Annotated in this window: 50 protein-coding genes, 1 tRNA gene and 1 riboswitch (1 of these 52 running past the window's edge); of the genes, 16 read left to right on the forward strand and 35 right to left on the reverse strand. The window is 55.5% G+C overall.

The annotated features are described in order from the left end of the window. Positions 1-185: 185 nt before the first annotated feature. A riboswitch (TPP riboswitch) is annotated at positions 186-304 on the forward strand. Positions 305-348: 44 nt separating this feature from the next. The 4 genes from thiB (at position 349) to LB462_RS27570 (ending at position 5,373) form a co-directional block, all read left to right on the forward strand. Beyond that, positions 349-1,365: a thiamine ABC transporter substrate binding subunit gene (gene thiB / locus LB462_RS27555; protein WP_224514693.1), complete on the forward strand. Its 1,017-nt coding sequence runs from the start codon at positions 349-351 to the stop codon at positions 1,363-1,365. Between the two features lie 4 nt (positions 1,366-1,369). After that, on the forward strand, positions 1,370-2,995 hold the full coding sequence (gene thiP / locus LB462_RS27560) for a thiamine/thiamine pyrophosphate ABC transporter permease (protein ID WP_224514695.1): 1,626 nt from the start codon (positions 1,370-1,372) through the stop codon (positions 2,993-2,995). Positions 2,996-3,071: 76 nt separating this feature from the next. Next, entirely contained in the window at positions 3,072-3,746 is a 675-nt protein-coding gene (locus LB462_RS27565) for a thiamine ABC transporter ATP-binding protein (RefSeq protein WP_370637323.1), read from the forward strand. A 118-nt stretch (positions 3,747-3,864) separates the two neighbouring features. Beyond that, a complete protein-coding gene (locus tag LB462_RS27570; RefSeq protein ID WP_370637322.1) occupies positions 3,865-5,373 on the forward strand; it encodes a M48 family metalloprotease in 1,509 nt (502 codons plus the stop codon). Between the two features lie 52 nt (positions 5,374-5,425). Here the strand turns inward: LB462_RS27570 and LB462_RS27575 are convergent, their stop codons facing one another. From LB462_RS27575 to LB462_RS27600, 6 genes are all read right to left on the reverse strand, one after another. Beyond that, positions 5,426-6,025, reverse strand: coding sequence for a CarD family transcriptional regulator (locus LB462_RS27575; RefSeq protein WP_224514698.1), 600 nt, complete (start codon positions 6,023-6,025; stop codon positions 5,426-5,428). A gap of 354 nt (positions 6,026-6,379) precedes the next feature. Then, a complete protein-coding gene (gene fdxA / locus LB462_RS27580) occupies positions 6,380-6,718 on the reverse strand; it encodes a ferredoxin FdxA (protein WP_112531007.1) in 339 nt (112 codons plus the stop codon). Between the two features lie 274 nt (positions 6,719-6,992). Continuing rightward, a complete protein-coding gene (locus LB462_RS27585; protein WP_224514700.1) occupies positions 6,993-7,415 on the reverse strand; it encodes an RNA-binding S4 domain-containing protein in 423 nt (140 codons plus the stop codon). A 2-nt stretch (positions 7,416-7,417) separates the two neighbouring features. Continuing rightward, positions 7,418-10,480, reverse strand: a complete 3,063-nt coding sequence (locus LB462_RS27590) for a helicase-related protein (protein WP_224514702.1) — start codon at positions 10,478-10,480, stop codon at positions 7,418-7,420. Between the two features lie 571 nt (positions 10,481-11,051). Next, entirely contained in the window at positions 11,052-11,777 is a 726-nt protein-coding gene (locus LB462_RS27595) for a beta-ketoacyl-ACP reductase (RefSeq protein WP_112531010.1), read from the reverse strand. A 133-nt stretch (positions 11,778-11,910) separates the two neighbouring features. Next, positions 11,911-13,095, reverse strand: a complete 1,185-nt coding sequence (locus tag LB462_RS27600) for an acetyl-CoA C-acetyltransferase (RefSeq protein WP_224514704.1) — start codon at positions 13,093-13,095, stop codon at positions 11,911-11,913. Between the two features lie 261 nt (positions 13,096-13,356). On the opposite strand from LB462_RS27600, the gene phaR reads away from it, so the two are divergent. Further along, positions 13,357-13,971 (forward strand): polyhydroxyalkanoate synthesis repressor PhaR, encoded by a 615-nt coding sequence (gene phaR, locus LB462_RS27605; RefSeq protein WP_224514706.1) that lies wholly within the window; start codon positions 13,357-13,359, stop codon positions 13,969-13,971. A 42-nt stretch (positions 13,972-14,013) separates the two neighbouring features. Continuing rightward, positions 14,014-14,292, forward strand: a complete 279-nt coding sequence (locus tag LB462_RS27610; RefSeq protein ID WP_224514708.1) for a cupin domain-containing protein — start codon at positions 14,014-14,016, stop codon at positions 14,290-14,292. Between the two features lie 69 nt (positions 14,293-14,361). Here the strand turns inward: LB462_RS27610 and rpmF are convergent, their stop codons facing one another. Together rpmF and mtgA are read right to left on the reverse strand one after the other, a co-directional pair. After that, entirely contained in the window at positions 14,362-14,544 is a 183-nt protein-coding gene (rpmF, locus tag LB462_RS27615; RefSeq protein ID WP_008121851.1) for a 50S ribosomal protein L32, read from the reverse strand. A 164-nt stretch (positions 14,545-14,708) separates the two neighbouring features. After that, positions 14,709-15,368 carry a monofunctional biosynthetic peptidoglycan transglycosylase gene (gene mtgA / locus LB462_RS27620; protein ID WP_370637324.1) on the reverse strand — a complete coding sequence of 220 codons (660 nt, stop codon included), beginning with the start codon at positions 15,366-15,368 and terminating at the stop codon, positions 14,709-14,711. Positions 15,369-15,616: 248 nt separating this feature from the next. Between mtgA and LB462_RS27625 the strand changes: the two genes are divergently transcribed. Beyond that, positions 15,617-16,534, forward strand: coding sequence for a polyprenyl synthetase family protein (locus tag LB462_RS27625; protein WP_224514778.1), 918 nt, complete (start codon positions 15,617-15,619; stop codon positions 16,532-16,534). 3 nt (positions 16,535-16,537) lie between these two features. Here the strand turns inward: LB462_RS27625 and ispG are convergent, their stop codons facing one another. Continuing rightward, positions 16,538-17,794, reverse strand: a complete 1,257-nt coding sequence (gene ispG / locus LB462_RS27630; protein ID WP_255627985.1) for a flavodoxin-dependent (E)-4-hydroxy-3-methylbut-2-enyl-diphosphate synthase — start codon at positions 17,792-17,794, stop codon at positions 16,538-16,540. A gap of 198 nt (positions 17,795-17,992) precedes the next feature. On the opposite strand from ispG, the gene LB462_RS27635 reads away from it, so the two are divergent. Both LB462_RS27635 and LB462_RS27640 read left to right on the forward strand, forming a co-directional pair. Beyond that, the gene (locus LB462_RS27635) at positions 17,993-18,772 is read left to right on the forward strand and encodes a 3-hydroxybutyrate dehydrogenase (protein WP_224514713.1); all 780 of its coding nucleotides are present in this window, start codon (positions 17,993-17,995) and stop codon (positions 18,770-18,772) included. 2 nt (positions 18,773-18,774) lie between these two features. After that, positions 18,775-19,890, forward strand: a complete 1,116-nt coding sequence (locus LB462_RS27640; protein ID WP_224514783.1) for a patatin-like phospholipase family protein — start codon at positions 18,775-18,777, stop codon at positions 19,888-19,890. Between the two features lie 107 nt (positions 19,891-19,997). Here LB462_RS27640 and LB462_RS27645 read toward each other — a convergent pair whose 3' ends face one another. The 13 genes from LB462_RS27645 to LB462_RS27705 all read right to left on the reverse strand — a co-directional run bounded on the left by LB462_RS27645 (position 19,998) and on the right by LB462_RS27705 (position 36,644). Further along, positions 19,998-21,164 carry an MFS transporter gene (locus LB462_RS27645; protein ID WP_224514715.1) on the reverse strand — a complete coding sequence of 389 codons (1,167 nt, stop codon included), beginning with the start codon at positions 21,162-21,164 and terminating at the stop codon, positions 19,998-20,000. A gap of 44 nt (positions 21,165-21,208) precedes the next feature. Continuing rightward, complete coding sequence (locus LB462_RS27650; protein WP_224514716.1) at positions 21,209-21,991, reverse strand: DeoR/GlpR family DNA-binding transcription regulator; 783 nt, start codon at positions 21,989-21,991, stop codon at positions 21,209-21,211. Between the two features lie 151 nt (positions 21,992-22,142). Further along, entirely contained in the window at positions 22,143-25,601 is a 3,459-nt protein-coding gene (pyc, locus tag LB462_RS27655; RefSeq protein WP_224514718.1) for a pyruvate carboxylase, read from the reverse strand. A gap of 171 nt (positions 25,602-25,772) precedes the next feature. After that, on the reverse strand, positions 25,773-26,888 hold the full coding sequence (locus tag LB462_RS27660) for a branched-chain amino acid ABC transporter substrate-binding protein (protein WP_224514720.1): 1,116 nt from the start codon (positions 26,886-26,888) through the stop codon (positions 25,773-25,775). A gap of 238 nt (positions 26,889-27,126) precedes the next feature. Continuing rightward, a complete protein-coding gene (locus LB462_RS27665; protein ID WP_224514730.1) occupies positions 27,127-28,242 on the reverse strand; it encodes a branched-chain amino acid ABC transporter substrate-binding protein in 1,116 nt (371 codons plus the stop codon). Positions 28,243-28,368: 126 nt separating this feature from the next. Continuing rightward, positions 28,369-28,722, reverse strand: a complete 354-nt coding sequence (locus tag LB462_RS27670; protein ID WP_112531023.1) for a DUF6867 family protein — start codon at positions 28,720-28,722, stop codon at positions 28,369-28,371. A 43-nt stretch (positions 28,723-28,765) separates the two neighbouring features. Further along, entirely contained in the window at positions 28,766-29,497 is a 732-nt protein-coding gene (locus LB462_RS27675) for an ABC transporter ATP-binding protein (protein ID WP_112531024.1), read from the reverse strand. Beyond that, a complete protein-coding gene (locus tag LB462_RS27680) occupies positions 29,497-30,894 on the reverse strand; it encodes an ATP-binding cassette domain-containing protein (RefSeq protein ID WP_224514732.1) in 1,398 nt (465 codons plus the stop codon). Before LB462_RS27680 ends, LB462_RS27675 begins: the two co-directional genes overlap by 1 nt. Then, positions 30,894-32,291, reverse strand: coding sequence for a high-affinity branched-chain amino acid ABC transporter permease LivM (gene livM, locus LB462_RS27685; RefSeq protein WP_224514733.1), 1,398 nt, complete (start codon positions 32,289-32,291; stop codon positions 30,894-30,896). Before livM ends, LB462_RS27680 begins: the two co-directional genes overlap by 1 nt. Before the next feature lie 4 nt (positions 32,292-32,295). Further along, entirely contained in the window at positions 32,296-33,204 is a 909-nt protein-coding gene (locus LB462_RS27690; RefSeq protein WP_112531051.1) for a branched-chain amino acid ABC transporter permease, read from the reverse strand. Positions 33,205-33,470: 266 nt separating this feature from the next. After that, positions 33,471-34,472, reverse strand: coding sequence for a 4-hydroxyproline epimerase (locus tag LB462_RS27695; RefSeq protein ID WP_224514735.1), 1,002 nt, complete (start codon positions 34,470-34,472; stop codon positions 33,471-33,473). Between the two features lie 8 nt (positions 34,473-34,480). Continuing rightward, positions 34,481-35,734: an NAD(P)/FAD-dependent oxidoreductase gene (locus LB462_RS27700; protein ID WP_224514736.1), complete on the reverse strand. Its 1,254-nt coding sequence runs from the start codon at positions 35,732-35,734 to the stop codon at positions 34,481-34,483. Positions 35,735-35,750: 16 nt separating this feature from the next. Continuing rightward, the gene (locus LB462_RS27705; RefSeq protein ID WP_224514738.1) at positions 35,751-36,644 is read right to left on the reverse strand and encodes a dihydrodipicolinate synthase family protein; all 894 of its coding nucleotides are present in this window, start codon (positions 36,642-36,644) and stop codon (positions 35,751-35,753) included. A 73-nt stretch (positions 36,645-36,717) separates the two neighbouring features. On the opposite strand from LB462_RS27705, the gene LB462_RS27710 reads away from it, so the two are divergent. Then, on the forward strand, positions 36,718-37,374 hold the full coding sequence (locus tag LB462_RS27710; protein WP_224514740.1) for a GntR family transcriptional regulator: 657 nt from the start codon (positions 36,718-36,720) through the stop codon (positions 37,372-37,374). 32 nt (positions 37,375-37,406) lie between these two features. Here the strand turns inward: LB462_RS27710 and LB462_RS27715 are convergent, their stop codons facing one another. Further along, positions 37,407-38,903: a CoA-acylating methylmalonate-semialdehyde dehydrogenase gene (locus LB462_RS27715; RefSeq protein WP_209999127.1), complete on the reverse strand. Its 1,497-nt coding sequence runs from the start codon at positions 38,901-38,903 to the stop codon at positions 37,407-37,409. 129 nt (positions 38,904-39,032) lie between these two features. On the opposite strand from LB462_RS27715, the gene LB462_RS27720 reads away from it, so the two are divergent. After that, a complete protein-coding gene (locus tag LB462_RS27720) occupies positions 39,033-39,914 on the forward strand; it encodes a LysR family transcriptional regulator (RefSeq protein ID WP_224514742.1) in 882 nt (293 codons plus the stop codon). 116 nt (positions 39,915-40,030) lie between these two features. Then, on the forward strand, positions 40,031-40,384 hold the full coding sequence (locus LB462_RS31670; RefSeq protein ID WP_224514744.1) for a DUF3011 domain-containing protein: 354 nt from the start codon (positions 40,031-40,033) through the stop codon (positions 40,382-40,384). A gap of 4 nt (positions 40,385-40,388) precedes the next feature. Here LB462_RS31670 and LB462_RS27730 read toward each other — a convergent pair whose 3' ends face one another. The 11 genes from LB462_RS27730 to rplU all read right to left on the reverse strand — a co-directional run bounded on the left by LB462_RS27730 (position 40,389) and on the right by rplU (position 50,744). Further along, complete coding sequence (locus tag LB462_RS27730; RefSeq protein ID WP_224514754.1) at positions 40,389-42,332, reverse strand: MacB family efflux pump subunit; 1,944 nt, start codon at positions 42,330-42,332, stop codon at positions 40,389-40,391. Between the two features lie 2 nt (positions 42,333-42,334). Then, positions 42,335-43,627 carry a macrolide transporter subunit MacA gene (macA, locus tag LB462_RS27735; RefSeq protein WP_224514756.1) on the reverse strand — a complete coding sequence of 431 codons (1,293 nt, stop codon included), beginning with the start codon at positions 43,625-43,627 and terminating at the stop codon, positions 42,335-42,337. A 165-nt stretch (positions 43,628-43,792) separates the two neighbouring features. After that, the gene (gene rlmH / locus LB462_RS27740; protein ID WP_224514759.1) at positions 43,793-44,275 is read right to left on the reverse strand and encodes a 23S rRNA (pseudouridine(1915)-N(3))-methyltransferase RlmH; all 483 of its coding nucleotides are present in this window, start codon (positions 44,273-44,275) and stop codon (positions 43,793-43,795) included. 114 nt (positions 44,276-44,389) lie between these two features. Then, positions 44,390-44,752 (reverse strand): ribosome silencing factor, encoded by a 363-nt coding sequence (gene rsfS, locus LB462_RS27745; RefSeq protein ID WP_112531036.1) that lies wholly within the window; start codon positions 44,750-44,752, stop codon positions 44,390-44,392. A 211-nt stretch (positions 44,753-44,963) separates the two neighbouring features. Beyond that, positions 44,964-45,560, reverse strand: coding sequence for a nicotinate-nucleotide adenylyltransferase (locus LB462_RS27750; RefSeq protein WP_224514786.1), 597 nt, complete (start codon positions 45,558-45,560; stop codon positions 44,964-44,966). Between the two features lie 56 nt (positions 45,561-45,616). Next, the gene (locus LB462_RS27755; RefSeq protein WP_224514760.1) at positions 45,617-46,900 is read right to left on the reverse strand and encodes a glutamate-5-semialdehyde dehydrogenase; all 1,284 of its coding nucleotides are present in this window, start codon (positions 46,898-46,900) and stop codon (positions 45,617-45,619) included. Positions 46,901-46,903: 3 nt separating this feature from the next. Next, on the reverse strand, positions 46,904-48,094 hold the full coding sequence (gene proB / locus LB462_RS27760; protein ID WP_224514763.1) for a glutamate 5-kinase: 1,191 nt from the start codon (positions 48,092-48,094) through the stop codon (positions 46,904-46,906). An 8-nt stretch (positions 48,095-48,102) separates the two neighbouring features. Continuing rightward, positions 48,103-49,137, reverse strand: a complete 1,035-nt coding sequence (obgE, locus tag LB462_RS27765; protein ID WP_224514765.1) for a GTPase ObgE — start codon at positions 49,135-49,137, stop codon at positions 48,103-48,105. A 92-nt stretch (positions 49,138-49,229) separates the two neighbouring features. Beyond that, the gene (locus LB462_RS27770; protein WP_224514768.1) at positions 49,230-49,850 is read right to left on the reverse strand and encodes a GNAT family N-acetyltransferase; all 621 of its coding nucleotides are present in this window, start codon (positions 49,848-49,850) and stop codon (positions 49,230-49,232) included. Positions 49,851-49,967: 117 nt separating this feature from the next. Beyond that, positions 49,968-50,240: a 50S ribosomal protein L27 gene (gene rpmA / locus LB462_RS27775; protein ID WP_112531041.1), complete on the reverse strand. Its 273-nt coding sequence runs from the start codon at positions 50,238-50,240 to the stop codon at positions 49,968-49,970. Positions 50,241-50,264: 24 nt separating this feature from the next. After that, complete coding sequence (rplU, locus tag LB462_RS27780) at positions 50,265-50,744, reverse strand: 50S ribosomal protein L21 (protein WP_224514770.1); 480 nt, start codon at positions 50,742-50,744, stop codon at positions 50,265-50,267. Between the two features lie 342 nt (positions 50,745-51,086). Here rplU and LB462_RS27785 point away from each other — a divergent pair. The 3 genes from LB462_RS27785 to LB462_RS27795 all read left to right on the forward strand — a co-directional run bounded on the left by LB462_RS27785 (position 51,087) and on the right by LB462_RS27795 (position 53,494). Then, a tRNA-Ser gene (locus LB462_RS27785) sits at positions 51,087-51,176 on the forward strand. Positions 51,177-51,229: 53 nt separating this feature from the next. Then, positions 51,230-52,639 (forward strand): adenylate/guanylate cyclase domain-containing protein, encoded by a 1,410-nt coding sequence (locus LB462_RS27790; RefSeq protein ID WP_224514772.1) that lies wholly within the window; start codon positions 51,230-51,232, stop codon positions 52,637-52,639. Positions 52,640-52,825: 186 nt separating this feature from the next. Further along, entirely contained in the window at positions 52,826-53,494 is a 669-nt protein-coding gene (locus tag LB462_RS27795; protein ID WP_209999108.1) for a response regulator, read from the forward strand. A gap of 6 nt (positions 53,495-53,500) precedes the next feature. Here the strand turns inward: LB462_RS27795 and LB462_RS27800 are convergent, their stop codons facing one another. Further along, positions 53,501-54,943, reverse strand: coding sequence for a sensor histidine kinase (locus LB462_RS27800; RefSeq protein WP_224514774.1), 1,443 nt, complete (start codon positions 54,941-54,943; stop codon positions 53,501-53,503). 274 nt (positions 54,944-55,217) lie between these two features. On the opposite strand from LB462_RS27800, the gene LB462_RS27805 reads away from it, so the two are divergent. Further along, positions 55,218-57,671 carry part of the coding region annotated (locus LB462_RS27805; protein ID WP_224514775.1) for a peroxidase family protein on the forward strand (this coding region is incomplete at its 3' end). 4,401 nt of the annotated region lie beyond the right edge of the window, so 2,454 of the 6,855 annotated nt are shown.

Here is a 57,671-nt window from a genome sequence, read left to right on the forward strand (position 1 = left end):
CAACGTTAGCGGGCGGTCTTCGGATCGCATACCTTATCTACAAAGACGCGCTTCGACGACCGCCCGTCTTCCCAACATGCAAGCAATGGCCAGACTCAAGAGGAGGGCGTGGCAAGGGGGAAACTTATCGCTCAGTCGACAAGGTAAGTTGCTTGCACGGCAAAAGCTTTATCTCTAATCTTTGCAATGCTCTAACGGGGTGCCAATCCGAAAAGGATCGGCTGAGAGGCTCAAGGAGACATCCTGCCAACCCGCGGAACCTGATCCGGTTTGTACCGGCGGAGGGATTAGACGCGGCAATAAAGCCGGCGCACCAATCCTTTTGAATTTCAACTCTAGGAGGCGCCGATGCGGCTATTCGAGATTATTCTGAAATCTGCAACTGTCGCGGGCATTTTCGCACTTGCCCTTGCCGGACCGGCAAAAGCCGATGGCAAACTGACGGTCTATACCTATGAAAGCTTCACTGCCGAATGGGGTCCGGGGCCGAAAGTCAAAGAAGCCTTCCAAAAGCAATGCAATTGCACTGTGGACTTCGTCGCGGTCACGGACGGCGTCGCTCTGCTCAACCGTCTGAGACTTGAAGGCGCTTCAACCAAAGCCGATGTCGTGCTTGGCCTCGACACAAATCTGACCTATGAGGCGAAGGAGACAGGACTGTTCGCTCCGCACGCAATCGACACAAGTTCGATCAACATTCCGGGCGGCTATAAGGACGATACTTTCGTTCCCTACGACTACGGCTATTTTGCCGTGATCTACGATACGGAAAAGCTCAAGAATCCACCCACCAGTCTCAAGCTACTGGTCGAGGGTGATCCAAGCCAGAAAATCGTCATCGAGGACCCCCGCACGTCCACACCCGGCCTTGGCCTCTTGCTCTGGGTGAAGTCCGTCTATGGCGACAAGGCCAGCGAAGCCTGGGGTAAACTGAAGGATCGCGTGTTGACCGTGACGCCGGGCTGGTCGGAAGCCTACGGCCTGTTCACAAAGGGAGAAGCACCGCTCGTGCTTTCCTATACGACCTCGCCTGCCTATCACGTCATTGCCGAAAAGACCGACCGTTACAAGGCCGCTGCATTCGAAGAGGGTCATTATCTGCAGGTCGAAGTGGCCGCGCAAACTGTGAATGGCGCAAAAAACCCGCTTTCGGCGCAGTTCCTGACTTTCATGACCGGCACGGCATTTCAGGACACCATTCCGGAAAGCAACTGGATGTTTCCCGCGGCAAAGACAAGTGGGCCGCTCAACCCCGCCTTTGATGACCTGGTAAAGCCGGCGAAAACATTAATCTTTTCACCGGAGGAAGTGGCCAGGAATCGCAAAGCCTGGATTGATGAATGGCTGTCAGCCATGAGCCTGTAACAAATTGATATCCTTGAAGCCATTGGCGGGGGCTCTCGCCCTCGCCTTCCTTGCGCTGCTCGCGGGCGGTGCGTGCTTGAGCCTCGCAGTTGAAGCGCTGCGTGGCAGCACGGAAGGCTTTGCGGCCTTCGACGGCTATCTGTGGCGAATTGCCCGCTTCACTCTGCTGCAGGCGCTGCTCTCCATGCTGCTCTCGGTCGGGCTTGCCATCCCGCTTGCCCGCGCCCTCCACGCGCATCCTGACTTCCCGGGACGTACAATGATCTTGCGGCTCTTCGCCCTGCCGCTCGCGCTGCCAGCCCTTGTCGCCGTGCTCGGTGTCACCAGTATCTATGGACGCAATGGCCTGCTTGCTGCGCTGTTCAGCTGGCTGGGGCTGGACGTCATTCCCAATATTTACGGTCTAACCGGCATCCTCATCGCACACGTGTTTTTCAACCTTCCTCTGGCGACACGACTGCTGCTCTCGGGCATGGACTCTATTCCGGAAGACTATTGGAAACTCTCTTCCCAACTCGGCATGGGGAAATGGGCGCGGTTTCGGTTGATCGAATGGCCGGTGATCCTGCGCAACATTTCCGGAATCGCGGGGCTGATTTTCATGCTCTGTATTACATCGTTCACTATCGTCCTGACGCTCGGCGGCGGACCGCGTGCGACGACGCTTGAGGTTGCGATCTACCAATCGCTGCATTTCGATTTCGATATCGCCCGTGCGGTTTCGCTGACGCTTGTGCAATTGTGCCTGACGATTGCGGTTCTTTCGGTTCTGAGCCTAAGCGGGCGCCCGACTGAGGAGGGGTTCAGCCTGCACACGACGACGCGCCGCTTTGACCAGCCAACGTTAAGGACACGTCTTCTGGACGGAGCCACGATAATCCTCGGTCTTCTTTTCGTCGCGCTCCCCATAGGCGGAACAGTCGTTTCGGGGCTGGCGGCCGATCTTCTCCGACTACTGGGTGATAGCCTTGTTTGGCGCGCAATCCTGACCAGCATCGTGCTAGGAGCAAGTGCGGCTGCGCTGTCGCTGATCATTTCACTGGCGCTGGTGGTGGCCCGCGAATATCTTGCAAGCCGGCGTGGCTACGCCTCGCCAAAACTGTTTGAGCGCTCGCTTGATCGCGGTGCAAGTCTCATCATGGTCATTCCGCCGATCGTCATCGGCTCCGGCTGGTTTATCCTCTCACGCCATTTTGTCGATCCATTCAGTCTTGCACCCTTTATGGTCGTGAGCGTCAACGCGGCGATGGCTATCCCTTTTGCATTTCGCATACTGCGCCCGACTTGGGATACGGCGGCCAGCCGCCACAACAGGCTGTGTGCGCAATTGGGCATTACCGGATGGAACCGGCTTCGTCTTATCGACTGGCCGGTTCTGAAGCGGCCGTCGAGCGTCGCTTTCGCCTTTGCGATGGCCTTGTCGCTCGGCGACCTTGGAACGATCGCTCTCTTCGGCAACAATTCCATCCAGACTCTGCCCTATTTGCTGCTGCAACGCATGGGGAGCTATCGTACACAGGATGCGGCAGGCCTGGCATTGATCCTCGGTGTGCTGTGTTTGCTCCTGATGATCGCAGCTGACAAAGGTGCAGGCACTCTGGCAAAGAGAGAGGTCGCAAACATTGGCTAAGCGTTCCCGAACCGAGGCCCGGACCAAGGATAGTGCGGCCATCCGCCTCGATGCGGTCGACTTCGACTATGGTGACATGGCGATGCATTTCGACCTGACCATCGAACCGTCGACCATCACTGCGATCATAGGTCCAAGCGGTGCGGGAAAATCCACCCTGCTCAATCTCATCGCTGGATTTGAAACGGCTAAATCCGGCCGGATTGTGATTGCGGGTGCGGACGTAACCCATGCCGCGCCATCCGAAAGGCCCGTTTCGATGGTCTTCCAGGACAATAATCTCTTCGCGCATCTTGATGTTGCCGCCAACGTCGGGCTGGGCCGAAAGCCCAACCTCAGATTGGACGAAACTGACAAGGCAGCTGTTGCGGAGGCAATCGACAAGGTTGGCCTCTCCGGCAAGGAGCATCGAAAGCCGGAAGCTCTATCTGGCGGCGAGCGCCAGCGGGTGGCGATAGCGCGAGCGCTCGTACGGAACCGGCCGGTACTCTTGCTTGATGAGGCTTTCGCCTCTCTTGGTCCCGCTTTGCGGCATGAGATGCTCGACCTTGTCGGTGATCTGCAGGAAGAAACCGGTATGACCGTGGTCATGGTGACGCATCATCCCGGCGATGCTTTGCGCCTGCAATCCTTGCTGGTTTTCCTCGACAATGGGAAAGTCGTTGCTTCGGGACCGGCGGCAGACCTGCTCTCAACCAAGGCGCCAACGCTGTTGCGGAAATATCTCGGTGCAGAAGACTCTGCGCTTTGACATATTTTCGACGCGTTGCCACATTCAAGAACACAATGAAATTCTTGCTCACAGCTGCTTGTCGGGCTAGCAAGGGCACTAAAACACGCATCTGCTCGCGCGCGACGACAATGAGGACATGATTCTGGCTTCGCACCAATCCCCCAACTACAACGGATGGCTTCCAGCCGCTCGACGCAGGAATCTTGCGTCGGCAACGCTGCTGCTTGCCTTCCTGTCGGGGTGCCAGGTTCTCAATCTCACCAAGGACGACGCGTTAGGACCTTCGTCAAATCCGGTGACAGTCGACAATGTCACCAAGAACGACAGGCTGGCAAAGCTCAGTGCCGAGCAGCATCCTCGCATTCTTGCCACCTATGGCGGCGAATACAAGGATGCCAAGCTCGAACGCATGGTCGCCAAAGTCGTCGGTAACCTGACTACGGTTTCCGACAATCCAACGCATACCTATCGTATTACCATCCTCAACTCGCCCAATATCAATGCGTTCGCCCTCCCCGGCGGCTATCTTTATGTGACGCGTGGCCTTCTTGCCCTTGCCAATGACAGTGCGGAACTCGCAGCCGTCATCGCACATGAGATGGGTCATGTGATCGCCAATCACGGTATTGAACGCCAGCAGCGCGAGCAGGAAGCACAGATTGCCGGTCGCGTCGTTTCGGAAGTCTTGCAGGACGATAGTGCCGGACGCGAAGCACTGATTCGCGGAAAGCTGCGCATGGCGCAATTTTCGCGCAACCAGGAACTTCAGGCGGATGCCATTGGTATCAAGATGATCGGTGAAGCTGGCTATGATCCGTTCGCTGCCGCCCGCTTCCTCCAGTCCATGGCATCCTATGCGGATTTCCGCAGTGTATCGGGCGCGACCGATGCGAGCCTCGACTTTCTTGCCAGCCACCCTTCAGCACCACAGCGCATCGAACTCGCGCGCGGGCATGCCCGTCGTATCGGCGCACCGGGTGTAGGCACGACCGACCGTGACTCGTTCCTGCAGGGCATCGACGGTATCCTCTATGGCGACACCCCCGAGGAAGGTTACGTTCGTGGACGCAACTTCGTTCATCCGCTGCTTGGTGTAAGCTTCACCGTTCCCGAGGGTTTTACTATCGACAACAGCGCAGACGCGGTCATGGCGACGGGACCGGGCGAGGTGGCAATACGCTTCGACGGGACGCAGGTCTCCGGTAATCCGTCGATGACGGATTACATGCGCAGCGGCTGGGTTACGGGTCTTGACAATGCCAGCGTTCAGGCGGCGACTTTCAACGGAATGCCCGCCGCAAGCGCAAAAGCCCGAGCGGATCGTTGGGAATTCGACATATTCGTCGTCAATGCCGGAAACCGGATTTACCGCTTCCTGACAGCCGCTCCAACAGGAAGCACCGCGCTGATGCCGGCTTCGCAGACGGTTATCCGGAGCTTCCACCTGCTGACACCGGAGGAGAAAGCAAATACCAAGCCCCTGCGCATCCGGGTCGTCACAGTTAAGCCCGGTGACACGCTGGTCAGCCTCTCCAACCAGATCATGGGCACCGATCGAAAGCTCGACCTCTTCCGCCTGATCAATGCACTGCCGCCGGGTGGAACGGTATCCGCCGGCGACAAGGTCAAAATCATCAGCGAATAAAAAAGCCCGGCAATGCCGGGCTTTTCTCTTATGCGTCGGATGAAACCCGTTGTTATGCGGCTTCTTCCTGCTCGTCTTCAACAACGACGTCTGCTTCAACCTCGGCCTCTTCAGCCTTGGCGCCACGCTTCGGTCCTTTGGCGAGATTAACCTCGATAAGGCGGACAGCTTCTGTTTCCGACATCTTGTTGACGGCGGAAATCTCGCGAGCCATACGATCCAGTGCTGCTTCATAAAGCTGACGTTCTGAATATGACTGTTCTGGCTGGTTGTCAGCTCGGAAAAGGTCCCGCACGACTTCCGAAATCGAAATCAGGTCGCCGGAATTGATCTTCGCATCATATTCCTGGGCACGGCGGGACCACATGGTCCGCTTGATACGAGCGCGTCCCTGGACAACCTTCAACGCACGATCAACATAGTCTGTCTCTGAAAGTTTCCGCATACCGATAGCTGTTGCCTTGGCGACCGGTACCTTCAAGCGCATTTTGTCTTTCTGAAAATCAATAACGAACAGCTCAAGCTTGTGGCCCGCAACTTCCTGTTCCTCGATATTGACAATTTGTCCTACGCCGTGGGCCGGATATACAATAAACTCGCCCGTCTTAAATCCGATACGCTGGGCGGTCTTTTTCTGCTGAACTGCTGTCATGCGCTTAACTACTCCTTGCTGCGCCCGGCAAAACGCACCGGTCAAACCAATCACTGGAAACCGGAACCCGGTTTGTCGGCCGCCAATTGTCACGCAAAAGCAATCCGGACAAAACAGATTGATGGGCAAACAAACAACACGCCCTGAACTGCAGAGTCCGAAATAAATCTAGCCGATTGGTGATTTATGCTTTAGCGCCACGAAATTTGACGTCCAATGATCAACATATGCCGTTACACTATCACGAAAAGTGATTAGAATCAACTTTTTGCTGCGCCTGCGCAAAAGGCGCAATATTTCAAGATGCGCCCTGCGATAAAAATCGGTTATTTATTTCTAAACTCGAATAAAATATCAGTCGCCCTCGCCAGGCTCTGGCGAAAAGAATTTTTCAAACTTGCCTTCGATACCATCCATATCCTTGGCGTCCGCAGGAGCATCGCGCTTCTGCGAAATATTAGGCCATTTCTCGGCGTACTCAGCATTTATCTGCAGCCAGTTGTCCAAGCCCGGTTCGGTATCGGGTTTGATAGCTTCCGCAGGGCATTCAGGTTCGCAAACGCCGCAATCAATGCACTCGTCCGGATGTATGACGAGCATGTTATCGCCCTCGTAGAAACAATCGACAGGACAGACCTCAACGCAATCCATATATTTGCAGCGGATGCAATTGTCGGTCACAACATAAGTCATTTATTGGCTCCTGAAGACACCACGTGTCAGCCGTTGAGGTAACGATTCGATGCCGGGCTGACAAGAGGGGAAAAACGGCTGCGGCACCAGAACGCGGTCGGGATTCCCTTAAAGCTAGGGACATCGGCGTTCACGGCGCCATTCATGGCATTGCGACACGCAATCGACAAGCAACGCCTATCCCATACTGACGCGCTTCGTGGAATAATATTTTAGCTTCCGAGCCACTGGTAGAGAGGATTTCGACACGATAGCCAATATTCGAAATTTAACATCATTCACCCGAATTGTCGTCGTCGCTCTGCATCAACCGGTCAACCTGCCGACGTTCACGTTTTGTCGGGCGACCGCTGCCCGCATCGCGCTTGGGTAATCCGTCAAGAGCAGTGATGCTGTTTTTGGGCGGAGGCGGCGGCGAGATGTCTTCGTACAATGTTCGCGCCTCCTCAGCCGGGCCTCGGCGCGTTCCACCAGAGACCACCCTGTAGATGAGAATACGCCGATCAAGAGTGATCGTCAGCACATCCCCGGGTTTCACGCCATGCGATGGCTGATCGATCTTGTCTCTGTTGGACCGAACACTGCCGCCAGAGACGAGCTTGGCCGCGAGGGCACGGGATTTGACCACTCGGGCGAAGAACAGCCATTTGTCAATGCGCTGCCTTGCACTGTCGTGATTCGAGGACGCGCCCACCATCCCTATTTCTTCATTTGTTCCTTCAGTGCCAGCAGCTTGGCAAAGGGAGAATCCATGTCGATCTTGACCGGACGCTCGTCACGTTCCGGGCGCTTCTGAAGCGGTGGCTTGCCAGCGGACTTTCCATTATCGCCTTGCTTAAAACGATCCTTGCCGTTTGACTTGCCTTTGCCGCGGAATTGTTCCTTGCGCGCACCCTGTTCGTTCTGCTGATTTGCATCGCGTTCATTCCGAGCAGGGCGCTGTTCGCCTTGGACACTGCGCGCCTGTCCGCCGCGATGATGCTCGCGTTTCTCCTGGTGCCCGCGATTGTTGCGGCCGTCAAAACGCGCCTGGCGCCAGAGCAGAATTGGCTTCGGCGCTTCTTCAGCCACAGTTTGCACAACAGTCGGGGCAGGCTCGTCAGCGGATGCACTGGTTTCTGCGATCGGTTCCGGCTGGAGCTCTCCGTCGGCAGACGGTTCAGTGGAATTAACGGCTGCTTCCGTAGGTGTAACGTTCTCTTCTTCAGCGACCGCTGGGCCCGACGTGGCGGCAACCACAGCCACTGGGTCGGCAGGCACTGGCACTGTATCGAGTTCTGTCAGTTTGGCAGCAACAATTGCTGCTTCGACCGATTCAGGACGATAGCCGAGGCTTTTGAGAATTTCTTCCATATCGTCGGCGGTAGCACCGAGGATCGACATCATCGACGGAGTCACCACAAAACGAGTTCCATCATACGCGCCGTCCGGCCGTGTACCGGTTCCAGGCTTCCAGCCAAGTGCAGGCCGGATAAGATCGGCGAGGCGCTCAAGAATGTCGATTCGCACTGCGCGCCGGCCGAGGAGGCGGTAGCCTCCAAGCCGATAGAAGGCTGGATCAAAGCTCGGGTCAGTAACCACGGACGTGCGTCCAGCGGATAAAACCTGAACCACATCTCCATAGCCGGGGCGATCCTTGGCGTCGTCCTTAAGCGCCCACAAAAGAGTCAGCAGACCGGCCGGCGCAGGCTTGAGCAGTGCCGGCAGGAATACATGGTAAGCTCCAAAGCGGACCCCAAGACGGCGCAGAGCTGCACGTGAATCCTGATCGAGGCCACGGACGTCTTCCGCAACATCACGGCGCTGAAGGACGCCGAAATTCTCCACGAGCTGGAAAGCAAGGCCCTTGGTGATACCAACGAGCGCATCGGCATTGGCAAGGTCAACAAGTGGCTTCAGGATCGTATCTATGTGATGGGCGAGAAAACGATCGACGCGCGCCGCGACCTTGTCCCGCGCCGGACCTGTCAATTGCTCATCGGCAAGCAGAACAGCACGAGGCTTCAGCGCTTGCTCACCCGAGACGACCGAGGCAACCGGCGCGCCGATCCATCGCAAGGTCCCGTCGGAGCCGAGGGCGAAATCGCCATTGGCCGAAGCGGAGAACCGCTCGACGCGATTTTCGAATTCCGTCGCAAGCGCTTTCTGCGCTGCAGCCTTGACGGCCTTCGCGTCCGTTCCATCGACTTGGGCGTCCGTAGTGAAACGGAACCCATCCAAACGTCCAACATGATGCCCCTCGACAACAACGTCCCCGGCAGGGCTAATTTCGGCTTCTAGCATTGTATTCTCTCTCAGGCGCCTCATAAGCACGCTTGTCCTGCGGTCTACGAAGCGTTTCGTCAACCTTTCATGCAGTGCATCTGATAGTCTGTCCTCAATTTCACGCGTCTTTTCTTGCCAATGTGCCTGATCTGCAAGCCATCCAGGCCTGTGAGACACAAAAGTCCAGGTTCTGATCTGGGCGATCCGCCGTGAAAGCGCGTCGATATCGCCATCCGTGGAATCGGCGCGGCGAACCTCTTCGGCCATATAATTCTCGTTCACATGGCCTTTATCCGCAAGGTCGGTATAGATCGATGCGATAATGTCGGCGTGCTGGGCTGGCGCGATCTTGCGATAGTCGGGCAGCGCGCAGGCATCCCACAAAAGAGCTACACGTTCAGGCGTGGTGGCCAGTGGTGCGACATCCGGGTCGTTGGACAAATATTCCAGCGCCTGTTGGTCGACCGCAGGCAGAGCACGCGTCAATCCTTCGATAGGAGCGGGCGTATCAATGGATCTCTTTAGCGCGTCCAGGCTGGAATAGTCAAAGCGAGCCGTGCGCCACTGCAGGATCTTGACTGCGTCGAAGGAATGGGATTCCACTCTTTGTACCAGTTCCTCCGAGAACCCTGACACTTGGCCGGTCACTCCGAACGTACCGTCGCGCAAATGCCTGCCGGCGCGTCCAGCTATCTGCCCGATCTCTCCAGGGGAGAGGTTCCGAAATTGGTAGCCATCGAATTTGCGGTCTTGAGCGAAGGCCACATGATCGACATCGAGATTGAGGCCCATGCCAATGGCGTCTGTGGCGACCAGATAGTCGACATCACCAGATTGATAGAGATCGACCTGCGCGTTACGCGTGCGCGGACTGAGAGCACCCATGACCACCGCCGCGCCACCACTTTGACGCCGTATCAGCTCTGCGATGGAGTAAACCTCCTCGGCAGCAAAGGCCACTATCGCGGAGCGGGGGGGAAGGCGGGTTATCTTCTTGGAACCTGCATAGGCGAGGTTTGAAAGTCGTGGCCGTGTGACGACTGAGACACCGCGCAGGAGCTTTTCGAGTATCCCGCGCATCGTCGCAGCACCAAGCAACAACGTCTCCTGACGACCGCGTAGATGCAGTATGCGATCGGTGAAAATATGGCCCCGTTCAAGATCATTGGCGAGTTGCACTTCATCGATGGCGACAAAATCCACATCGGTCTGGCGGGGCATCGCTTCAACCGTGCAGACCGAATAGCGAGCTCCAGGGGGATTGATCTTTTCCTCACCGGTAATCAGCGCGACATTTGCCAGCCCCACCCTGTCCGCCACACGGTGATAAACCTCCCGGGCGAGCAAACGGAGTGGCAGGCCGATCATTCCGGTCTGATGGGCAAGCATCCGCTCGATCGCTAGATGGGTTTTCCCTGTATTTGTAGGCCCCAGGACGGCTGTAACATCGCGGCCAGTTAAGACCAGGGGAAGTTCGGGGTTGGGCATAAGGTTCATCAATTACAATCCAATACCGGCCACCAAGGCGGTGAAAGCCGGGCATGCATTTTCGATTAGCATTTTAAGCGTCCGACAGAAAGTAGGCGGGGCAATCCAGATAAACAATCGCGAACCGATTCACGGAGTGTACCGTAACGAAATAGAACGCGAGGCGAACGAATCAGCTACGAAACGGCTCTAGGACGTGATTCCTGATTTGTTCACGGCCATATCTAGCTTGTTGGGCGCGAATTTGCACTACATGCTGAATCATTGAAAATGGGCCTGGCCAGGTTGCATTTCTCCGAGGCGCGTCTGTCAACCCATGATCGTGACCATGTTCTTCAATACTAAAGACAAATGATTTCTTATGGTTAGCTGATCCATGCGAGCTTGCCCTAACAACTGTTGTTGCCATTCCGGTCGAGCCAAGTGGAATCGGCGCCTCGCGAGATTTCCGTTTTGTTCACCACACATATTTGGTGCTGCTGCAACAGAAACCGCACAACGCGCAACGATTCATATGCATTTATAGGACAAGATTCAGGCGTTCGTCCAAGTTGTTGGCGCCACGCATGTTCCGTTATGTTCAGGTCGAATATTGTCCACCATTGGCCGTGAGTGTAGACCCGGTAATGAAACCCGCATCGTCAGATGCGAGAAACACCACACAGCGCGCTACTTCTTCCGGTTCGCCAAGGCGTCCGACCGGAATTTGCGGTATTATCCGCTCATTGAGCACTTTCTCATCGATTGCCCGTACCATCTCAGTGCCTATGTAGCCAGGGCAGATGGCATTGACCGTAATGCCGGCACGCGCGCCCTCTTGAGCCAAAGCCTTCGTGAAGCCGATATCACCCGCCTTTGAAGCCGAATAGTTGGCTTGGCCCGCCTGGCCCTTTTGTCCGTTGATCGAAGAAATGTTGATCACCCGGCCAAATTTGCGGTCGCGCATACCGCTCCACACTGGATGGGTCATATTAAACAGGCCGGTAAGATTGGTATTGATTACGTCACTCCATTGGCCCGGTGTCATCTTGTGGAACATGGCATCACGCGTGATGCCGGCGTTGTTCACCAGCACAGCGACGGGACCGAGTTCTGCTTCGATCCTTGCAATACCTGCTGCGCATTCCTCATAATTGGAGACATCCCACTTATAGGTCGCGATTCCGGTCTTTTTTCCGAATTCTTTGGCGGCCTCATCATTGCCAGCGTAATTAGCCGCAACCTTGTATCCAGCAGCTTTCAAGGCGACGCATATTGCTGCACCTATGCCGCGCGTTCCACCTGTTACGATTGCTGTTTTTGTCATTTGCCCATCCCTCCCTCAAACTGATCTCGTATAACGCTGTGCGACTATGAAAAACATGAAACGGCTTATTGGTTGGACCAGCAACCGTCGACATAAAAACCGGCCCAATAATATTGAGCCGGTTGAAGCACTGTTAGTCCTTGATGCGCTCTACACAAAGCGCGACACCCATGCCGCCGCCGATGCAGAGCGTAGCGAGGCCCTTTGTGCCGTTGCGACGCTTCAACTCGAACAGCAATGTGTTGAGAACACGAGCACCGGAGGCGCCAATTGGATGGCCGATGGCAATTGCGCCACCATTCACGTTGACTATGTCCGGGTTGAATCCGAGATCCTTGTTGACAGCGCAGGCCTGTGCCGCAAAAGCTTCGTTTGCCTCAACAAGATCAAGATCTTCGGCTGTCCAACCGGCCTTTTCAAGGGCTTTGCGCGAGGCCGGGATCGGTCCCGTTCCCATGATGGATGGATCAACACCAGCTGTTGCCCAAGATGCGATCCTTGCCAGTGGCTTGATGCCGCGACGCTTGGCTTCTTCCTCGCTCATCAGCACCACCGCGGCGGCCCCGTCATTGAGACCCGATGCATTGCCTGCAGTCACAGTCCCGTCCTTGTCGAAAGCCGGCCGCAACTTCGCCAGTGAGTCCAGTGTTGCTCCATGGCGGATATATTCATCGTCAGCGACGACAACGTCGCCTTTGCGCGTTCTAACCGTAAACGGCACGATTTCATCCTTGAACTTGCCAGCCTTTTGAGCTGCCTCGGCTTTGTTCTGTGAGCCAAGCGCGAACTTGTCCTGTTCCTCGCGGGTCAACTGCCACTTGGTGGCGATGTTTTCGGCTGTAATACCCATGTGATAACCGTGGAAGGCATCGGTCAAACCATCCTTGATCATCGTATCGATTAGCTTCATGTCGCCCATTTTGGTACCACTGCGAAGATGCGCGCAATGGGGTGACAACGACATCGATTCCTGACCTCCGGCAACAACGATAGTGGCATCACCCATGGCAATCTGTTGCATGCCGAGAGCAACCGCGCGCAATCCGGAACCGCAAACCTGGTTCAGGCCCCAAGCGGTCGCTTCCTGCGGGATACCAGCGGCCATCGCTGCCTGTCTCGCCGGATTCTGGCCTTCGCCAGCGCCAAGCACCTGCCCCATGATCACCTCATCGACGTCCGCCCCGTCAACCCCAGCGCGGCTCAGAACTTCCTTGATGACGGCTGCGCCCAGTTCATGTGCCGGAACATTGGCAAACGCACCGTTGAACGATCCAACGGGGGTACGGGCGGCACTTGCGATGACGATGGATTGGGTCATAACGTTTCCTCATATTTGTCATTCTGAATTCATAAAGCATATATCGGTCAGAATTAGCTGCCTTCAACAGTTTGACAAGGCCCATTTAAGTATCAGACGCAAATATCGCTCATCGCACTGCAGCATTGGACACAACGCACTGCGTTGAATGCAATGCACAAATCGCTTTGAATTGGCGCGCTTTGCCCCTATCCTCTCAAGTCTATCCGTAAGCCGGCACGCAAATTCGGCGGAGGAAACGAAGTTTTGGGGAGTTGAGTAATGGCAGCGAAAACCGGGGACATCGTCATAAAAAAATACGCCAACCGGCGTCTCTACAACACCGGAACAAGTACTTACGTGACGTTGGAAGACCTGGCAGAGATGGTGAAGCGCAATGAGGACTTTACCGTTCAGGATGCAAAGACTGGCGAGGACATTACTCACTCAGTTCTGACCCAGATTATTTTCGAGCTTGAGAACAAGGACGGGCAGAACATGCTGCCTATCCCGTTCTTGCGCCAATTGATTGCCTATTATGGCGACCAAATGCAGGTTGTGCTTCCAACGTTCCTTGAACAGTCCATGTCAGCCTTTGCAAAGGAGCAGGAGCGCATGCGCGAGCAGCTAACGGCGGCGTTCGGCAAGACGCCAATGGACATGATGAATGTTAGCGCCCCGCTTAAACTGGTCGAAGAGCAGGTACGTCGCAACACGGAAATGTTGCAGCATGCCATGCGCATGTTCACGCCTTTTCCCTTGAACAAGACCACCACTCCTTCTGAGCCCGATGATGCGCACGCGCCCGAGAAGCCCGCAAAGGATACGGGGCTCGATGAGTTGAAGGAGCAGATTGCCGCTATGCAGCGCAAACTCGACTCCCTTGATAAACAATGATCGCTGGGGATACAGCTAACCATTAACGGCGGAGTACTCGGTATGGCAGCGGCCAAAGCAACGGTATTCATCGACAATGAGCGCGTCGTCGTTACAGAATATCGTTTTGCTGTCGGAGAGAACACGGGTTGGCACAGGCACGCGCGTGACTATGTCGTCGTCCCGCTGATGGACGGACGGGTCAAGCTGATGACGAAGGACGGTGAATCATTTGCAGAAATGAAAAAGGGCGTTCCCTATTTCCGGACTGAGGGCGTCGAGCATGACGTCGTTAACGCCAATGATGATGAATATGCTTTTATCGAGATCGAGCTGAAATAGCTCAAGTGCTGCGCACAAACAAAAAGACCGGCACAACGGCCGGTCTTTTAATACGAATTCGGAAGAGAATTAGCCTTCCTTCGGCGTCAGAACCTGACGGCCACGGTACATGCCGGTCTTCAGATCGACGTGATGCGGACGGCGCAGTTCGCCTGAATTCTTGTCTTCGACGTAAGTCGGTGCCTTCAGCGCGTCAGCGGAACGGCGCATGCCGCGCTTCGACGGAGAAGTTTTTCGTTTAGGTACAGCCATTGTTCCAGCTCCAGTAATCAGTCAAAATCCGGCACTGGCCCGATTGAGCCTGTCGCAATGGACAAAATTCCGGAAAGTTCGGTGGGGCTATACACGTCCTGAGGGCTTTTGACCAGCAGGACTCGCATATTTTTTGTCGCCGAAGCTTTTATTGGCAGATTCGTCTAGTTGACGCACCCGACATAGGCCCCGGCGCCGCGCGCTCTGCGTTCGTTGACCCGCGCCAATGTCTGCATGCCACGGCCGGGCCGCGCAGGGTTGCGCACAATTGGATTAGGCAACGTCACCGCAAGATAAGCGGCCTGACGCGGCGAAAGCTTTGCTGCGCTTGTCTTGAAATGATATTGGGCCGCGGCTTCAATACCATAAATGCCGGGCCCCCATTCAGCGATGTTCAGGTAGATTTCCAGCAACCGCTGCTTGGGCAGAATAAGATCTGTCAGCACGGCCAGAGGTACTTCCAGTCCTTTGCGGATGAATGAGCGACTTGTCCACAGGAACAGGTTTTTGGCTGTCTGCATCGGAATCGTCGATGCGCCCCGCGTCTGTTCGCCGTCAATCGTATCCGAAACGACGGAATTCAATGCATCCCAGTCCACGCCATTGTGAAAACAAAACCTCGCATCCTCAGACATCATCACCGAATTGACGAGAGATGGAGATATCTGGTCGAGTGGCACCCAGCGGCGATCATAGCCGGAAAATGTCACAAGATCTTTCACCATCAGGGTAGAAATCGGATGGATGAAGGGCAACCGGTAAAGACTGAGCAGGATGATCGGCAACATTATTAGCACGATAACCAGCATAACGAGATAGCGCACGGCGCGCCCGACGGGCGAACGTCCAGGATTGACCAGATAACCTCTGCCCCGCTTGTTTCTGACGAGAAGCCTTGCCACACATATCTTCCATTTGAATATTCCTGTCGGACATAAAGCAAAGAACGGCAGAAGGGAATTCTTTCTACGATTTTCTGAGCCGTGCACACAGGGACCACTGCAGAAATGCAATCGCGTTTGCCCAGAGGCCATTGACCGGAAGTCAATTTATCGGCAATTGGCTGAGTATGATGACTGATCGGGATTTCTCGTTGTTCCAGATTACCTTACAGCAGCGCGCGGCTTCGGTTGAAGCGCTGCTAGGCAATTTGCTGTCGGATAGCCCGCAAACCGGCGAGATCAGCCGGCCGCCCCGATTGATGGCTGCGATACGCCACAGCGTGTTGAATGGCGGCAAGCGCCTTCGGCCGTTTCTGGTTATGGAAAGCGCCGCCCTTTTTAAAGCAGATAATCTTGCCGCTTTGCGCGTTGCTGCGGCGCTCGAATGCATTCACAGCTACTCTCTCGTCCACGACGATCTGCCGGCCATGGACAATGATGACCTGCGGCGCGGTCAGCCGACGGTACATCGGAAATTCGATGAAGCCACTGCCATCCTTGCTGGAGATAGCCTCCTGACTTATGCATTCGAATTGATTGCCAGCGAGGAAACCGAGCTTAATGCCCAAGCAAGAGTAGCGCTCATCGCGACGCTCGCCAGCGCAGCAGGAGTTGGCGGCATGGTAGGTGGTCAGGCGCTCGATCTTGAGGCGGAAAAGGTAAAACCAGACGAGCAAGGCATCATCCGCTTGCAGGCAATGAAGACCGGGGCACTGATCCGTTTTGCCTGCGAGGCCGGCGCTATCGTTGGCCACTCCAACTCCGAGGACCGCGAGCGGCTGGCGGAGTATGGCGCTGCCATTGGCCTCGCCTTCCAACTTGCTGATGATCTGCTCGATGTTACCGCCGATGCAAGCCACATGGGCAAAGCAACGGGCAAAGATGCAGCGGCAGGCAAGGCCACACTTGTCTCCATGCATGGCATAGAGTGGACCCAGCGTCAGTTGGTCGGTCTGGTCGCGCAGGCGGAAGAGCTTCTTGCTCCCTTTGGTGAGAAAGCAGCACTGCTTAAGGATGCGGCGCGCTTTATTGCCGAAAGGCAGAGCTAGGAACTATTCTGCAGCGTGCGAACCCGCACCATGGCCGAAGCGGTTCTCGATGTAATCTGCCACCATTTTCTGGAATTCCTGAGCGATACCTGCGCCGCGCAAGGTTGCAACCTTCTTGCCGTCAACAAATACGGGTGCGGACGGTGTTTCGCCTGTTCCCGGCAGCGAAATGCCGATATCCGCCATTTTGGACTCTCCGGGACCATTGACGATACACCCCATAACGGCGACGTTTAGCGCTTCAACGCCTGGATATTTTTCGCGCCAGATCGGCATATTGGTTCGGATATCGCTCTGAATGGATTGTGCCAATTCCTGGAATACCGTTGAGGTCGTCCGGCCGCATCCAGGACACGCGGCAACTATCGGGATAAACTGCCGAAAGCCCATGGTTTGCAAAAGTTCTTGCGCCACCTGGACTTCGCGAGTGCGATCGCCGCCTGGTTCAGGCGTAAGAGAAATGCGGATCGTGTCACCGATACCCTGTTGCAACAGTATCCCCATCGCGGCCGAAGAAGCCACGATGCCCTTTGTACCCATGCCGGCTTCGGTCAGCCCGAGATGCAGGGCGTGATCGCAACGTCGCGCAAGTTCGGTATAAACGGCAATCAGATCCTGAACCTGACTTACTTTTGCGGAGAGAATGATCTTCGAACGCGGCAGGCCAATCTCTTCAGCAAGTTGCGATGAAATGAGCGCAGACTGCACAATCGCTTCCCGCGTTACGGCCTCCGCCGTCAGGGGCGCGCCAGCAGCATGATTCTGGTCCATCAGGGCAGTCAGCAGTTCCTGATCGAGCGACCCCCAGTTTACACCGATGCGAACCGGCTTGTCATAGCGGATTGCCATTTCGATGATGGCGCCGAACTGTGCGTCCTTCTTGTCCTTGAATCCAACATTGCCAGGATTGATGCGGTACTTGGCCAACGCTTCGGCGCAAGCCGGATGGTCAGCCAGAAGCTTGTGGCCGATATAGTGGAAATCGCCCACCAGCGGGACCGAGAGACCCAGCCGGTCGAGGCGTTCACGAATCTTCGGGACGGCTGCAGCCGATTCATCACGGTCAACTGTAATGCGGACAATCTGCGAGCCCGCCCTGGACAGAGCGGCCACCTGCGCCACAGTACCATCCACATCGGCGGTATCCGTATTGGTCATCGATTGAACGACAACCGGCGCTCCGCCACCCACCATGACGCCGCCTACATCGACACCGACTGACGGCCGCCGGCCAAAAGGTTGCGAGTAATAGTCTGACATCGTCAAGCTCCAGATATGCTGTTCAGGTGGCGCAGCTATCGCCGTTTGTCAACTCCGTACTTACCAAGGAGGGGCTACGCCTGCACTGCAGAGCTTGTATGACAAAGTGTTCATACTGCACATCTAGCAATTTTGCTGCGATGCAATATATTCTGTCGGCCTTCTGCACGCACGGTTGATCAATCAAAGGAAATAACCATGGCCAAAAAGACCGCAGTCGTTACAGGCTCGAATTCCGGCATCGGGCTCGGTTCCGCGCATGCTCTTGCTGCAGCAGGATACAATGTTGTGATCAACTCATTCACTGACCGGCCCGAAGATCATGCACTTGCCAGGGAAATTGCCGAGAAGTACGGCGTAGAGGTAGCCTATATCAAGGCAGACATGTCGAACGGTACCGAGTGCCGGACCCTGATTGAAAAGGCCGCCCAAACCTTTGGCAGTGTCGATGTCCTGGTCAACAATGCCGGAATTCAGTTCGTTGCGCCTGTCGATGAGTTCCCAACGGAAAAGTGGGACGCAATCATCGCCATCAATCTGACATCGGCATTTCATACGACTGCTGCTGCCCTTCCATACATGAAGAAAGCCGGGTGGGGGCGCATCATAAATATTGCGTCAGCTCATGGGCTGAGGGCCTCGCCATTCAAATCAGCCTATGTCGCGGCTAAGCATGGCGTGCTTGGCTTTACCAAGACTGTTGCGCTGGAAGTTGCAGAAAAACACATCACGAGCAATGCAATCTGTCCCGGTTATGTGCTTACCCCGCTCGTCGAGGCTCAGATACCCGATCAGATGAAAGCGCATGATATGGATCGTGAGACCGTTATCCGCGAGGTCATGCTTGATAAGCAGGCGACCAAGGAGTTTGCTACTGTAGACCAGATTGGCGCAACCGTCGTGTTCCTCGCCAGCGACGCCGCCGCGCAGATCACCGGAACCTCCATATCCGTCGATGGTGGCTGGACAGCGCAGTGACAATGGTAAAATCGAAGACGATCAACATCGCCCTGCAAGGCGGTGGCTCACACGGTGCCTTCACTTGGGGTGTTCTCGACCGCATCCTCGAGGATGGCCGACTGACGATAGAAGGCATATCCGGCACCAGCGCTGGAGCGATGAACGCCGTAGCCCTCGCTGACGGGTGGGCACATAATGGCGCTGAAGGCGCTCGGGCAAAGTTGCACGATTTCTGGCGCGCCGTGGGAAGAACAGGGCAGTTCAGCCCCGTCCAGCGCACGCCATGGGATCGATTCTTCGGCAACTGGTCAGTTGAACATGGCCTCGGCTACAACCTGTTTGAACAGTTTTCGCGACTATTTTCTCCCTACGAGTTCAATCCGTTCAATCTCAACCCTCTACGGGACGTGGTCGAAAAGGAAATCGATTTCAAACGGGTACGGGCCTGTTCTCAGTTTAAGCTCTTCGTTTCCGCGACCAATGTAGAAAGCGGGCGCCTGCGTGTCTTCTCGCAATCGGAACTCAATGCAGATGTGGTCATGGCCTCAGCCTGCCTTCCCTATATTTTTCAGGCAGTGGAAATCGATGGCGAACCCTATTGGGATGGCGGCTATGGCGGCAATCCGGCGCTATACCCATTCTTCTATTCGAGCGAGAGCGAAGACGTCCTCTTGATCCAGATCAATCCAATCGAAAGACGCGGCACTCCCAAGACGGCACGCGAAATAACCGATCGTATTGATGAGATTACCTTCAACGCTGCTCTTCTACGCGAGTTCCGTTCGATTGCATTCGTCAATTCGCTGATTAAAGCCGGAAGGCTCGAGCATGGCGAATACCGCAATATCCGAATGCACCGCATCGACGCCGACGAAGCGCTCGAGGGCCTGTCTTCGTCATCCAAGATCAACGCAGAATGGGCGTTCCTCGAATATCTGCGCGATCTTGGCCGAGCAGCCGCAGGCGATTGGCTGGAGGAAAATTTCGATGCTGTCGGCGAACACGCCACGCTCGATCTGACCGGCGAGTTGACGCCGGAAATGAGCGTCGGTCTGAAGTCTCACAAGCCGGGCAAACGCGTGAGCGATTTTCTCATGCAGCGGAAAAAGCCCGCCACTGTCGCCCGGCGCGCTTAGTCGTCTCTCGAACAATTCCGTTTTTCTTCGAATCACGGAATTGCTCTAACTCTTTGTTTTACGCAATTCCGGACGGAAAACCGGTTCCCATTTTTCCTGGAGTTGCTCTAGGATCGGTCTACATCGGCGCTCTTTGCCAGATTGGACATCAGAAACACAACGATGAGCAATCCTGCGAGCACCATATAGACTGGTCCGAATCCAGTTCTGCCGCCGACAAAACCTATGGCCGATGGAGCAACAAGAATACCCGAATAGCCCATGAGCGTCACCATGCTGAGCGCCACCCCGGACGACGTCCCTTTTTGATTTCCTGCTGCCGAGAAGGCGATTGGGACCATATTTGCGATACCAAGCCCAGCGAATGCAAATGCAAGTATCGCAATCCAGGAATTCGGGGCGACACTGGCTATCAACATGCCCGTTGCGCCAATGAGTGCGGAGTATCTCAACGTCCTCACTGCGCCGAAGCGGTTGCGAACGCCATCGCCGAGAAAGCGCATGATCGACATGGTTCCGGAAAAGGCGGCAAAGGCGAACCCGGCTGTTGCGATGTCCGCGCCTCGTTCCTGCTGGAGATATAGCGCTGCCCAATCGAGCACCGACCCCTCGGGCACCATAGAAAACAGCGCCATTATCCCGATTAGATAGATCAACGGATTTGTCGGAAACTCAAGCCTGTGCTTTTCCTGAGCCGCAGGCGCGTCTTCTGTAATCATGTAGCCGAAAGCCACGATCCCGAGCAGGATAGCGATCAGAGTAACCACCAGCGCATGAGCCAAGTGGCCATGTGCTTCGATCAACAATCCGCCCAGCGCACCGCCGGCAAACCCGCCGAGGCTCCAAAATCCGTGTGATGACGACATTACCGCCCGCGAAAGTTTTTTCTCCACCTCTACTGCATTGGCATTCATCGCGACGTCCATGCCGCCAATCACAGCACCGAAAAGAAACAGGGCTGGTGCAGCTGTCAGGACGTTTGGGGCGAGAGCGACGAGCAACAACGAAAAGGAGCAGAAAACCGCAAAGCCTTTCACGACCGCCCGCGATCCAAAACGGCTGATCAGATAACCGCACCACGGCATGGCCGAAAGAGCGCCCACGCCAAAAATCAGGATGAGCAAACCAAGCGTAAACTCGCTGATCCCGAGGCGTACCATAAATACGGGAATTTGCGGCGCCCAGCTGCCGACGAGGAAGCCGTTGAAGAAAAACGCGCAGGCGACGGCCCACCGACCATAAACAGCTTTCCTGAGGTAGACAGAGGCATCCATTGGATCATCACCTGTTGTGCACTGATATTGCGAAGACATTTAGGTCACCGGGGCTCATCGTCTGCGACGATTACTTCGACGCCTGCCCCGCTTATCCGCTCCAGAATCGACCGATCTGCCGTCCGGTCGGTTATAAGGGTGGATACGAGCGATATCGGGCCAATGGCAAAGGGAGCCTGCTTGACAAGCTTTTCGCTTGTTGCCAGGAGAATGATCTCATTGCATGCCTGACCAAGGGCAAGTTTCATGCGTGCATCATCATAGTTCTCTGCACGCAGCATCAGTTCTTCATCGACGGCGCAAGCACCAAGAATACAATAGTCAACACGCATCGATTGGACTTCAGCCAGCGTGGATTGCCCGATGGCACTGCGCGTCAGCCGGTTTAGGCTTCCCCCCAGAAGAATGACCTCGCAGCAGGGATGGTCGAGCGCCGCCGAAGCGATATCCGGGGAACCGGTAATGATGCATGCCTGAAGATCTCTAGGGAGTGCACGAACGAATTCCAACACCGTTGTGCTGGAATCGAGAAGCATCGTGGTGTTAGCCGGGATGCGGGCCGCGCCGGCACCGGCGATTGCCTTCTTGCCAGCGGTCTCATCGCGAGCACGCTGCTGAAAGCTTCGGGGACCCGATCTGCTTCTTGCAGCGCCTCCATGGAATCGCTGGACGAGGCCCTGTTCGGACAGTTCCCTAAGATCGCGGCGTATGGAGTCTTCTGAGACACCAAATTCCGACGCGACCGCATTCGCCAGCACGCGGCCGGACTCATTGATCCTTTGAAGGATCATACTTTTTCTTTCGTCCGGCGATAAATCCTTCAGCATAGAACACCCCTGCACATGCGGTCACCATAACCACACTTGCCTATATCGGCAATAGATGATGCGCATATTTGCATGAATGGAGATTTTGCACGCAAGCCAAAACAAAAAAGGCCCATGTGGGCCTTTTTCATGCTTGCGAATTGCCACAAGCCTATTCGTAAACGAGGAGAAGATCCTTTGCGTCTATCTGATCGCCGGCACGCACGTGCACTTCCACAATTATGCCATCTCGTTCGGCACGCAGGGCAGTCTCCATCTTCATAGCCTCGATAGACAACAATACATCTCCCGCGTTGACTTTCTGTCCACTCGCAATGCCTACAGTTGAGATAATGCCCGGCATGGGTGCACCCACCTGTTTGTCATTTCCAAGCTCCGCTTTACGTCTTACGCCAGCGCCACTGCCGGCACGTGTGCGATCGGGGACTTTTACGCGCCGCGGCTGACCGTTCATCTCGAAAAAGACTGTACACATTCCTTTGTCATCGGGTTCGCCCACTGCCTGGTTGCGCACAACGAGGGTCTTGCCGCGTTCGATATCGAGAAACACTTCCTCCTCCTGCGCCAGTCCGTAAAAGTAGACATGGGTCGGTAGGACACTCGTCGGTCCATATGTATTGTGCGTTATGGCAAAATCGGTGAACACTTTGGGGTACATGAGATACGAGGCAAATTCCTGATCGCTGATCTTCCGTTCCAGTTTGGTCTCGATTTCTTTCCGCTCGGCATCAAGATTAGCTGGCCCCAAAAGTGCACCCGGCCGCTCTGTGAATGGCTTTTCACCTTTCAGAATCTTCTTCTGAATGTCCTTCGGCCAACCATTCGGCGGTTGTCCGAGATCACCTCGCATCATCGACACCACTGAATCGGGAAATGCTATATCCTTATCGGGGTTCTCCACGTCGGCGACAGACAGATCCTGGCTTACCATCATCAGAGCCATATCTCCGACAACCTTGGAGGATGGAGTGACCTTGACGATATCGCCGAACATCTGGTTGACGTCCGCATAAGTTTGCGCAACTTCGTGCCAACGCGTCTCAAGTCCAAGCGAGCGAGCCTGTTCCTTGAGATTGGTAAACTGCCCCCCGGGCATTTCGTGAAGGTAGACCTCGGAGGCCGGCCCCTTTAAGTCACTTTCAAAAGCCGCGTATTGCGTACGCACCGCCTCCCAATAAAACGAAATTCGGCGTATCCACTCGGGATCGAGGCCGGGATCGCGCTCGGTACCTTTTAATGCCTCAACGATCGAACCCAAGCATGGCTGCGAGGTATTGCCGGAGAGTGCATCCATCGCAGCGTCAACCACGTCAACACCTGCATCCACCGCTGCAAGAACAGTTGCTGCGGCAACACCCGACGTATCGTGCGTGTGGAAATGCAGCGGCAGGTCGGTTGCTTCGCGCAACGCCTTGAACAAAACCTTCGCAGCATTTGGCTTCAAAAGACCCGCCATGTCCTTGAGGGCGATGACATGGGCCCCGGCCTTCTCCACCTGCTGCGCCAGGTCGACGTAATATTTCAGGTCATATTTTGGCCGCGCCGAGTTGAGGATGTCGCCCGTATAGCAGATGGCTGCTTCGCAGAGCTTGTTCTCCTCAACGACCGCGTCCATGGTGACACGCATGTTTTCAACCCAGTTCAAACTATCGAACACGCGGAAAACATCCACACCGCCTTTTGCCGCTTGGCTTACAAAATATTTGACAACATTATCCGGATAGCTTTTGTAGCCGACGCCGTTGGCGCCGCGCAGCAGCATTTGCAGAAGGATATTCGGCGCGCCCTCACGGATTTCAGCGAGGCGCTCCCACGGGTCTTCCGTCAGGAACCGCATTGCCACATCAAAAGTAGCACCGCCCCAGCATTCCAGCGAGAAGAGCTGTGGCAGGGCGCGTGCATAAGTACCGGCAACGCGAGCAATATCATAGGTCCGCATTCGCGTAGCCAAGAGGGATTGGTGCCCGTCACGCATCGTGGTGTCCGTAAACAGCACACGCTTCTCATTGCGCATCCACTCGGCAAACTTTTGCGGCCCCAGTTGATCAAGCAGCTGCTTGGTCCCATCAGGGATAGGCGTTTCGACAAAGGGAACGCGTGGCAGCGCCGCATCTTTGGAGGGCGTGGCCCTGCCCTTGGTTTCCGGATGACCGTTTACGGTTACGTCCGCAAGATAGGTCAGAAGTTTGGTTGCACGGTCTTGCCGCTTCACCTGTTCAAAGAGTTCGGGCGTCGTATCGATGAATTTGGTCGTATAGGAATTATCGAGAAATTTCGGGTGTGTGATGATCGCTTCAAGGAAGGTAAGGTTAGTGGCGACACCGCGAATACGGAACTCGCGCAGCGCACGATGCATGCGGTGGATGGTTTCCTCCGCCGTTGGCGACCAGGCGGTGATCTTCTCCAAAAGCGGATCGTAGAAACGGGTAATCACCGCGCCGGAATAGGCCGTGCCGCCATCCAGACGGATACCGAAACCGGTTGCGCCCCGATAGGCGGTGATGCGACCATAGTCTGGAATGAAATTCTGTTCCGGATCCTCAGTGGTTATGCGGCACTGCAAGGCGTGGCCGTTGAGCTTGATATCTTTTTGCGCGGGTACGCCCGATTCCGGCGTGCCGATGGCCGCACCTTCAAGAATGCGTATCTGCGCTTTGACGATGTCGATTCCAGTCACCTCTTCGGTGACAGTGTGCTCGACCTGGATACGTGGGTTCACTTCAATAAAGTAGAACTCATTGGTATCGGCATCCATCAGGAACTCGATGGTGCCTGCCCCGATGTAACTTGTCTCCTTGGCGATCCTCAGACCGTAATCACAAATTTCCTTACGTTGGCTGTCAGTGAGATACGGCGCCGGGGCGCGTTCGACCACCTTTTGGTTCCGCCGCTGGATCGAACAATCGCGCTCGAAAAGGTGTACCGCATTGCCGCGCGTATCGCCGAGAATTTGCACTTCAACGTGGCGGGCCCGCTGCACAAGCTTTTCAAGATAGACTTCGTCCTTACCAAAGGCAGCTTTGGCTTCCCGCTTGCCCTCGGTGACCTCGCGGGCGAGGTCATCCACCGAAAAAATAGCGCGCATGCCACGCCCACCGCCGCCCCATGATGCCTTCAACATCACCGGGTAGCCAATCTGTTCGGCCATTGCCTTGACAGCTTCCATGTCGTCGGGCAGCGGCTCGGTTGCGGGAACCACCGGAACGCCTATTTCAATTGCCAGATTGCGCGCGGCAACCTTGTTACCAAGCCGGCGCATGGTCTCCGGCTTGGGTCCGATGAAGATAATGCCGGCCTCCGCGCAGGCATCGGCAAATTCCGGGCTTTCCGACAGAAGACCGTAGCCTGGATGGATAGCGTCGGCGCCCGAAAGCTTCGCAACCCGGATGATCTCCTCGATTGAGAGGTAGCTTTCGATGGGGCCCATGTCCTTGACCAGATGCGGACCACGACCAACCTGATAGGACTCATCCGCCTTGAAGCGGTGCAGCGCAAGCTTGTCCTCTTCCGCCCAGATCGCCACGGTTTTCATGCCAAGCTCGTTGGCCGCTCGGAATACGCGGATGGCAATCTCTGATCGATTGGCGACGAGTATTTTCTTGATAGGCAAGGCGAAAACTCCAGACAGCGAAAAAGCGCTTTAAAATGGATTGCTGCATCAACATTTCTCAGGATTGCTGCAGTGCAAACAAATACATATTGAACATAAGAACCTCAAATGTCCAATAGCAAAATGCCCAGCGTTGGGCCGGGCATTTCACGCATATATCAGTTAGTCAGCTTATTTCTGGAAATAGCCGATCTTGCCGTCGGGGCCCTTTTTCCATTCATACATGACGTAGCCCGGGAATTTCGGATCGCCCTTCTCATCAAACGCCAGTTCACCCAGCACCGTCCTGAATGGCCCCTTTCCCCTCAATGATTTGGCTATCAGTTCCGGATCGTTTGTTTCTGCGGCGTTTGCGGCAGCAGCAATGGCCTGAAGGGAGCCGTAGGCGTACAGCGTGAATGCTTCCGGCTCAAAACCGTCCGCCCTGAACTTCTCGATCAGTTCCTTGTTCGCCGGGTTGTTGCGCGGATCCGGACCAAATGTATTGAGCGTACCAATGACTGCATCGCCTGCTATCGATGCCAGCTCATTTGAGACGATCGCCGCACCCGAAATAAATTGTACTTTAAGGCCTTGGTCCGCCAATTGACGCATGATCAGGCCCGCTTCCGTGTGCACCCCACCCCAATAGAATACGGTAATACCCGCTTCTTTCACTTTGCTGATCAGCGCCGAGAAATCCTTGTCACCGGTATGGACGCCCTCGTTGAGCACTTCGGTGATGCCCTGGGCGTTCAGTGCTTTCTTGGTTTCATCGGCGAGACCCTGGCCATAGGGCGTCTTGTCATTGACGATGGCGATCTTGGCGTCCTTGAAATGATTGGCGATATATGCTCCGGCGACCTTCCCTTGCTGGTCATCGCGGCCACAGGTTCGGAATGTGTTCCAGAGACCGCGCTCGGTATACTTCGGATTGGTCGACGCCGGGGTTACCTGCAGGATACCATTCTCCGCATAAACCTCCGATGCTGGTATTGATACGCCCGAATTGTAATGACCAATAACGATCTTCACGCCGTCGGCCACGAATTTGTTTGCAACGGAAATACCTTGCTTCGGATCGGAAACATCATCGCCAAAGGCTAGATCGATCTTCTCACCATTGATACCGCCGGCGTCGTTTATAGCAGTGGTAGCTGCCTCGACCCCTCGCTTGATCTGTGCACCCATGGCTGCATTCGGGCCAGTGAGTGGAGCCCCAACGCCGACCAGTATGTCGGCGTCAGCGTAACCTGTGAGTATGAGCATTGTTGCTGCAACCATGCCGGGGAAAAGTAGCTTCGTCATACAAAACTCCATTCTAAAATGACGTCAAAAATTGGCGGGCAATATTACCATATCCGGAGCTTGATCACCGGCATAGGTTTTGGGCGGATAAACGAAAGACTTACGGAAAAAATAGCTGGTATTCTATGCGAGCTAACAAGCGCAGCGATGTTCCGTCGGGACACGACAAACGCGATGGTCATCAATGTGAATGCCCAGCACTGGGCCGGGCATTCACTTATCGTCTCAAACGGAAGGCTTATTGCTGGAAATAGCTGTACTTGCCGTCTTCGCCCTTCTTCCATTCGTACATAACGTAGCCTGGAAGCTTGGGATCGCCCTTTTCATCAAAGGCGATGTCGCCAAGAACGGTCTTGAACGGGCCCTTTTCCTTCATCGTTTTCGCAACGGTCTCAGGATCGTTCGATCCAGCTGCCTTTGCTGCATCAGCGATGACCTGTGCTGCTGCGTAGGCGTAGAGCGTGTAGGCTTCCGGCTCGAAGCCCTGCGCACGGAACTTCTCAACGAGTTCCTTGTTGGCAGGATTCTTGCTCGGATCCGGACCGAACGTGTTCAGTGTACCTGCAACCGCGTCGCCAGCGATCGAAGCAAGTTCATTCGAAACGATACCATCGCCGGAGATGAACGTGACTTTCAGACCCTGGTCAGCAAGCTGACGGATAATCAGACCGGCTTCGGTGTGCAGACCACCCCAATATAGAACTGTAACACCGGCTTGCTTGGCCTTGGCGATCAGAGCGGAGAAGTCTTTGTCGCCGACGTTAACGCCTTCGTACATCGCTTCCTTCATACCCTTGGCGTTCAGCGTCTTCTTGGTTTCGTCAGCGAGACCCTGGCCATAGGGCGTCTTGTCGTGAACAACCGCAACCTTGGCGTCCTTGAACTTTTCGGCAATGTATGTACCGGCTACAACGCCTTGCTGATCATCACGTCCGCAAGTGCGGAAGGTGTTCCACAATTTGCGCTCCGTGAAGACCGGGTTGGTCGCCGCAGGCGTAATTTCCAGAATGCCGTTTTCAGCATAAACTTCAGACGCCGGGATCGACACGCCCGAGTTGAAGTGGCCGATAACGAACTTCACACCGTCAGCAACAAACTTATTGGCAACGGAAATACCCTGCTTCGGATCCGAAACGTCATCGCCAAGCGACAGTTTGACCTGCTCGCCGTTGATACCCCCGGCAGCATTGATCTCAGCGATAGCTGCTTCTGCACCCTTCTGCAGTTGCGCACCGAAAGCGGCGTTCGGTCCGGTCAACGGTCCACCGACACCGATCAGAAGATCGGCATACGCGTTGCCGCTCAAGGCGAGCATTGCAGCAAGCGCAACGCCCGATAACAGTGACTTCTTCATTTGAAAACTCCCATTTTCTAGGTACTTACCAACCCCTCGCGACGGCTTGTTTTCGTCGCTTGAAGATTACATTTGCCGATTTCCCGGCGGTTGTCACGCTGATTCATTTCGCATCAGCGAGATAGGTTAAGCTCTTGTTCTTTCTTTCCAGGCGAATGGAGAACTTTTTTCATACAGCCAATGATATTGCCGAACCATCTGGTTGGTACGGGTATAGCGATAGCCGAGGATTCCGATGATGGTCAGCACAATCGTGTCTACGATGTAGTAGTGAAGCGTGAACATCGTTCCACCAAAAAGAGCAAAGTGGATGAACCGGACAGCGATGCCTAACAGCAGCATATAGAATATGACGATTACCAAGGGGCGCCATGTTTTGGCGCACGCCCGTCCTGCCATCCACGCGGCCCAGCCGCCCATAAGGCAGGTAACCAGTATGAACAGCCAGATTGAAGGTTCTTCGTATAAGATGCCTTGCATGGCAATATTCCCCTTGAGGCCTTTCAAGAAGGCCTTTCTCTCGTTAGTGGCGACCGCCTTCAAGATACGCGGCGCGCACTTCCGGATTTGCAAGAAGCTCCGCGCTCGATCCGCTCATAGTCACAATACCGTTCACCATCACGTAGCCGCGATCGGCAAGCTTCAGAGCGCCGAACGCGTTCTGCTCAACAAGGAAGACCGTCAATCCGGTGGTCTTGTTCAACTCTTTGATTGCTTCGAAAATGTGCTTGATGATCAGTGGTGCGAGACCCAATGAAGGCTCGTCCAGCAGTAGCAGGCGCGGACGTGCCATAAGGGCCCGCCCGATTGCCAGCATTTGCTGTTCGCCGCCAGAAAGTGTGCCGCCGCGCTGATTGATGCGTTCCTTCAACCGCGGGAAAAGATCGAACACCATGCGCGAATCTTCATCGAAGTACTCAAGCTTGTCGAGGCTCGCACCCATCTGCAGATTTTCCTGCACGGTCATGCGGGGAAAAATGCGGCGGCCTTCAGGTGATTGTGCAATCCGCAGCCGCGCGATTTCATGCGTCGGCAATTGCGTGATGTCCTTGCCGTCAAAAATGACACGTCCGGTACGTGCGCGCGGCATCCCGAAGATTGTCATCATCAAGGTGGATTTTCCGGCGCCATTGGCACCGATCAAAGCGACAATCTCACCCGGATCGGCATGGACTGTCACACCGCTCAAGGCACGAATATTGCCGTAGTAGGTTTCAACGCCTTCAACGCTGAGAAGGGCTTGCTTTTCTGACATTATTTAACCCCTCCGGTCTTTTTAGGCGCCGGGGTTACCTGGCTCTGCTTTGCCAGTTTTTTGGCTTGTCCAATCCAGTCTTCACGCGCGATCCGCCCATCAAAAGCAAGGTAGGCCTCAGCGGCGATAATGTCGGCCTTCTTCCAGGCAGCGATCTGGTCGAAGTGGAATATTCCGTGTTCGTTGAGTTTGCGCTCGTTGACCGGCCCTATGCCCTTGATCACGATAAGCTTGTCTGCCTTGCCGCCGCGCGGTTCTGCAAGTGCGTTGGCCGTTGCACCGGGTTTGATCGCCGCCAGCGACTTTGCAGCCGGATCGATTGACTTCGATTTCACGGTGCTCGCTGCTGCCTGCTTGGCAGCAGTTTTGTCTGTGGCGGACTTTACTACGGGCTTTTTTGCAGCCGTAGCTCTGGCCCGCCTGACCTTGGCAGGAGCGGAAGGAATAAGGGTGGCTGGAGCCATATCCGGATGAGCTTCCTCGATCTCGTGTAGCGCCTCGGTCGAAAGCAGGTCTACCGCCGCGGTAATATCATCGACACCAGCGGCTTCCGCCTGTTCGATCAGTTCGACCACTTCCTCGTCCTCGACACCAAGATAAGCAGCGATGACCTTTGGATCGTTTTTCACGGTCTCAGGCGTGCCATCCGAGATTTTCGTGCCGTATTCGAGAACAACAACGTGATCGGAGATTTCCATTACCACGGACATGTCATGTTCGATGAGGAGGATCGAAGTCCCGGTCTCATCGCGAATGTCGAGTAGAAGTTTGTTGAGCTCAGCAGACTCACGGGCATTGAGTCCTGCGGCAGGTTCATCTAGGCAGAGCAGTTCGGGATCCGTACACATTGCACGAGCGATCTCGAGGCGCCTCTGCGCACCATACGGCAGATCACCAGCTGGGTCGTCGGCGCGCTCCACCAGATTGATCTTCTCCAGCCAGAAACGGGCCTTCTCGATCGCATCCGAAGCCGCCTTCTTGTAAGTAGGAAGGCCGAGCAGACCGAGAATGGTAAACCCAGACGATAACATCAGTGGATTGTGCTGAGCGACGAGCAGGTTTTCCAGAACGGTCAATCCCGAAAACAGGCGAATATTCTGGAACGTGCGCGCGACCTTGGCCTTCTTGGTGATGACGAAATCGGCCATCCGCTCCAAGAGATACTCCTCACCATTTTGACGGGTCATCGTCAGCATACCTTCGGTCGGCTTGTAAAAGCCGGTTATGCAATTGAAGACCGTGGTCTTGCCAGCACCGTTGGGGCCGATAAGGGCAGTAATCGCGCCGCGCCTAGCTTCGAAGTTCAGGTCGTTGATCGCGATGAGGCCACCAAATTTCATCGAGAGCCGTTCAACGCGCAAGATTGCAGTGGGATTGTTTTGCACTTCCGAAACCATCAGCCGTGGCCTTCTTTGGTAAACTCGCTGGACACCATCTTGCGTTTATGCAGGAAAGCGCTCGGTTCTCGATTGCCGACAAAACCACGCGGCTTCCACACCATGACCACGATCATAGCGAGACCAAACAACAGCATACGATAGAGTTCCGGGGTGAAATCCGGTCCAAAGATACGCTTCAGGAATTCCAGCTCGCGCAAGAGTTCAGTGCCGCCGATCATCACTGCCGCAGCGATAGCGATGCCGACCAGTGATCCCATACCCCCTAGAACCACGATTGCAAGAATGATGGCGGACTCGAGGAATACAAAGGATTCAGGGCTGACAAATCCCTGCCGCGCCGCGAAGAAGGAACCAGCAAAGCCGCCGAACATTGCGCCGGTGGCGAACGCTGTCAGTTTTGTCGTCGTTGTATTGATGCCGAGCGAGCGGCAGGCGATCTCATCCTCACGCAAAGCCTCCCACGCACGACCGATCGGCATACGGCGCAGACGAATGGTGACCCATGCAGTCAGGAGCGCAAGGAGCAGAATAAGATAGTAGAGAAAAATCTTGTAGTAGACGCCGGAATTGGGAAGACCAAGCAGCGCTGCGAAACCGGTTGGTCCAGGGGTGAAAGGAATGCCAAACAAGGTTGCTTTGGCGATACCCGAAATACCGAACGTGCCCTTGGTAACGACGGTCCAGTTGATCAACACCAAACGAATGATTTCACCGAAAGCGAGGGTGACAATCGCCAGATAGTCGCCGCGTAGGCGCAAAACCGGGAAGCCGAGCATAATGCCCCAGAGGGCGGCGAAAATACCCGCCATCGGCAGCAACAGCCAGAACGATAAGCCGAAATGGGTTGAGAGCAACGCGTAGGAATAAGCGCCAACAGCATAGAAGGCGACATAACCGAGATCGAGCAGTCCGGCGAGACCGACCACAATATTCAGACCCCAGGCGAGCATCACATAGATCAGGATCTGAATGCCAAAATTATCGACATACTTCAGTGAGCCTTGCAGGCCACCCATGATAGAGCCGTTATAGGCCCAGAGGATCAGAATCACGAGGAACGGATAGATGAGCAGCAGTCCGAGTCCAATCTTGGGGAAGCTCTTGCGGAATGCGGATTGTTCTTTTTCGACTGCAGCACGCTTGTTCTTGCTGCGCGCTTCGCTCCAAGGTGTAATGTAAGCGGTCAGTAAAAACCGCCCTATACCTGCGACAAGCACGAAGATCGCCAGCAGTCCCCAACGCTGGTTGAGAACAAGCTCATTTCGGATATTCTGATCGGTGCGGAAACCGACGATCAGAAAGAACAATCCGAAGGCGAGAGCACCGGCGAGGAGCCCTTCCTTCACAGCTTTTACGAAGACGGAATCCGGTTCTATTTTTTGGATGTCAGCCATACGCTTAAACCTTTTCGACTTCGGGCCGACCAAGAATGCCGGAAGGCAGGAAGATCAGAACAATTGCCAAAATCGAGAATGCGGCAACGTCCTTGTAGTCGATGGAGAAATAGGCGGACCAAAGAGCCTCGATCAGGCCGATCAGCAGACCGCCGACCACGGCGCCGGGGAGCGAGCCGATACCACCCAGCACCGCGGCAGTGAAAGCTTTAACGCCTGGGGTGAAACCATCGGTGAAGGAGATGACGCCGTAGAACATGAGATAGAGTGTGCCGGCGACTGCCGCGAGCATGGCGCCCATAACGAAGGTCATGGAAATGGTCTTGTCTACGTCGATACCGAGCAGAGCCGCCATCTTGCGGTCTTGTTCACAGGAGCGCTGCGCTCTTCCGAGTGTCGTTTTGTTGACAAGATACCAGAACGCAGCAAGCAGGATCACCGTCACGATGATAATGACCATCTGCTTGTAGGCTACAGTGATGTTTGTACCGTAAATCGTGATGCCACCGTTGACGAGCGGCGGGATCGGCTTGTTGCGCGGACCCTGTGTGACCTGCACGAAATTGGACAACGCGATCGACATGCCGATCGCTGTAATCAACGGTGCGAGACGGAACGACCCGCGCAAGGGCCGGTAGGCCAGGCGCTCGATTGTCCAACTCCACAACCCCGTCAGGAGCATGGCCACAATCATCATCAGGAGCAGCGCCAGAACGACTGGCACCCCGCCAATGAAAGTAGTCAAGGCAAGAAAAACAATCATCGCCATAAAGGCGCCAAGCATGAAAACATCGCCATGGGCGAAGTTGATCATACCGATAATTCCGTAAACCATCGTATAGCCGATGGCGATCAGTCCATAGATCGAACCAAGCGTCAATCCATTGATCGATTGCTGGATGAAGTACTCCATCGCAACGATACCCCTCATTTTATTGGGAAGTTTTTTATCCGGTTTTTTTATCCGGTTCCCATTACCCCAATGTCTTTACACCTAGCGTCTGCGTTAGAGAAAGCAACTGCTTTTTTGGCTGACACAACAACGTTACATTTGCTGACATATATTCGCTGGAAGTTTTCACCAAATTTAACATCCAATGCAACAGAAATTCCGGCATTTCTGCTTCTGTTAGACGAATTGACTAGTCGCGCCTTAATTCTCCAGTGATCCAAAAGGGACTATTTGACCACAAAGCCGTGAGCAAAGGGGTCGCGGTCGTCTATGAAGATGGTGTTGTACCCGGTCATGCGTGCCCACCCGGCAATCGACGGAATGATTGCCGGCTTTCCTGCCACGCTGATGGCTTCTTCGACCCTGCCATGAAACAGCGAGCCGATTATTGATTCGTGCACGAAATCATCGCCTGGCTTCAGCTTCCCCTTGGCCGTCAATTGCGCCATGCGGGCGGATGTTCCGGTTCCACAGGGCGAACGATCGATCGCCTTATCCCCATAGAAAACCGCGTTGCGTGCATGGGCTTCTGATTGCGTCGGTGCGCCGGTCCAAAGAATATGGCTGAGCGTATTGATATCGTGCTTTTCCGGATGCCGGAACGAGTAGCGCTCGTTGAGGCGCTCTCGGAGTGTCGGACTCCAACCGATAAGATCGAGCGCTCGATAGTCGGCAATATCCGTGAAATTCTCCTGGGGATCGACGATCGCGTAGAAATTCCCGCCATAGGCAACATCGACGAACAACGTTCCTAAATCCGGACATTCGACCTCCAGCTTCTCGGCATAGAGAAATGCGGGAACATTGGTAATCCGCACACTGGAGACGTACTGGCCGTCTAGTTCGTACTCGGCGACCACAAGCCCGGCGGGTGTATCGAGCTTGAGGATACCTGGTGTCTTCGGTGTTATCAGGCCGTGTTCGATCGCCATCGTCACCGTGCCGATCGTTCCATGTCCGCACATGGGAAGGCAGCCGGACGTTTCGATGAACAGCACCGCCACATCGCAATCGTCACGGGTGGGCGGATAGAGAATCGATCCGGACATCATGTCGTGCCCCCGCGGCTCGAACATTAGTCCTGTACGGATCCAGTCGAATTCCGCCAGGAAATGCGCCCGCTTTTCCATCATCGTCGAACCGGAAAGATTGGGGCCGCCACCCGCTACCAGACGTACTGGATTGCCACAAGTATGACCATCGACACAGAAAAAGGAATGGCGCGCCATGATACTCCTTAGAAACGTTGCGGGCTGAATGGGCCGATCGGAATTGAAGGCTTTGTTCCAACAATCAAATCCGTGATCAAGCGTCCCGTTGCCGCCGATTGTGTCAGTCCAAGATGGCCGTGACCAAAAGCATAGAGAACATTTTTGCTGGTTCTTGCATAGCCGATAATCGGTAATGAATCTGGCGAGGACGGCCGATATCCCATCCACTGCCTACCGCCCGAAGTATCGAGGTCAGGCATAAACATTTTCGCCTTCGTCAACATCGCTTCGGATCGTTTGTAGTTTGGTGGCAGATCCAGTCCACCAAATTCGACTGCGCCGCCGATACGGATACCGGTTTGGAGCGGCGTTACCACAAAGCCGTGGCCCGAGAAAATAAGCTGGCGCTTGAGATCGAACGCCCCCACCGGCAAAGTTGTATTATAGCCTCGCTCGGTCTCAAGAGGAATTGCATCACCCAAACTCTTTGCCAGCCGGTGCGACCACGCACCAGCGGCAATAATCAGTTTTGCAGCTTCGATACGTGTGCCGTCTGCCAGCTGAATTGTCGCACCTTTTTCGTTTGCTGTAACAGCAGTGGCCTCAGCGTGCAGAAATTCAGCGCCAAGACGTGCTGCGTACAGCCACAGGCCCTTACCCACATATTGAGGATCACTGACCGTTTTCCAGCCGGGCACAAAGGTGCCTGCGACAAAGCGCGATGCGAGGCCTGGCTGGCTTGTGGCAAGCTCCTCGCCGCGCAGATGCTCAAAGGGAATGCCCGCTCTCTTTCGGGCGTTCCAGCCAGGCAGGGCTGTGTTCAGTTCTTCTTCGCTTTCATAAAGTTCAAGTGAGCCATCCTCGCGCACCATATGGCGAATACTTGCCCGCTCCATCAAACCAAGCATTTCCGGCTCGGCAAGCTGCATTAGCGCGCCCTGCGCCTGTACGGTCCGCTCCAGCGCATCGGCACGGCTGGCGCGCCAGAACCGGTAGAGCCACGGCGCAAGCTTCGGCAGGTATGATGGGCGAATTGAAAATGGCCCGAGGGGGTCGACAAGCCAACCCGGTACCTTGGCAAGAATGCCCTTCGAAGCCATGGGAAGAATATCAGAAAATGCCAATGCCCCGGCGTTGCCGGCGCTTGTTCCCTCACAGATACCCTGCCTGTCGATGACAAGAACTTTACGACCAGCTTCCGACAAATAGGAAGCAATGGCGATGCCGACAATGCCGGCACCTATGATGACTATATTCTGTCTGTCCGCCTGCGAGTTCATCGGTTAGCGAAAATACTTAAAGCGCAGGCAGCTTTGGACGAGACGCAATTGCATCTTTCACGATTTTTTCGACTGTGGTACGGCGTTCACCACTCAACGGCTGGCGCGGCAGGCGGACTCGATCATTGGTGCCGATTTCATGCACTTCCGCCAATTTGATGTTCTGTACGAGGTATGTGGAAACATCGAGGTCGAGAAGCGGACGGAACCAGCGATAAATTTCCAGCGCTTCGGCATAGCGTTCAGCCATGACCAATTTGTAGATAGCAACAGTTTCCTTCGGAAAAGCAGTGACCAGGCCAGCAACCCAGCCGATGGCGCCCGCGGTCAACGCTTCGAAGGCGAGATTGTCGACGCCGGTAAAGAGATCATACCGGGTACCGAACATGTTGATGATATCTGTAGTGCGGCGAACGTCGTCCGAGGATTCCTTAATCGCTACGAAATGCTGATCCGACGCAAGTTCCGTCAGAATTTCACTCGTTACGTCGACGCGGTAAGCGATGCGATTGGAATAGATCATTACAGGCAAGTCGCCCGCCGCCGCCACAGCTTTCAGCGTCGTCACTGTTTCTTCGGGGTCTGTGTGGTAGATCGGGCTTGGAACGAGCATCAGGCCGTCCGCACCAGCTTTGGCAGCACGTTTTGCCAGCGCAGCACCATCACGGGTCGCCGCTTCATTGATGGTCAGGAGCACGGGCTTGCCCTTCGCAACACCCTGCGCAATCTTCAAGACCTCAAGTTTCTCATCATGGCTAAGCATCGGCCCTTCGCCAAGAGACCCTGCCACGATCAATCCGTCGCAGCCTGCATCCATCAGCAGTGCAAAGCAGCGTTCCATTTCGCCATGATCGAGACTATCATTCTCCGTGAATTTGCTGGTAACTGCCGGAAATACACCTGACCACATGACGCTTGCTCCTTCTTGATATATCACAAATATATCTGTAACACTTGTAGCTGTCAATCCGAGAGAACGACTTATGTACCAAACGACCATCCACACGGTTGCACAAACGGGCGAGAGCCTGGCGGAACTGGCCTATCGCCAGTTGGAGGAGATGATCGTAACACTGAAACTGGAGCCCGGCTCGATCGTCAACGAAAGGGCGCTGACGGATATCACAGGGATGGGTCGCACCCCGGTGCGTGAGGCAGTACAAAAGCTTGCTTGGGAAGGCCTCATGGAAATCCGGCCCCGTTCCGGCATCGCCATCGCCCCGCTCAATTTGCAGGATTTCGGTAAAATACTGGACACCCGCGAGGGGGTTGAACGCGTCCTCGCCCGTGATGCCGCTCGCTATGGTGCAGCCCTCCACCACAAGAGGTTGAAGGAAGCCTCCGATGCCATGAGCACCGCTCTAGCATCTGACGATGTCAGCCGGTTCCTGATAGCAGACAAAATTTTCGATACTGTGCTTGGCCAAGCAGCGGAAAACCCGTTTGCTGCCCGGCTTGCGTCACCACTTCAAACCCACAGCAGGCGTTTTTGGTTCCGATTGCAGAGACCCGGAAGCCTTCAGCAATCAGGCGGTGCTCACAAGGCGTTGATAGACGCAATTATTGCCGGGGCACCGGATCGAGCGTCAGAAGAGGCTACCAAACTTATTGATCATCTACGCACCTTGGCGCCTCAGTGAAAATGCCGCCGGAGACCGGCGGCATTTTTGTATTATTTCATCGTCGGGATAACGAACTCGGCACCGTCTTTGACGCCGGAAGGCCAGCGAGACGTGACAGTCTTGGTCTTGGTGTAGAAGCGGAACGCATCGGGACCATGCTGGTTCAAATCGCCGAAACCGGAACCCTTCCAACCTCCAAATGTATAGTAGGCAATCGGAACCGGGATCGGCACGTTGATACCGACCATTCCAACCTGAACACGAGAGGCGAAGTCGCGAGCCGCATCGCCATCACGCGTGAAAATGGCAACGCCATTGCCGTATTCATGTTCGTTTGGCAGACGGATCGCGTCCTCATAAGTGTCGGCGCGAACGATACCCAAAACCGGTCCGAAGATCTCTTCTTTATAGATCCGCATGTCCGGCGTCACATGATCAAACAGGCAGCCGCCCATGTAGAAACCATTCTCATAGCCTTGCATCGTGAAACCACGACCATCGACCACGAGTTTGGCGCCTTCTTCCACGCCGAGATTCACATAACCCTGGATGCGCTCTAGTGCCTGTTTGGTGACCACCGGACCATAATCGGCCGACATGTCGGTCGAAGGGCCAACCTTGAGGCTTTCCACACGGGGAATCAGCCGCTCGACAAGGCGATCGGCCGTGTCCTTGCCAACTGGTACCGCCACGGAAATAGCCATGCAACGCTCGCCGGCAGAACCATATCCAGCACCAATCAGTGCATCGACGGTCTGGTCCATATCGGCATCCGGCATAATGATCATGTGATTCTTGGCGCCGCCAAAGCACTGGGCACGCTTGCCGTTCGCCGTAGCGCGAGTGTAAATGTACTGAGCAATCGGAGTTGAGCCAACAAAGCCGACAGCCTTGATGTCCGGGTCGTCAAGGATTGCATCGACCGCTTCCTTGTCACCATTGACGACGTTGAAGATGCCTGCAGGAAGCCCCGCTTCGATGAAAAGCTCTGCAAGGCGCATAGGCACGCCTGGATCGCGTTCTGAAGGCTTCAGAATAAAGGCGTTACCTGACACGATTGCCGGACCGGCTTTCCATAGCGGGATCATGGCAGGAAAATTGAACGGGGTGATGCCGGCAACTACCCCGAGAGGCTGCCGCATTGAATAGACATCGATGCCAGTTCCGGCGCTGTCAGAAAACTCGCCCTTCAGCATATGCGCTGCACCGAGGCACACCTCGACCACTTCCAGACCGCGCTGTATATCACCCTTGGCGTCAGGGATTGTCTTGCCATGCTCGCGCGCCAGAAGTTCGGCCAACGAATCATACTCGGCTTCCACCAGTTCGAGGAACTTGCGCATGACGCGCACCCGGCGCTGCGGGTTGGTTGCAGCCCAGGCAGGCTGCGCAGCTTTTGCATTCTCTACTGCAGCGCGAACTTCCGCCGGTGTCGCAAGTGCAACGCGGCCTTGAACAGTTCCGTCCATCGGTTGGAAAATCTCGGTCGTGCGACCGCTGGTTCCGGCGACATGCTTGCCACCGATGAAATGTCCTACCTCACGCATAGCGAACCTCCCTGCAATAGTTGGATTTCTGTTGTTGCTATCATCGCGCTTCAAAAACTTTATTGCAAGCCAAGCAAAAGCGTATCCGTTGTGCAAAAATTGAAGTACGAATTTGAGCGGGAGGCTTTTATGAATTGGGATGATGTACGTATTTTCCTGGCTGTTGCACGGTCCGGACAAATTCTCGGGGCGGCAAGACGTCTAGCGCTTAACCACGCGACAGTTGCCCGACGGCTGACAGCGCTGGAGAACGATCTCAATACAAAGCTTCTCACCCGGCGTACCAATGGATGTGAACTCACGCACGCAGGCGAAGAGTTTCTATTGTCTGCAGAGCGCATGGAAGCGGAAATGCTATCTATCCGCTCTTCACTCGGCGATGCTGACGTCGCCATCTCCGGGTCAGTTCGGATTGGGGCGCCGGATGGGTTTGGCGTTACCTTTCTGGCACCGAGATTGGCGTTGCTCACAGCCCGCTATCCAGACTTGAAAATACAGTTGGTGCCGGTTCCCCGCTCATTTTCGCTTTCTCGGCGCGAGGCCGATATTGCCATCACGGTTGATCGCCCCGATCAAGGACGCCTTGTAGCGCGCAAGCTTGTCGATTACAGCCTCGGCCTCTACGCCAGCCGTTCCTACCTTGCTGAGCGTGAGGCGCCGCAGACCGTGGATGAGCTCTCGGCGCATCGCCTCGTCGGATACGTCGATGACCTCGTCATCAGCCCATCGCTGAACTACGCGCCTGAAATCACTCGTGACTGGAAAGCAGCCTTTGAGATTTCAAGTGCGCTTGGACAGGTCGAGGCGGTGCGGGCTGGCGCAGGCATCGGAATACTCCACATGTTCATTGCGCGCGAGCATGAAGATCTTGTGCCAGTCCTGCCCGAACGCACCATTCACCGGTCCTACTGGTTGGCCTATCACGAATCCGTTCGTACACTTCGTCGCATCGCAGCGGTCTCGAATTTCATTTCCGATATGGTGAACCGTGAAAACGCGCGATTCTCCTAAATGAGGTACAGTTTCATAGGCCAAATAATGATTAACCACCGCGGAACAAAAATCGCCAACTCGACTTTAAAATGGTGCACCATAATGGTGATTCGAAACGGTATCGGAGAGGGAAAATGTACCGATATATCCTGGCATTCGCTGTAGTTTTTGGCGGCGCGCAGTTCTTTCCTGTGTTGCCTGCACATGCGCAAGATTCCGTCAGATGCGAATCGCGTAAGTTCAGATACAGGGAATGCGATGCAGACATGCGCCGCCCGCGCATTGCAAGGCAGATTTCCAAAAGACCCTGCATAGCTGGCGACAGTTGGGGCTACAATCGAGGCGCTATCTGGGTAGATAAGGGTTGTGCTGCGGTCTTCACCGATTCTAGACGCGGTCGAGACAGATACCGGGAGGATGACCGATACGACGATCGGTACCCTCGCCGCAGGCGTGACAATGGCGTCGAACTTGAACTCGACTTTTAGGCATTTACTCTGAGCTGAGTGCTACTGCCGGCTGAAGCCGCGAGGCGTTCCTGGCCGGCAGGTACCCGAAGACGAGCCCCGTCAAGAATGAACAGGCAAAAGCTAACGCCACCGGCCCGATCGTGAAGCTGATCGGTGCACCGAGGAGCTTTGCCAGTACTCCAGTCCCGATGCCTGCCGCGACGCCGATCGCCCCACCGATCGCCGAAACCACAAGTGCCTCTATTATGAACTGCAGCAGAATATCGCTCCGGCGCGCGCCCGTCGCCATACGAACGCCGATCTCGCGAGTCCGCTCCGTGACACTTACCAACATGATGTTCATGACCCCGATTCCACCGACGAGAAGCGAAATTGCAGCAACAGCGCCAAGAAATAGCTTCAGCGTATTTGATGTCTCGGTGACAGCTTCACGAATGGACGCCATATTGGTGATGAGAGTGTCCTGTCTCTGGTGACGTTTGTCCAAAAGTGACTGAATCGTCTCCTGTGTGGCGTCGATCGCCGAGCCGTCCTTTACCTGGACGGTAATTGTCCGCACGTTGCGCTGGCCGAAAAGTCGCATGCTTCCAGTCGTCAGGGGAACCAGAACCGTATCGTCCTGATCGTTGCCGCCCATGCCTGCGCCCATTTCGCTCATCACGCCGATGATCTGGAATGGAATTTTGTTGACGAGTACATACTTGCCAATCGGGTCCGTGCCATCGGCAAAGAGCGTCTTGACCACGGTTTGGCCAAGCACTGCTACCGGGGCGTAATTGGTCATGTCATCCTGATTGATGAACTCGCCCTTACCCACTGTCCAGGATTTCGCCTGCGTAAACTGCGGAACCGTACCATTGGCCGTCGTCTGATAATCGACATTCCCATAACGTACCGTCACCGTGCTCGTCATTTCCGGAACAGCGAAAGCAACATTTGGCTGTTCGAGGATGGCATCCGCATCGGCCGGAATCAGGGTTACGACGCTACCACCCGTACCACCGCGGAAATTAGCCATGTTCGGGCGGATCACCAAAAGATCAGATCCCATCGAGGAAATCCGGTCGAGTACAGAGTTCTGCGCACCCGTGCCGATAGCAAGCATGGCGACAACAGAACCGACACCGATGACGATCCCGAGCAATGTGAGAATCGTGCGGAACAGGTTGGCCCGCAATGCACGGAAGGCCATTTTAATAGCTTCGGAAATATCGGCGATTGCAGCAACACCCTCGAAAGCCTTTTGTTGGAGTCCTGTTGCGGCTTCGGGGTTGCTGCGGCCCTTTTTTGTCCGGTCCGAGATAATCCGCCCGTCACGCAGTTCGATGAGCCGGTCGGCCTGTTCTGCAACTTCGCGTGAATGGGTGATGACGATGATCGTGTGACCACTCTCGTTCATGCTACGAAGCAGCGCCATGACTTCGTCGCCGCTCTGGCTGTCGAGCGCGCCGGTCGGTTCGTCCGCAAGGATGACGCGACCACCATTCATCAAAGCCCGCGCGATGGAGACACGTTGTTGCTGACCGCCGGAAAGCTGGTTCGGACGGTGATCGAGCCGGTCGCCAAGCTTCAATGAGCTAAGCAGTGCCTCTGCCCGATCATGCCTGTCGCGAGCTGACGCGCCTGCATAGACCGCTGGGACTTCGACGTTCTCCTGCGCACTGGCGGTCGGGATGAGATTATAACTTTGGAAGACAAAGCCAAACGTGCGCCTGCGCAATCCGGCAAGTTCATCGGGTTCAAAGCCAGAAACGTGTTCGCCATCGAGCAGATAATCACCGCTCGTCGGCTGGTCGAGACAGCCGAGAATATTCATCAGCGTCGACTTGCCCGAACCGGATTGGCCAATGATTGCGACAAACTCACCCGCCTCGATATCAAGCGATATCCCGTGAAGAACCTCAACGGCGAGGTCGCCATTGTGATACGTCTTGCTTATGTCTCTGAGCGAGATGAGGGCGGTCATCGTCAGAACATCGGCGGCATACGCACGCTGCGCTGCGAGCGATTGCCGGAATTGCGGCTCGTGCCGGCGCCGTTGCTTTCGCCTCCCTGGCCGACGACCACGAGTTCCCCTTCCTTCAGCCCACTCTTGATCTCGGCACTGACACGGTTGCGGACGCCCACTTCAACCTCGCGAGTTTCCTGGGTGCCGGCGGTGTTGACAACCCTAACCTCGGCCTTGTGGCCTTGGCCGCTGCTTCCCGCACGACGCGACCCTTCGGAATTGCTAACTGCAGAACTTGGCACAACAAGCACATCGTTTGCAGCTGACTGCACGAAGAACACCTGCGCACTCATTGAAATCATAAGATCGCCATCAGGGTTCGGAACATCAAACAAAGCGTAATAGAGCACGACATTGTTCTGGATATCTGGGGTCGGCTGGATCTGCCTCAATTTTCCCTTGTAACGCTTTCCTGGCTGCCCCAGCAAAGTGAAATAGGCATCCATGCCGATCTTGAGCTTGCTGACATCAGCCTCCGAGACTTGCGCCTTCACAGTCATTGTCGACAAATCCGCAATCGTTGCGATCGTTGGCGCCGTTTGGCTAGCATTCAGAGTCTGGCCCTCTTTAACCGGGACAGCAGCGATCGTGCCAGCCATAGGTGCGTAAATCTTCGTGTAACCGAGATCGACCTGGTCGCCGGCCAATGTCGCCTGCTGCTTGCGTATCTGGGCTGCAAGGGCATTCACATCGGCTTCGGCCGCCGCGAGGTCGGCGATAGCTTGATCCAGCGTAGATTGTGAAACGCTGCGCGTCGCCACAAGATTGCGCTGGCGCTCGATATTGGCTTGCTTCAGCACCAGCTGCGCGTTCTTCGAAATCAGCTGTGCCTGCAGATTGGCGAGTTCCGCCTGATCGATTTCTATCCTGTTCTGTATGGTGGCAGGATCGATCTCGCCAATAAGCTGATTTTGGGTGACCGTATCGCCAATCTCGACGTGCAGCACCTTGAGCTGTCCGGAAACTTGGGCGCCGGCATCGACCGATTTGATTGAATCGAGCGTACCGACCGCGGTAACTGCATTCTCGATGTCACCGCGTACGACCGCTTGCGTGATGACGGCAGTACTCGCTGTTGATGCGCTGTAGTTTATCCATGCGTAATAACCTGCCCCTGCAACCGCGAGTACGACGGGTAGCAATATCCACAGACGGGACCGCTTCTTTCTTCGATCCGGCTTTACGGTGGCCGGAATGAAGGTCACGTTGGACTCGGCAGGGGATGCCTTGCCTTGCTTGGCTATTTTGCTCATCAACCGTCCACCTTTTTGCGCCGACGAACGACACTTTTCCCGATCCATCTTAGCAAGAAATGGAGATGAGCGGTTCGCCTGAAAAGTATTGAGATCATTATATTTTCGTAATGATCTCTGAGCCGCCATTATGAGTTGTGGGCATGAATGAGAGCTGAATGAATTTCAAATGCGATGGTAAGGATGACCTGCAAGGATTGTCGTTGCCCGGTAAAGTTGTTCTGCAACAAGAATGCGAACGATCTGGTGCGGCCATGTCATCGCGCCAAGAGCCAAAACGACATCGGCACGATCCCTCAGTGAAGCGGCGTGTCCGTCAGGACCGCCAATCGCCACGAGGAGCTGACGCTTGCCATCATCGCGAAACCGCGCAACTGCTGCGGCAAAGGCCTCTGAGGGCACCGTCTTCCCTCGCTCGTCCAGAAGAATGAGCACGCCGTCTTGATCGAGTGCTTCAAGAACTTTCGCAGACTCTTCCCGCTTGCGCAGTTCCGCCTGCGGCGCTTTGCTTTCGGTAATTTCGATAACGGATGTGAATTCAAGCCCGAGCGGAACACCCGTCTTTTTCAGGCGATCCAAATAGCGATCTGCCAGCTCTCGTTCGGGGCCAGACTTCATCCGGCCCACGGCAAAGACAGTAATACGCATGGCTCACTCCGGGTTCCAGGCCTATGGCAACCCGAAACCACTCCTCCGGTCCAGAACCGGCAAAATCTATCAACCGTTCAGAGCACCGTGTTGTTCGACGCTCCGATCCACCTGCTAGTGGACGGTCTCTCCGTCGAGTTCGGGAGCCTGCCACATCTTTTCGAGATTGTAGAACTCACGCACTTCGGGACGGAATATATGGATGATGATGTCGCCTGTGTCGATCAACACCCAATCGCCGCCAGAAAGACCTTCGATTTTGGCGTTGTTGCCATGCCCGCTCTCTTTCAGAGCACGCAAAAGTTGGTCCGCAACCGCCGCTACATGACGATGCGAACGTCCCGATGCGATGATCATATGATCAGCAATGACGGACTTGCCTCGAAGGTCGATGGGGATAATATTTTCAGCCTTTGCGTCTTCAAGACTGGCAAGGACCGATTGAAGGGCAAGAGATACGGAATTGATACCGTTCATCTCTGCCGGTGAAGGTGCCAAGGCATCCTTCTTCTGAAATGCTGTTCTCAGTGTATTTCCTTTCCCTTAAGAACAACGCAACGCAGTTTGTACCCATACTGCACACCAATAAGATAGGCAGAGTCGCATGACAGTTTCAAGACGTCATATCGAACTAACTCGCTGTTACTGCCATGCTCCGAATGGTGGGGCGCGTAGTTGAAACGCCGCTTCACGTCTTTGGTTTCATCACGCCGTTGCGAATAGCAGTCGACGATAGCAATGACCTCGGCCCATGAATGAAGGTCCATGCTGGCGCGCGTGAACGGGCCAGGATCGGCGCGTCGTCTTCATCGATACGCGCATAACCGAACGTCTTGGCCATACGGGATGAAAGGAAAGCCAAAGTGGATCCCGGACGATCGATAACGGCAATCGGAAACGTCAAGGCGATCTTCTGCCAGCGCTGCCAGAGGTGGAAGTCCGCAAGATTGTCCGCACCCATGATCCAGACAAAATGCACGCCCGGGTTGCGAGCTTTGATCATTGCCAGCGCGTCCGCTGTGTAGCGGATATTGTGAGCGGCTTCGAATGCCGTAATTTTCACACGGGGATCGTGGATCAGTTCTTCACAGCGCTCCAGGCGCTCCGCCAATGGTGCAAGATGCCGCGCATCCTTCAGCGGATTGCCTGGCGTGACAATCCACCAGAGCTGGTCGAGCTTCAGGCGACGCAGTGCAATTTCAGCCACCAGCGCATGACCTGCGTGTGGCGGATTGAAGGAACCACCAAACAGCCCCACCGTCATACCCTTCTCAACGAAAGGCATGCGCAGATGCGCTTCACTGACGCCTGGAAAGCTCGTTTGCAAACTTGCCTTTATTGTCACGGACGAGTCTGGCCGTTGCCGCGCACACGGTATTTAAACGAGGTCAGCTGCTCGACCCCCACTGGACCTCTCGCATGCATCTTGCCGGTTGCAATTCCGATTTCGGCGCCCATGCCGAATTCACCGCCGTCAGCAAACTGCGTAGAGGCATTGTGCAAAAGAATGGCCGAGTCGATCTCGTTGAAAAACCGTTCCACGACGCGAAGGTCTTCGGCAACGACAGCTTCGGTATGATGCGAGGAATAATGATTGATGTGCTGTATCGCGCCGTCCACACCATCAACCAGCTTCACCGAAATGATCGCATCGAGATATTCCGTGGACCAATCTTCCTCGGTGGCGGGTTTGGCACTCGCGAAGAGCTCCACGACTCCGTCGTCACCACGAATTTCGCAGCCCGCTGAACGTAGGTCTTCAAGGAGCGGCACCAGATGGGTTGGTACAACAAGCTTGTCGACAAGCAGTGTCTCGGCCGAACCGCATACGCCGGTACGGCGCATCTTGGCATTGACGACAATCTTGCGCGCCATTGCCAAATCAGCAGAGGCATCGATGTAGAGGTGGCAAAGGCCCTCAAGATGGGCAAACACCGGCACACGGGCTTCAGCTTGCACCCGGGCAACCAGGCTTTTACCCCCGCGCGGAATGATCACGTCGAGATTTCCATCGAGACCTTTGAGCATTTCGCCAACGGCAGCACGATCGGTGGTCGGCACCAATTGGATCGCGGCCTGCGGAAGATCAGCAGCTGCGATTCCCTCGAGCAAGGCTTCATGGATAGCCTTTGATGAATGCGCGGAATCCGACCCGCCGCGCAAGATCACAGCGTTACCGGATTTGAGGCATAGCGCACCTGCATCCGCCGTCACATTCGGCCGGCTCTCGTAGATCACACCAATAACGCCGAGGGGAGTGCGGACACGTTCGATATGCAGGCCATTCGGGCGATCCCATTCGGCAATGACGTCTCCAACCGGATCCTTGAGACTGGCTATTGCACGAATGCTCGCGGAAATCCCGGCAACCCGGTTAAGGTCAAGTTTGAGCCGGTCCAATAACGCTGGTGACATGCCGGCTTTTTTGCCGTTCTCGATGTCGCGGTCATTGGCTTCGAGAATATCGGCCGTACGGCCATCGACAGCATCGGCCATAGCTGCGAGCGCTGCAGTTTTCTTGCCAGGAGACGCAGTGGCAAGAGATTGCGCGGCGGCGCGTGCCTTGCGGCCGATTTCGGCCATCAATTCGGCAACCGGCAGGTCCTTATCCACTCGTCGCAACATCTCTTACTCCTTGGCCGTGGCAGCGCGCTTTGCGGCACGCACCACCAGATCATCGCGATGGATCATCGCGGAACGGGCATCATAACCGAGAATCGTGCCAATCTCATTGGTCTTGCGTCCCGCAATCTTTACGGCATCGGCAGCGTCGTAGGCAACAAGTCCGCGAGCAGCCTCACGACCATCGGGTCCGAACACAGCGACTGTATCGCCCCGTGTGAACTGGCCCGCAACTTCGCGAACACCGGCAGCAAGCAATGACTTGCCGGATTTGAGAGCGACAAGCGCGCCCTCGTCGATAACCAGTCGCCCGGATGGTTCAAGATTCCCGGATATCCAGGTCTTCCAGGCATTGACCGGCGTCAAGCTGGCTTTAAACATCGTGGAACGTTCACCTCGATCGATGGCGGCCAGCGGGTTTAGCCGCGTGCCGGATGCGATGATCATCGCCGTTCCCGCCGCATTGGCGATCTTGCCCGCATCCAGCTTGGTCTTCATACCACCCCGGGAATATTCCGATGCGGCTGCACCAGCCATCGCTTCGACATCGGGTGTAATCACATCAACAACGGGTAGAAATTGCGCATGCGGATTCTGGTGCGGCGGTGCCGTATAGAGCCCATCGATATCTGAAAGCAGGATCAGGAGGTCCGCGCCCATCATGGTCGCAACCCGTGCAGCGAGCCGGTCATTGTCGCCATAGCGGATTTCGGTGGTCGCAACCGTGTCATTTTCGTTGATGACGGGAACTGCCTTCAATCGCAACAAGGTCCCTACCGTCGCGCGCGCATTGAGATAGCGGCGGCGTTCTTCGGTATCGGCAAGGGTTAACAGAATCTGTCCGGCGCGCAATTTGTGGTGGCTCAAAACCTCGGCATAGGCTTTGGCCAATTCGATCTGGCCGGCGGCCGCTGCAGCCTGGCTTTCTTCCAGCCGCAATGCGCCCTTTGGCAAACCCAGCACCGTCCGGCCAAGGGCGATCGCACCGGAGGATACAATCATCATCTCGACGCCCGATGCGCTTAACATAGCAACGTCGGTGCCAAGGCTCTCAAGCCAATCACGCTTGAGCCCAGTGACACGATCAACAAGCAAAGCCGAGCCAATCTTGACAACGATCCGGCGATAGGACGCCAGCTTCGGTAGTGAATTCACCTGATCTTCGTTATCCCGGAGTTGGACTGATTTCGCGGACATTCTACGACTCAATATTTGAAGCGGTTGTCGATCTCGACAGGAGCTTCCGACTGACGCGATTCAAGAATGATTGCAGACAGTGCGCGCATCACCGGTTCAACGCCCTCGCGGCTGACGGATGACAACAGCATCGGCTCGCGGCCGGCCGCTTTCTTGAGCGCGGCAACCTTCTTCTTGCGAGCCGCTGCGTCAAGCGTATCGATCTGGCTGAGCGCCACGATCTCTAGCTTGTCAGCAAGTCCCGCTCCATAAGCCTCGAGTTCCATCCGGACGGTTTTATAGGCTTCCGCGACATTCTCTTCTTGTGCCGAAACAAGGTGTAGAAGGACACGGGTCCGTTCGACATGCCCAAGGAACCGGTCACCAATGCCCACCCCTTCATGCGCGCCCTCGATCAGCCCCGGAATATCAGCGATGACAAATTCTCTGGCATCGATGCGCGCAACGCCGAGATTGGGATGGAGCGTTGTAAACGGATAATCGGCAATCTTTGGTTTGGCGGCGGTGACGCTGGCCAGAAAGGTTGATTTCCCGGCATTGGGCTTGCCAAGAAGTCCAGCATCAGCGATCAACTTCAACCGGAGCCAAAGGTTGCGCTCCTCACCTTCGAGGCCGGGATTGGCGCGGCGCGGCGCCTGGTTGGTCGAGGTCTTGAAATGTGCATTGCCGAAACCGCCATTGCCGCCCTTGGCAAGACGATATCGCTGACCAACAACTGTGAAATCGCATATCAGCGTTTCGTTGTCGTTTTCGAATATCTGTGTTCCGACTGGTACCTTCAAAATAACATCGGCACCTTTGCCGCCGGTCATATCGCGGCCCATGCCGTGCATACCGGTTTTGGCCTTGAAATGCTGCTGATAGCGATAGTCGATCAACGTGTTGAGACCATCGACTGCTTCTGCCCAGACATCGCCGCCGCGTCCGCCGTCGCCGCCATCAGGACCGCCGAATTCGAGAAATTTCTCGCGCCGAAACGACACCGAACCGGCACCACCGTCGCCGGAACGGATATAGACTTTCGCCTGATCAAGGAATTTCATGAAAGTTCAGCCCTTTTGATGTTCCGAGGCATTACAGTAAAATCCTCGAAATGAAAACTGGTCGCCTCGATGTTGGAGACGACCAGTATTGGTTATGAAGTCCAGCTGCGAAGACCGATCCACGTCCTCCGGTCGAGCATGTAACGTTCGACAGGAACATTCCCGGCAGTGATCGAATTCATCATACCGGTGTTGGTATATTGGAAACCGCTTTTATAGATCACCCGGCGTGAGGCATTGTTGGACACGCGGCAAGAAGCATAGAGTTTTTCGACTTGTGTTGCTCTGAACACCAGATCGACGAGCGCATGGGCGGCTTCCGTTGCATAACCCTTGCCCCAGTAGGATTCGCCCAGCCAGTAGCCGATCTCCAACTCTTCCTTGCGGCAAGCCGCATGCTCATCCTTGCTGCGACGATAATTGATACCACAGCAACCAATGAACGTGCCCGATTGCGCCAATGTAATGGCGTAGACGCATTTGCCGATCTCGCCCGCATTGGCGCGGCGCACGAAATCCACCGCATGTTCCTTCGTATAGGGGTGCGGCATGCGGGAAAGCATTTCCGCCACGTGAAGGTTATCGGCGAGACGGGCAATTGCATCCACATCCTCGTTACGCGGCGCTCGCAGAACGAGACGTTCCGTAACGAGAACGGGACAGTCTATCAGATCCAACCGTTCTTCATCGTCTTCCAGTATTTCAGCAACCATTTGTCTATCCTCCAGACACGAAAGGGGAGATGGGTGGTTATCCCATCTCCCCTTTGATCTTTTGGCGGTTGCCATACACCGGGTCCGATGGGACGCCGGTGCTTCAAGCAGGACCGGCTATTCTGCTGCTTCGGCGATCGGGTTGACGATCGACACGTAGCTACGGCCGTTGGCTTTGGTGCGGAAGGAAACGGTGCCTGCTTCAAGTGCAAACAGGGTATGGTCCTTACCAAGGCCAACATTGACACCGGGGTGCCATTTGGTGCCGCGTTGACGAACGAGGATGTTGCCGGCAAGAACCTTCTCGCCACCAAACTTCTTCACGCCAAGGCGCTTCGATTCTGAATCACGACCGTTGCGTGACGAACCACCAGCTTTTTTATGTGCCATCGGATTGCTCCTCTAAATCTCTTTTTATTCGCCCTTAGCGGGCTTCTCAGCCTTGGCAGCAGCCTTCTTCGGCGCAGCTTTGGCCTTTGGGGCGGCTTTCGTCTCGATTGCGTCCGCAGCAGCAGCTTCAGCCTTCGGAGCAGCTTCCTTCTTCGCCGGCTTTTCAGCGGCTTTCTTGGAAGGCTTCGCGCCATCGGTCAGGATTTCCGAGATACGGATCGTCGTCAACTCCTGACGATGACCGCGCGTACGCTTGGAATTCTGGCGACGACGCTTCTTGAAGGCGATGACCTTGCGTGCACGGCCCTGCTCTACGACTTCGGCTGTCACCAGCGCACCACCGACAACAGGAGCACCGATCGTTGCGTCGGCTCCGACGCCAACCATCAGAACTTCAGCAAATTCAACGATATCACCGGCGTCGCCGGCAACTTTCTCGACCTTCAACAGGTCATTGGCGGCAACGCGATACTGCTTACCACCGGTCTTGATGACTGCGAACATTTTTTCCCTTTCGGAGTCCGGTTCGGTTTAATGCCGTTTTACGGCAATAACCGTCTTTTTGTCAGTCGTGACAGATTGATCGAAAGGCACTCTTACGCATAAGAATAAAGGCACCCGAATTCAAAAACAAACGGCGCGGAGAATCCCCCACGCCAGTTGACGGGCGCTTATAGGATCAGGTTCGCCGCTGAGTCAAGAAATTTAACGCAAATTACTCTTGTATCTGGAAGCTTTGCCCGCTATCTAGCCGGTCGCACGCTCAAGCCGAGCCCTTCGGGCATCGCGGCATCAGCCGGGTTTCACATCCGGCAAATGGATCGGGGGATATCAATCCCCCTACGCGGAGAGGTGGCTGAGTGGTTGAAAGCACCGCACTCGAAATGCGGCATGGGGGCAACTCCATCGGGGGTTCAAATCCCTCCCTCTCCGCCATAACTTCCCACGAATTCGCTGTCCGCTCACCGATTTCAGTGTAGAATACTCTCATGAGTGAAGCCAAGCCTCTGTTTGCAATGCTCCGTCAATCGGCCCGGCCCCGCGTTGTCGATGCCCTGGAACGGCTCGTTCGCGAAGCGCCGGATCGCAAGCTGAGCCGTATCAATGCGCTGGCTTTTGCTGCCAGCGAACAACTTGATGAAGAGCAGACGATCAGCGCCTTCCTGCAGGCATCACGTCTCGGCCTGTTCGAAATGTCGTGGAATGTTCTTTGCCCTGGCTGCGGTGGCGTTCTGGATGCTAATACCTCGCTCAAGACCGTGCAAAGCGATGAATACACCTGCGCGCTCTGTGCTGCCGGCTACGAGCCGACGCTCGACGAAATGGTAGAAGTCACCTTCACCGTGACACCGCGTGTGCGCCATATCGAGGCTCACAATCCTCACCAACTGCCAGCCGTGGAATATTTCCGTCAGGTTTATTGGGGTTCGGGAGTCGATTTGCCGGACAACGATTTTGAGGAAAAAGTTGACGAGTTCATTGTTGAGTCGCTTGAACTACCCGCCGGAGAAAAAGCGGTCATATCGCTGCATTTGCCACCATCCTTTATTATCGTCTTTGAACCAGTCACCCACGCAGCTCAATTTTTGGACGTGACGGGGGAGCCGACCAAAGAGCGGCAGACCATATCGCTGGTATTTGACCGCGTGCACCGTCACAGCGAAACCATCACCTTGCGACCGGGCCCCTTACGGATATCAGTCGAGAATCATACGGACGTTCGCACGCTTCCGTCGGTTTGCCTGGCCAATGATGCTCTTCACACAATGCTCGGCAAGCGCCGCCCGTTCCTTACCGCCAAGTCCCTACTCTCCAATCAGACATTCCGCGATATTTATCGCACCGATACTATCGACGTCGACCAGAAGCTGCGGATTACCAGTCTCACGTTTCTTTTCACAGATCTCCGCGGTTCGACCGAGCTTTACGAGAGGGTGGGCGATTTGGCTGCGTTCGATCTTGTGAAGGCCCATTTCGGCGTACTCAACGAGATTGTCGGCGCAGAGGCAGGTGCTGTCGTCAAGACGATCGGCGACGCGGTAATGGCGACTTTTCCAACACCCGACCGGGCATTGGTGGCGGCGATGCGGATGCGTGATGCCATGCTGCGACTCAACAAGGAACGTGGCAGCGAAGACCTGCTCCTGAAGATCGGCATTCACGAAGGGCCGTGCATAGCCGTCAGCCTTAACGAGCGCCAGGATTATTTCGGACAAACTGTCAACATTGCCTCGCGGGTCCAGCACCTTGCAACGTCGCGTGAGATATTCGCTACCGGTTCGGTTCTCAATGATCCGCGTGTTTCCCATGTTCTTACGGATCATGGTCTAAAGCCGATGTCGCAAACCGTTACGCTTCGTGGCATCACGGATCAGATCAGTATCTTTACAATTCCCTGAACCGAATACTCATATTGGCATGGCGCCAGGTTGCCGAGGTCAAAGACATAGGCCGACCCACCACCTCCTTATTTCAATGCTTTCAGGCCATCGATTTTGGTTAGTCCCAATTGTTTAAGGACAGAACGGCCAAATAAGTGCCTAATACAGCCACAAAAGCCGCAAAGGCAAAGTGAGGGCATAATCATGGGTTCAATATCGATCGCGTTGGTCGACGACCATCCGCTTTTGCTGGCTGGCGTGGTCAACCTCTTTGAAGTAAATGACGATTTTACGGTTGTCGCCAAGGGCGCAACTGCTGACGATGCTCTTCAAATAAACAAAAAGCTGCGTCCGGACGTTATGGTCCTCGACCTGTTCATGCCCGGCAACGTCTTTGATGTAATTACCGAGATCGTCACAAAATCGGGCGGCACAAAAGTGGTGGCTTTTACCGCCATGACTGCAAGCGATTATGCAGTGCGCGCCCTTAACGCTGGTGCCAGTGGTTATATCTTGAAGGGCAGCAGCGCCGAAGAACTCATCCAAGGCGTAAGGGCGGCCCATAACGGCGAAACCTACATCACTCCAAGTTTTGCCTGCAAGGTCGTCGAGGCCTTGAGAATTGCGTCCTTGCGACGGATGTCTGCCGGTCCCATCAAATTGAGCATACGTGAGGAGCAGATCGTTCGCCTGTTGCTGCGAGGGTTTACCAATCGCGAAATTGCCGTTGGGCTGGGCATCGGAGAGAAGACTGTCAAAAATTACATGACAATTCTGATGCAGAAATTGCATGCCCGAAACCGGCTCGAAGTTCTCATTGCCGCCCAGAAGCTCGAGGTCGGCGGTCAACGAGAGCCAATGTCGCGCCACTAAACCGTCTTAAGCCGAGTTGCTTTCCAGGGAGACCGATACGATCAATTGCGTATCATTACCGCTGCGCTGCTGGAACTGCACCGAACCGCCGAAGGCTTCCACACGATTACGGATGCCTTGAAGTCCCAAGGGCCTTGTGCGCACCGAAGCTCCTTCCGCCCGCACCAATCCCGGCCCCGCATCGCTGACGACAACAGTAATGGTTTTTTCGTCCGCCGAAGCCGTGACTTTTTGGCCCAATCCGGAAGCGTGCTGGAACGCATTGTTGAGCCCTTCTTGAACAACACGGTAAAGGCAAATTTTCAATGGATAGGCAACGTTCTCTGGCAGGCCAACGTAACTCGCGCTGACAACTGAACCGGTCGCATACTCGTGACGTTCCACAGCAACACGAAGCGCCGCTTCGAGCGACATGTTCTCGATCTCTGGCAGAACGAGTCCTGTCGAGAGTTCGCGCAGCTCCGTAAGCACTTGGCTTGCTAGCCGCGAGGGATGAAGTTCCTGAGGCGCGTTTTTCGGCAGATCTGACCCCATCGCCGGGCCGGAAGAGCCGCCTCCAAGCCTGAGGATCAAAAGACTGAGCAGCTGAACCGGTCCGTCGTGCAGGTCAGAGCCAATGCGGTTGAGCAGCGTCTCATTGGATTTGGTAGCGTCCATACGGGCGTGGTCGGCAGCCTTTCGGAGTTTTTTGTTCTGTTCAGCCAATGCCTGCGCATTGGCCAACTGGGACTTCAGCGTCACTCGCTGGCTTTCGATGACACTGCTCGCGCGCCTGACGATGAGAAAAAGCAGACCCATGATTGCCAAGGTAGTTGCGCCGACAATAGCCCAAGTGTGGCGCTGAGCCCGGTTGCGCTGGATAATAAACTCTTCAGCTTCTTCATAGAGTTCCCCCACCGCAATCACCTCGCGTGAGCCCGTGCGATAAATGGGAGCGTAGATCTCGATCAACGAGCGATCATCATTGTGCTCTATGTCTCCCGCATCATTGTGTCCAACTTCGAGTTGCGAGACGACTGTCCCGGAAAACGCCTTGTCGATGTCGGCCGATGGAAGCCGCTTTCCCATAAGCGATTTGTCTGTGCTGTAGATAATGGTGCCGTCCTGACGCCAGATCCTGAAACCTTCGACACGCTTGGCCAGCTCCGTCCCGATCAGCAAGTCATCGAGTTCCTTTTGACGATCTACGGCTACATATAATCCATCGGGGGCCTCTTCCACGTGGCGAGCCAGAAAGCCTTCTACGTAGAGGGCGCCGGCTTCTGCCCGGCTTCGAAGCTGATTGGCGGCGATCTGCGAGCTTAGCCATTCGCCCAGTACCGCCATTGATCCACAGACGATGAGCGCCGCCACAATAAGGAATTGTGCCGTCAAACCCAGGCTGTGCCAATATCGGACCAGAGTGTTGGACTTCGAAGGAATACCTTCATCCTTAGGGCCATAGGTCACATTTTGGCTCGGGCCCAAAGTCCCACCTTTCCGCCGACGAAAGTCTGTGTATTTGACTGGACCTTCCGAACTATCAAGTTCGCCTCCCCCCTTACATTATCCGACCATCGAAACTCGTGTCGAAGTTATTTTGAACCAGTTTGTCCCTTTGTTCCGGGAGCGGTCAAGAGAAACCAAGTTACGGGACAAAGTAAATTGCGTCTGAAACCACAGACGTAACCTGAATCAATTGCCGCAGACGGCGATTCTCGTGTGGGTCCAAAGGGAGAGTAAAATGGTAACCTATATTCGTTCTGATCTCGATTTCATCCTGACGCAAATCAAGATCGCGGAGGCGCACGCCGCCGGGCAGCCCTTGTTCGGGCCGGATACGGGCTCGGGTCCCGGGCTCATCCCTACCTATAATCTGGCCTGGGGCCTGCGGACCGTTGACGGCAGCTACAACCATCTCTTGCCCGGTCAAGAACAGTGGGGCGCCGCCGACCAGGAGTTCCTCGAGCTGCTCGCTCCGCAATACCGGACCGTTATGGTCGATCCTGATGGCGCGGGACCATCTGGACCTATTCCGATCACCTACACCCCCGGCAACGACGTGGATGGTCCGGGAACATTTGCCGATCCGGGCGACGTCATCGATCCTGAAGTTCGTACGATCTCCAATCTGATAGTCGACCAGACGCTCGGCAATCCTGCGGCGATCCTGACGGCGCTGCAGCGCGCCGGCGTCGAAGACCCGGGCATGCTGATCACCGCTTCGATCTCGGCTGCCTATTCTCCCCTCCAAGACGAATTCAGGGCCGTGGCCGATGCCCAGCGCGTTGAGGCAGCAGCCGCAGCCGCAGCAGCGGCCAGCCCAGGCAATGCTGCACTTCAGACAGCGGCCGCCAACGCTGCGCTGGCCCTCACCGCAGCACAGGGCGTTCTCGATGCCGCAGCCGGCGTCCCCGGCGGGCTTTATGCGTTACTCGCAGCCAATGGCATCGAACTGGACGGCGCCAACGTCCACCTTCCCAATATTGCGCCGGACGAGGGTCTGTCGGCTCCGTTCAACTCCTGGTTCACACTGTTCGGCCAGTTCTTCGATCACGGCCTCGACCTCGTCAACAAAGGCGGCAACGGCGCCGTGATGATCCCGCTGCAGCCGGATGATCCGCTCTACAGCACCGCGCCTGGCGCCCTGAACTTCATGGTTCTGACGCGCGCCACGACTTCACCCGGCGCCGATGGCTTCCTGGGTGACAATCCCCTGACTGTCGGCGTGGACGAAAGTCTGGACGACGGCCGTCCCGTCAATACCACCACCTCCTATGTCGACCAGAACCAGACCTATACGTCGCATTCCTCGCATCAGGTATTCATACGGCAGTACGAGCTCGACGGCGATGGCCGGCCGGCGGCGACGGGCAAGTTGATCGAGGGCGGCAATGGCGGCATGGCCACTTGGGCCGAACTCAAGGTCCAGGCCCGGGACATGCTCGGCATCCTGCTGACCGACGACGACGTGGGTAAGGTTCCGCTGCTCAGGACCGATCAATACGGCAACTTCATTCCCGATCCGACAACGGGCTTCGCCCAGGTGATCACCGGTATCGGCCTCGACGGAATTCCGAATACCGCGGATGACGTCGTGATCTCAGGTACGCCGGCCGCTCCGGTTAGCCTAGCAACCGCCATCCGCACGAACCACGCCTTCCTCGCCGACATTGCGCATAATGCCGTTCCTGGCGGCGTTGCCGATGGCGACATCACGATCGGGCTGGACAATCCGGGCAACGCGCCCGGCGTCTATGACAACGAACTGCTCGATGCGCATTTCATCGCCGGCGACGGCCGCGTCAACGAGAACATCGGCCTGACCGCCGTCCACCATGTCTTCCATGCCGAACACAACCGGCTCGTAGAGCACACCAAGGAAGTCACCCTTGCCGACGCCCAGGCGATTCTTGATGGCGGCGGGTCGGAAGCCGAGGCCGTAGCCTTCCTGAATGAATGGCTCATCGATGATGTGACCACGGTTCCCGCCACAGCAGATGGCCTCATCTGGGATGGCGAACGCCTGTTCCAAGCTGCCAAGTTTGGCACCGAGATGCAGTACCAGCATCTCGTGTTCGAAGAATTCGCCCGTAAGATCCAGCCCAATATCAACGTCTTCCTGGTCCCGGACGGCTTCGACACCACGCTGAATCCATCGATCGTGGCCGAGTTCGCCCATGTGGTCTACCGCTTCGGCCACTCGATGCTGACCGAGTCGATCGATAAGTTCGACCCGACGTTCACGCCCGATCACATCAGCCTGATCCAGGGCTTCCTCAATCCGACGGCGTTCGACGGCGTCAATCATGCGGTCACCGACGACATTGCCGCCGGAGCGATCATCCGCGGCATGACGCGCCAGGTCGGCAACCAGATCGACGAGTTCGTCACCAGCGCGTTGCGCAACAACCTGCTCGGCCTGCCGCTCGACCTCGCGACCATCAACCTGGCGCGCGGCCGTGATACCGGCGTACCGTCGCTGAATACCGCGCGCGCCGAATTCTATGAGGCAAGCAACCAGAACGTCCTGCTCAAGCCCTATGAGAGCTGGGTCGATTTCGCCGGCCATCTCAAGAACGAAGCTTCGATCATCAACTTCATCGCCTCCTACGGCACACATGCGTTGATTACGGGCGCCGACACGCTCCAGGAGAAGCGCGACGCGGCGCTGACCATCATCACCGGCGTATCAGTC

This window comes from Phyllobacterium chamaecytisi (assembly GCF_020164455.1).
GTDB lineage: Bacteria > Pseudomonadota > Alphaproteobacteria > Rhizobiales > Rhizobiaceae > Phyllobacterium > Phyllobacterium chamaecytisi.

Coding starts and splice junctions, on each gene's coding strand:
- thiB (WP_224514693.1), top strand. CDS start 349: ATGCGGCTATTCGAGATTATTCTGAAATCTGCAACTGTCGCGGGCATT.
- LB462_RS27565 (WP_370637323.1), top strand. CDS start 3,072: ATGGCGATGCATTTCGACCTGACCATCGAACCGTCGACCATCACTGCG.
- LB462_RS27570 (WP_370637322.1), top strand. CDS start 3,865: ATGATTCTGGCTTCGCACCAATCCCCCAACTACAACGGATGGCTTCCA.
- LB462_RS27575 (WP_224514698.1), bottom strand. CDS start 6,025: ATGACAGCAGTTCAGCAGAAAAAGACCGCCCAGCGTATCGGATTTAAG.
- fdxA (WP_112531007.1), bottom strand. CDS start 6,718: ATGACTTATGTTGTGACCGACAATTGCATCCGCTGCAAATATATGGAT.
- LB462_RS27585 (WP_224514700.1), bottom strand. CDS start 7,415: ATGGTGGGCGCGTCCTCGAATCACGACAGTGCAAGGCAGCGCATTGAC.
- LB462_RS27590 (WP_224514702.1), bottom strand. CDS start 10,480: ATGAACCTTATGCCCAACCCCGAACTTCCCCTGGTCTTAACTGGCCGC.
- LB462_RS27595 (WP_112531010.1), bottom strand. CDS start 11,777: ATGACAAAAACAGCAATCGTAACAGGTGGAACGCGCGGCATAGGTGCA.
- LB462_RS27600 (WP_224514704.1), bottom strand. CDS start 13,095: ATGACCCAATCCATCGTCATCGCAAGTGCCGCCCGTACCCCCGTTGGA.
- phaR (WP_224514706.1), top strand. CDS start 13,357: ATGGCAGCGAAAACCGGGGACATCGTCATAAAAAAATACGCCAACCGG.
- LB462_RS27610 (WP_224514708.1), top strand. CDS start 14,014: ATGGCAGCGGCCAAAGCAACGGTATTCATCGACAATGAGCGCGTCGTC.
- rpmF (WP_008121851.1), bottom strand. CDS start 14,544: ATGGCTGTACCTAAACGAAAAACTTCTCCGTCGAAGCGCGGCATGCGC.
- LB462_RS27625 (WP_224514778.1), top strand. CDS start 15,617: ATGACTGATCGGGATTTCTCGTTGTTCCAGATTACCTTACAGCAGCGC.
- ispG (WP_255627985.1), bottom strand. CDS start 17,794: ATGTCAGACTATTACTCGCAACCTTTTGGCCGGCGGCCGTCAGTCGGT.
- LB462_RS27635 (WP_224514713.1), top strand. CDS start 17,993: ATGGCCAAAAAGACCGCAGTCGTTACAGGCTCGAATTCCGGCATCGGG.
- LB462_RS27640 (WP_224514783.1), top strand. CDS start 18,775: ATGGTAAAATCGAAGACGATCAACATCGCCCTGCAAGGCGGTGGCTCA.
- LB462_RS27645 (WP_224514715.1), bottom strand. CDS start 21,164: ATGGATGCCTCTGTCTACCTCAGGAAAGCTGTTTATGGTCGGTGGGCC.
- LB462_RS27650 (WP_224514716.1), bottom strand. CDS start 21,991: ATGCTGAAGGATTTATCGCCGGACGAAAGAAAAAGTATGATCCTTCAA.
- LB462_RS27660 (WP_224514720.1), bottom strand. CDS start 26,888: ATGACGAAGCTACTTTTCCCCGGCATGGTTGCAGCAACAATGCTCATA.
- LB462_RS27665 (WP_224514730.1), bottom strand. CDS start 28,242: ATGAAGAAGTCACTGTTATCGGGCGTTGCGCTTGCTGCAATGCTCGCC.
- LB462_RS27670 (WP_112531023.1), bottom strand. CDS start 28,722: ATGCAAGGCATCTTATACGAAGAACCTTCAATCTGGCTGTTCATACTG.
- LB462_RS27675 (WP_112531024.1), bottom strand. CDS start 29,497: ATGTCAGAAAAGCAAGCCCTTCTCAGCGTTGAAGGCGTTGAAACCTAC.
- LB462_RS27680 (WP_224514732.1), bottom strand. CDS start 30,894: ATGGTTTCGGAAGTGCAAAACAATCCCACTGCAATCTTGCGCGTTGAA.
- livM (WP_224514733.1), bottom strand. CDS start 32,291: ATGGCTGACATCCAAAAAATAGAACCGGATTCCGTCTTCGTAAAAGCT.
- LB462_RS27690 (WP_112531051.1), bottom strand. CDS start 33,204: ATGGAGTACTTCATCCAGCAATCGATCAATGGATTGACGCTTGGTTCG.
- LB462_RS27695 (WP_224514735.1), bottom strand. CDS start 34,472: ATGGCGCGCCATTCCTTTTTCTGTGTCGATGGTCATACTTGTGGCAAT.
- LB462_RS27700 (WP_224514736.1), bottom strand. CDS start 35,734: ATGAACTCGCAGGCGGACAGACAGAATATAGTCATCATAGGTGCCGGC.
- LB462_RS27705 (WP_224514738.1), bottom strand. CDS start 36,644: ATGTGGTCAGGTGTATTTCCGGCAGTTACCAGCAAATTCACGGAGAAT.
- LB462_RS27710 (WP_224514740.1), top strand. CDS start 36,718: ATGTACCAAACGACCATCCACACGGTTGCACAAACGGGCGAGAGCCTG.
- LB462_RS27715 (WP_209999127.1), bottom strand. CDS start 38,903: ATGCGTGAGGTAGGACATTTCATCGGTGGCAAGCATGTCGCCGGAACC.
- LB462_RS27720 (WP_224514742.1), top strand. CDS start 39,033: ATGAATTGGGATGATGTACGTATTTTCCTGGCTGTTGCACGGTCCGGA.
- LB462_RS31670 (WP_224514744.1), top strand. CDS start 40,031: ATGTACCGATATATCCTGGCATTCGCTGTAGTTTTTGGCGGCGCGCAG.
- LB462_RS27730 (WP_224514754.1), bottom strand. CDS start 42,332: ATGACCGCCCTCATCTCGCTCAGAGACATAAGCAAGACGTATCACAAT.
- macA (WP_224514756.1), bottom strand. CDS start 43,627: ATGAGCAAAATAGCCAAGCAAGGCAAGGCATCCCCTGCCGAGTCCAAC.
- rlmH (WP_224514759.1), bottom strand. CDS start 44,275: ATGCGTATTACTGTCTTTGCCGTGGGCCGGATGAAGTCTGGCCCCGAA.
- rsfS (WP_112531036.1), bottom strand. CDS start 44,752: ATGAACGGTATCAATTCCGTATCTCTTGCCCTTCAATCGGTCCTTGCC.
- LB462_RS27750 (WP_224514786.1), bottom strand. CDS start 45,560: ATGCCTTTCGTTGAGAAGGGTATGACGGTGGGGCTGTTTGGTGGTTCC.
- LB462_RS27755 (WP_224514760.1), bottom strand. CDS start 46,900: ATGTTGCGACGAGTGGATAAGGACCTGCCGGTTGCCGAATTGATGGCC.
- proB (WP_224514763.1), bottom strand. CDS start 48,094: ATGTCCGCGAAATCAGTCCAACTCCGGGATAACGAAGATCAGGTGAAT.
- obgE (WP_224514765.1), bottom strand. CDS start 49,137: ATGAAATTCCTTGATCAGGCGAAAGTCTATATCCGTTCCGGCGACGGT.
- LB462_RS27770 (WP_224514768.1), bottom strand. CDS start 49,850: ATGGTTGCTGAAATACTGGAAGACGATGAAGAACGGTTGGATCTGATA.
- rpmA (WP_112531041.1), bottom strand. CDS start 50,240: ATGGCACATAAAAAAGCTGGTGGTTCGTCACGCAACGGTCGTGATTCA.
- rplU (WP_224514770.1), bottom strand. CDS start 50,744: ATGTTCGCAGTCATCAAGACCGGTGGTAAGCAGTATCGCGTTGCCGCC.
- LB462_RS27790 (WP_224514772.1), top strand. CDS start 51,230: ATGAGTGAAGCCAAGCCTCTGTTTGCAATGCTCCGTCAATCGGCCCGG.
- LB462_RS27795 (WP_209999108.1), top strand. CDS start 52,826: ATGGGTTCAATATCGATCGCGTTGGTCGACGACCATCCGCTTTTGCTG.